Below are 56,463 nucleotides of genomic sequence, written 5' to 3'. Positions count from 1 at the left end.
ATGCCCGAAACGAAGACCGTGGCGTATTTCAGGTCGGGGCTCAGCCGCGCCTCGCTCACCGTCACCGGAACACCGGCGAGGGCGGGATCGCGCAAATGACCTTCGCGCAGGATGTCGGACACCGCGCGGCGCACAAGCTCGCCGGCGCGCAGCTGGCGTTGGGACTGGACTTTCATGGTCGGACCTTTCTCGTCGCGGCGGGCGGGCCGGACTTGAACCGTATCCCTCCCCATGCGGACGCGACGGTGTAAACAGGCGCGCCCGGCGATGCAAGCAAGGCCCGCTCGTCCAGGAGCGAGAGCGAAGGCGCGACCGCCCTGCGGTCAGCGCCGCAGAAGCGCCGTGAGCGGTGTCGCGCGCCGCGGCGGCGGGGCTGCGAAATCGATGCGCCAGGCGGCGATGATCCGGTCCGCGTCGAGGGCGGAGACGGTTTTCCGAGGTGCGCCCGCCAGCTTTTCCGCGCGGCGCTGCGCCCAGGCCTGAAGCCCGTCAAGGGCGTCCAGATTGCGTTCGATCTGCGCCAGGGCTTCGCGCACAAGCCGGGCCGCGGGTTCGGGTGCGGGCAGGCGGTCCACAAGCTTCACCGGCGCAAAAGAGACGGCGGCGCTGAGTGTCTCGCCGTCCTCACCACCGGTCTCGACACCCTCGCCGTCCCGCCCGCCGCGCCGTGCGCGTTCCGCCCGATAGGCGGCGTGATAGGCGTCCAGACGCGCACGGGCGCTGTGGTCGAGCGTTTTCTGGATGGTGCGGGCGGTGTCGCCGGCGCTGGCGCAATGGGCCACCGCCTCGCGCATCTGCTCGCGATAGAACTGGTGAAGGCGTCGCGCGCGGGCGACGGCGTCCAGGAGGGATTCCATCTGCGCGGCCAGGCTTGCTCCGGCCTCGCGCACGATATCCCGGCGGGCGCGGTCGAGGCGTGACCCGTCCCGGCCAGACGCGTCCCGGCCCTTGAGGTCGCGAAGCCGCGCGGCGGCGAGATCAAGATGGCGGATCGCCCGCGCCGCCGCGTCGGCGCAGCGTGCGTCCACGGCGATGGGATCGGGACGAAAGCTCGCCCCGTAGCTCTTGATGGCCGCGTAGACCGCATCGGCGTTAATCGCCACCGCGCCGACCCCGGCGTCACGCCGGGCAAGAAGCTGATCCAGGCTTTGCGCTTGCCTGTCTGGAGTAGGCGCGTTGCGCGCATCCAGGCGCGCCTGGCGCCGGGCCTGTCGGCGCCACAGCATTGTGCGGGTCAGGCGCGCCGCCGCACCGCCGGGCGCTTCGCTCAGAATGGGAACGGCGCGCCAGACCTGTACCGGCTGAATCACTGCGGAGTAGCCAAGGCCCAGAGAGGCGGCGTAGTCGCCGGCTGACCCGGCGGCCGATCCAGCGGCGTATCCCTGTCCCGCGCGGCGCCGCATCAGCCTCATCCATCCTTCCAGAAAATCCAGCGTGAAGCTTAGCGAGGGCCAGCGAAGGCCAGCAAGCACCATCGCACCCTTTAAGGCCCGCCCCCGCGCCACTGTCATCTTCCTGCAACGCTTGAAGGCCCGCCGGATTACACGGGGCGCCGCACGACGAACCACCACGCCCAGACGATAAGCAGGAGCTGGAACGGGCCGCGGATCAGAAGATAGACCGGGCCCCAGGCGTGGCCGATCACGTCGGCGCGCATGAAGGCGGCGTATATGTTGGCGGGAAAGAAGGCGATGAAGACGATGATCGCCGCCATTCCGGCGAGGCGGCGCGTCTGCGGGAGGACGAGGCCCACGGCGATCAGCGCCTCGACGATCCCCGTGGCGTAGACAATCAGCTCCGGCTCCGGAACGAAGGGCGGAAACATCGTCGCCATGGCCTGCGTGGCCATGAAATGGCCGGCCGCGAAGAACACGAAGGCCGCCGCCAGTCCAAGCCGCCCCGCCGCGATCGCGCGCGGATCGGACGGCGCCCGGACAAACGCCAGTGTCGCAAGGAACGGCGTGACCAGGATCGCCAGAATGATCAGCTCAATGGTCATCGCCGATCCTTAAGGGGGTCAGGTCCTGTCAGCGGGATATGCCGCGGCCTGTCGGATCGATGGGATCATCGGCGGGCCCGGGGCCGCCAGGATCGGACGGGGCGCAATAGGGCCAGCCGGGACTGTTCGGGCCGGGGCTGGTGCAGATGGCGTCTTCGCCTGGGTCCAGCACGCAGCCCGACAGGAGGCCGAGGGCGAGAACGGCCCCGGATCCGAACACGGCGGCGCGTATGGATTTGCGGATGATGGCGGTCATGTGCATGGCGTCCCCTCGTCTCGCCCTGTGTCCCGGGCGCTTCATGGGAATGGTCGCGCACCGGCCTCGCCGGGGCAAGGCGCGAATGGCGTTCACACGGACTTAACCGTAATTGCGTCATCACAGGTCCTCCCGTAAACGCCCGCCCGCGAAGGCGACCCATGGCGACCAGCCGCCGCTCCTTCTCCAGAAAGTCCAGGCCGCGTCCGGGTCTGACGCTCCTCCTGCGCGCGGCCGTGCTGAGCGCGGCGATCCTTGTGGTGGGCGGCGGCGCGGCGACGCTGTGGCTGATCGGCACGCTGCCTGACCTTGACGGGCTGGAGCCGGCGCCGCGGGCCGGCGAGGTGGTCCTGCTGGATCGCCATGGCCGCACCATTGCCCGCCGCGGCGAGGTGAGCGCCGAGGCGATCACCGCCGACGCCCTGCCCGCGGGCCTCGTGGAAGCGGTGCTCGCGGTGGAGGACCGGCGCTTCTATTCCCATTTCGGCGTCGATGTTCTGGGCTCCGGCCGGGCGCTGCTGGCCAATATCCGGGCGGGCCGCGTGGTGCAGGGCGGCTCCACCATCACCCAGCAGCTGGCCAAGAACCTCTTTCTCAACTCCGACCGGACCTATAAGCGCAAAGCGCAGGAAATGCTGCTCGCCCTGTGGCTGGAGCGCGAATTCACCAAGGACGAAATCCTCGCCCTGTATCTGAACCGGGTCTATTTCGGCGCGGGCGCCTGGGGGGCGGAAGCCGCCTCGCGGCGCTATTTCGGCAAGCCGGCGGACGAGCTGTCCATCGGCGAGGCGGCGCTGCTGGCGGGGCTTCTCAAGGCGCCGTCGCGCTATGCGCCCACTTCCGACGTGCGCCGCGCGAGCGTCAGGGCGACGGTGGTGCTCGATCTCATGTACGCCACCGGCGCCATCACGGAGGCCGAGCGCATCGCGGCGGCGGAAACCCCGATCCGGGTCTCGCGCGGCGCCTCCAGCCCCGGCGCGGGTTGGTTCGCCGACTGGGTGCTGCCCCAGGTTCGCGAGCTGGCCGGCCTGCGCTCTGGCGATCTTGTTGTGACCACCTCGCTGGATGTGAACGCCCAGCGCGCCGCCGAAGCGGCCCTGAATCTCGGGCTCGCCACGCCCGATCTGGCGCGGGGCGCCCAGGAGGGCGCGGTTGTGGCGCTGGACGCGTCGGGCGGCGTCGTCGCCATGGCGGGGGGCCGCGACTACGCCCGCTCGCCGTTCAACCGCGCGGTGTCCGCGCGCCGCCAGCCGGGATCGGCGTTCAAGCCGTTTGTCTACACCGCCGGCTTTGAAGCCGGACTCGGACCGGATGATGTCTTCATCGACCAGCCATTGAGCTATGGCGACTGGTCGCCGGAGAACTATGGCGGGCGCTATGAAGGCGAAATGACGCTGGAGCGCGCCTTCGCCCGGTCCTCCAACGCGATCGCGGTGCAGGTCGCCGAAGCGGCGGGCCGCGGCTGGGTGCTGCGCACGGCGCGCCGGCTGGGGATTGAAAGCCCGCTTGAAAACACGCGCGCCCTGGCGCTGGGGTCCTATGAGGTCACCCCGCTGGAGCTTGCCGGAGCGTATCTGCCCTTCATGAATGGCGGCCGGTCCGCGCCGCCCTACGCCATCCTCACAATCGAGACTGCAGACGGCGAAATCATCTATGAGCGCCCCGCCGGAGCGTCTGAAAAACTCATCGCCGACCGGGTCCTGGCCCAGCTTGATCAGCTCTTCGCCGCTTCGGTGGACTACGGCACCTCGCGCGCCGCGGCGGTGGCGGGCCGCGAGGTTCGCGGCAAGACCGGCACCACCAACGATAATCGCGACGCCTGGTTCGCCGGCTGGGAAGGCGGGCTGGCCGCAGTCGTCTGGATGGGTAATGACGATTTCTCGCCCACCGAGAACGCGGTTGGCGGCGCCGGCCCGGCGCGCGTCTTCGCCCGCTTCATAGAGGCCGCTCCAGTGTTTCCCGCCGGCCTGGACGCGGTGCTGGTGGGCCGATCAAGGCCGCAATCGCCGGAAGACGACCCCATCGGCGCGCTGCTGGCCGGGCGGGCGGCGGCGCAGGCTGGTGCGGCCGAGCCCTCCCCTGGGCCCGATAGCGCGCCGCAGAGCGATCCTGCGCCCGAGCCGGACTCCGACCCCATCGCCGATCTGCTGGGGCGGATCGGCGGCGGCGCGTGAATTTTTAATCGTCGGGGGTGATGCCGGGCTGTCAAAGCGGATGGAGCCGGGTAGTCTTTGCGTTGATGAAGGGCGGCATGTGCGCCCGAAGGTCATGACGCCGTGAAGACACGCTCGCCAACCAAAAAAAGGGTCCGCCCCATGAAATTTCGCACCTCCGCCTCCCTCGCCGTGCTCGCCGCCGCCCTGACGCTCGCCGCCTGTGGCGGTGATGGCGAGCCGGGCCAGGGTCAGTCCGGCCAGTCGGCCAGCCAGGGCGCGGCGGACAGCGGTGTCGAGGCGCTGGCTGCTCTGGGCCTCGCAGAACCGGGCCGGGCGAGCTGGGGCGACCGGGTGCAGGAGGGCGACAGCTACATCTTCACCGATTTCACCCTCACCACCGAAGAAGGCGTGTTGAACGCGCAGAGGCTCACCCTCACCGATCCGCGCATGAGCGATCAGGGCCCGGTGTTCGAACGCCTCTCCATGAACAGCGGCGCGATCGCCTATGAAGACGGCGAGGCCGGCTTTGACAGCTTCACCATCAACGAGGCCGGGCCGGGCGTGGGTCAGGCGCTGGCCAATCTGTTCAACGGCGAGGGCGGGTTTGACGACATCGCGCTGGAGCAGCAGACCTTTGCATCCATGCGCCTTGAGGCGCTGCGCGTTCTCACCAGCGTGGAGAGCGAGGGCGCGAGCGAGCTTACGATCGCGAGCATCGAGGCCGGCGGCTTTGACGGCGAAGTCCTTGAAAGCTTCTCCCTCGCGGATTTCGCCTATGACGCCGCCGCACCGGAGGGAAACGAAACGGCTGTCACGCTCGACGCCATCGAGGCGTCCGGGGTCCATGCGGCGCTGCTGCGGTCGGGCATGGCCGGCGATGTGGGCCAGGATTCGATGCTGGGCGCGGCGACGTCGAGCTATGATCAGTATGACCGCGTGGCCGTGAACGGCCTCAACGTGGTCTCCGGCGGGCTGCGCATCGCGATGCCGGACTTTGTCGGCGAGGTGGACGAGCGCCGGAACGGAACCTTTGTCTCCACCGCCTCAATGCCGAGCCTCACTCTGGAGGCGAACAGCCGGAGCGAGCAGGGGGCGGGCGTCGCCCAGGCCCTCTCCATGCTGGGCTATGAGACCCTGGCGTTCTCCTTCGCCAGCGAGACCGAATACGATCCGGACGCCGACCGGGTCACCACCACGGGCGAAAACTATCTCGCCATGGAAGACGGTTTCCTGATGAGCTTCGAACAGGATGTCTCCGGCGTGCAGGCCTATACCGAGGCCATGAACGCCTGGATGGCCGAGAACGACGCGGCGGAAGGCGAAACCCCGCCCGCCTCGGTGCTGGCGCCGTTGATGATCCATTCAGGACGCGTGGTGCTTGAGGATCGTTCGCTGCTGGACCGGGCGCTCACCGCCATGGCCGAGCAGCAAGGCACGACGCCGGCGCAGCTGCGCTCGCAGGCGGGCATGTTCGTGGCCATGGGCGCGGCCATGGCCGGTGACGCGGTCCCGGCTCCGCTGATGACCGAGCTCGCCGGCGCCCTCACCAGCTTCGTGGGCCAGGGCGGCGCGATCATCGTGGCGTTCGAGCCTGCAGAGCCGGTCTCCGCCGCGCGCTTCGCCGGCGAGGGCGGGCCCGATCTTTCCGGGATCACCGTGCGTCATGAGCCGGCCGAATAGGCCCTTAAGGGGCGGGGCTCATGAGCACCGGACCGGAAAACATCCTCATCCTCACCGGCGCCGGCGTCAGCGCTGAATCAGGGCTGGGGACGTTTCGCGACACAGGCGGGCTGTGGGCGAAATTCGATCCCATGACGCTCGCGACCCCTGCAGCCTTCAAGGCGGATCCGGAGACGGTGCTGGCGTTCTACAACGCCCGCCGCAAGAACCTTGTCGGCGCGCGGCCCAACGCCGCCCATCTGGCGCTGGCCGAGGCCGAGCAGGCCTGGATGATGGCCGGGCGCGGCGATTTTTTACTGGTCACCCAGAATATCGACGATCTGCATGAGCAGGCCGGATCGGCGAGCCTGCTGCACATGCATGGCGAGCTTCTAAAGACCCGCTGCCAGCTCTGCGGCGCGCTTGAGACCGACACCGGCGACATCACCCCGGGGCGCGGCTGCGCAGGCTGCGGCAAGGCGGCCGGGCTTCGCCCCCACGTGGTGTGGTTCGGCGAAATGCCGCTGGGCCTCGATCAGATCTACCGCGCGCTGGAGGATGTGGACCTGTTCGTCGCCGTGGGCACGTCCGGCACGGTCTATCCCGCCGCCAGCTTTGTGCAGGAGGCCAAGGCCGTGGGCGCCTGGACGGTGGAGCTCACCCTTGAGCCCGGCGAGGTGAGCGAATTGTTTGACGAGCGGATTTACGGCCCGGCCAGCGAAGTGGTGCCGGACTGGGTGGCGAAGAAGCTGGGGTGAGGCGCCTGGAGCGTCCGGGCTAACCCGCAGCATCCTCGATTGCATGCATGTCGTCATCGCTCAGCCCGAAATGGTGGCCGATCTCGTGGACGAGCACGTGGGTGATCAGCTCGGCCAGGGTGACGTCGCCGCGCTCGCACCATTCCAGAAGGATGGGCAGGCGGTAGAGGAAGACATAGTCCGGCTCCGGGCTGGGATCGGCGATGGATTTCCCGGTGAGATCGACGCCGTGATAGAGGCCGGTCAGCTCGTACTCGCTGTCCATTTCAAAATGGTCGAGCACTTCGCGCGGCGCGAAATCGCTGATCTGGATCACCACGTTTCCGCACATTTTGCGAAACGGTTCGGGCAGCTCCGCCCAGGCGGTTTCGGCCAGGGCGAGGAAATCGGCTTCGGACGGCGGGACCGATCCGGCCCAGCTATTCTCTTCGGTCTGTGACGTGCTCATGGCCTTCCTCTAGCAAGCCGGCGCGCCGTTGACGAGAGGGCCGCCAGGCGATGACTCAGAAGACTTGAAAGCGGAACATTATTCGAACAAACTGCCCTCCATGGCGCTTTCAAACCCCTCCTGGCCGGCCGGTCACCCGGCTCGTGCCGACAATCCGGCCCTTGATGATGCGCGCGCGCTCATGCGCGGCGCGTCGCGGCTTTTGCTGGATCTTGGCGTCGCGGCGATCCCCGAATTTGTTCTGCCGTGCGGGCGCCGGGCCGATCTCGCCGGGCTGGGGCGCAAGGGCGAAGTGGTGATCGTGGAGGTCAAATCCGGCGTCGCCGATTTTCGCGCCGACGGGAAATGGCCGGAATATTTCGCCTGGTGCGACCGTTTCTACTTTGCGGTGTCGGAGCGTTTCCCGCGCGACATGCTGCCCGACCAGACAGGGCTGATCATCGCCGACGGGTTCGGCGGCGCGATCGTGCGCCAGAGCCCGGTGCAGACGCTGGCGCCGGCGCGGCGCAAGGCGCTGACCCTGCGCTTTGCGCGCAACGCCGCCGAGCGGGCCCTGCGCGCGCTTTAGGGCTCGCGGTTTTCCCCCAGGTTTCATCTGGGCTTTCGCCCCTGATCTGGCTAGAACTCCCTCGGGAAAGAGGCCATGGGGAGGGGGACGCCATGGACGGTTCAATCGCCTTGCTGACCGTGCTTGGCCTGTCCGCCGGGCTCTCGGCGCTGGCGGGCGGCGGCTTGCGCCTTTTGACGGGCCGCGCTCCGGCGCCGCCCGCCGCCTTCGACGGGCGGGCGGACGGCGCGCCGCTGGCTTCGGCGCTGGCGTTCAGGGGCTTGCGCCATACCGACTTCACCGCCAGCCAGGACCAGGGCAATTTCGGCGAGGCGCTGACCCTCATGGCCATGGCGGCGCGCGGCTGGCGGGTGATCAACGGCAAGGTGGGCGGACCGCAGGGCGTTGACGGCGTGTTCGTGCGCGACGGCGAGGCCGGGCTTGAGGCGGTGCTGATCGAGACCAAGACCGGCTCCAGCCGGTACGCCGAAGCTTCCATGAGCGACGCCAAGCTTCTGGGCGATCTCGATACGCTCTATGTCACCGCGCCCGACGCCGCCCATCAGGCGATCTATGCGGCCATCGCCGCGGGACTGAAATCCGCCTCGCCGCGCATCAGAAAAGAGCTCTGGCGCCACGGGCTGGACACGGGCCGCACCCAGGCGACGCTGCTGGGCCGCGACGGCGAGCGGCTGGCCAAGGGGCGGCTCATGGATCTGCGCACTTTCGCCGAAGCGCTGACCTGTGCCCTGCGCGAGTTTGATCGCACCAGCGTCTATTTCACCAGGCCGTGAGCCGGGCCAACGGGCCCTCGCTCATCAGCAGGCTTCGCAGCGCGCTATGTTCTCGCGAACCCTTTCACCCTGGGCCTGACGTGCGGCGTAACGGGATCGCCCAGCTCACGCAAACTTGCAGTACGAGAATAATGAAGGTATCAAAGATTTCACTCTAGAGGGGTCGGAGATGCTGATAATTGTCGCTGGCCTCGTTCAGGCCGCCGCTCCGGTGACTGTGGAATGCGCGCTTACAGGACGCATGGAGGGGGACATCTTTCAGGAACCGGGCCTTGTCTGCCCCATGGTGGAGCTTGATCCCGAAGGCCTCACTCGCGCGGCGCAGGGCGTGGTGGACGGCCTGGACGAGTCCTATGATCTCAGAAACTTCAGGCCGTTCGACGTGGTGACCAACCTGGTGTTCGAGCATGACGGCGTTGGCTGGCGGTTGCCCGAGCCCGAAAGATTCCTTTTCGCTCATCCACATTAACCGCGTTATGAGGCGGAGCGGGGCTTCAGTGCGCGGTGCGATCTGGCGATCACCTTGAACGCCGCCGGCCGCGCGGAGTCCATGGATATCGCCTGCGAACAGTATCGCCGGACGGACCGCACTCAACCTGGCGGCAGATTTGTGGAGGCCGCGCGCGAAGCTGCAGAACGCCTCGTCTATTTTATGCCGGAGGCGGGCGAGGCCGCGCTGTGCGTTGAAACCACATACGATTTCGTCATCGTCGTTCGTGATTCACTAGAGCGGGAGGTCGAAGCTCTGGAGCGCCCGGTCGACGGCGCGCCAAGGTGTCCGGAAGGGGATGGGTGACTGTCATCGCCGTCCCGTTCAAGGGCGCGGCTCCTGCGTGACTTGCTGGGAGAGGGACGCCTTGCGAAATCACCGCTCCGAACCCTTTCACACGGCCCTGAGCCGCTCCTGAGCCGCTCCTGAACTTCCGGGGGCTGGTATAGCCGGCGCCGGGCGGGCTCTCACCGCCGGCCCTTGCACCAACAGCGCTTCACGCCCATAAGCGCGGCGCCATGAGCTTCACCGCCACAGTCCTTACGCTTTATCCGGACGCATTTCCGGGACCCTTGGGGGTTTCTCTGCTGGAAACCGCCCGCAGGAACGGACTCTGGGCGCTAGAGACGGTGGACATCCGGTCTTTTTCCCGTCATAAGCACGCCTCCGTTGACGACACGCCGGCTGGCGGCGGCCCAGGAATGGTGCTGCGCCCTGACGTGGCGGCGGCGGCGATCGACAGTGTGGACACGCGTTCACGCCCGTTGATCCACTTGACGCCGCGCGGTCGGCCGCTCTCCCAGACCCTGGTCCGGGACTGGGCGGCGGGGCCGGGCGTTGTCGTTTTTTGCGGCCGCTTCGAAGGTCTTGACCAACGGGTCATCGAAGCGCGCAGCATGCAGGAGGTGAGTGTCGGCGACGCCGTGCTCGCCGGGGGCGAAGGCCCGGCCATGGTCCTCATCGAGGCCTGTGTCCGCCTTATTCCGGGTGTGCTCGGCAAGATCGAGAGCACCGAAGACGAAAGTTTTGAAGGGGATTTGCTCGAATACCCCCACTACACCCGTCCGCGGGCGTGGGAGGGGCGGGACATCCCGGAAGTGTTGTTGTCAGGCGATCATGGCCGGATCGCCCGGTGGCGTAAGGAACAGGCCGAAGAAATCACACGTCAGCGCCGCCCCGATCTCTGGGCGAGATATCAGCGGCGCCAAGGAGAAGAGCCATGAACCTGATCCAGCAGCTCGAGCAGGAAGAAGCCGCCCGCGTGCTCGGCGACAAAGTCATCCCGCAGTTCTCCGCCGGCGATACGCTGAGCGTGAACGTGTGGATCCGTGAAGGCGAGCGCCAGCGGGTGCAGCGCTTCGAAGGCGTCTGCATCGCGCGCTCCGGTGGCGGCCTGAACGAGAACTTCACCGTGCGCAAGATCAGCTTCGGCGAAGGCGTCGAGCGCGTGTGGCCGATCCACTCGCCGCTGATCGAATCCATCGAGGTCAAGCGCAAGGGCAAGGTGCGCCGCGCCAAGCTCTACTATCTGCGCGACCGCCGCGGAAAATCCGCCCGGATCGTCGAGCGCACCACCGGCCGCGGCATCGAAGCCCGCCCGCCCAAGGGCCGCAAGCCACAGGCGGACGCGGCCGAAGAAGCCTAGGCTTTCGCTGCATCGCAGTTATGAGAACGCCCGCCGGGACCCCGGCGGGCGTTTTTGCGTTTGGGAGCGGATGTCCTGCCTCGTTTATCGGGGAGGTATCCGGCGGAGCCGGACGGAGGGCGGTGGCGAAGGCCATCAAAGCTTGCTGCTTATCCCCTTCTTCCGGCACAGACCACCCAGGCGGCGACACGCGCCGTGCCGGGTCCCTGCGGTCGCCGTGAAAGCGCGAGGTTTGGACCCGCAGCACCTCCGTGCGTTATGCGCGCCGCTCATCCACACGATGACCATGCTTGATGGCCAGGGCGATAAATCGCAGCACCGGGAACATCGCGCCCGCCATAATGGCCAGCCCGACGCCGCGGCCAGCGTCGACCAGACCGCTGATGATCAGGGCGCCCGCGGCAACGCCAAGGAACGCCGTCAGCCACGCCAGGCGCTGATACCGTAGCCCCTTGTCGCCGACTTCATAGCGGGGTCCGAGAAGCCCGAACGGGCGAATAAAGCTTGACATGCACAGAGCTCCGATCCGTTTTCGTGGGTGCGGAGGGCCGGGTGTTCGGCCCCCGTTCTTCGTTTCAGGTGCCAGTCGTGACCACGCCCACCGCTGCAATCGTGCCGCCTGCAATTGCGCCGGCCGGACCTCCAACGGCGGCGCCGACCATCGCGCCTGCGGCGATGACCTCGACCGCCTGGACTTCGGTAGGGACCTCGTCCCAAAGATCGTTTGCGGCCTCGATCGCATTGCCGATGGCTTCGCCGATACCGGCTCAGTTTACCATGTCGATCTCGTCAATTGAAAGTTCGCGGACACCGTCCTGAAAATCCCGGTTCGCCTGCATGATGATGCTCCTCATTTCTTTTGATACCGACGTGCGCTTATGCATTGAGACACTACAAAAGAACGCCACTGCGGTTTCAAGTTGTTAGCCTCTACGAGAATTCCCTCATATGTCGTATTCGTGAACTCCAATAGTAGAGCCCCGCTCACCTGCTTCTCCCAAGGATGGGGCGGCCCTTGTGGCAAAGTCAGACCCGTTTGCCGTCCGGCCCTGCTCGTGACGAGCGTCGAACGCCAGCGCAGCAGGAAACGAAAGGGACGGGCGTAACGCACAACGCCATGCACCAAGCACCAAAAGCCTCGCCGGCTTATGCCGCGAGGGGGGGAGAGGGAGGCGCGGGGGTCCGGGCCGTATGGGGGTCGGCGAGCAGGGATGGAGCCCGAAGGCTCCCCGCGCCTGATGACGGGTGCGACGCGGGGCCGGCGAACTTACGCCGAACGGGCCGCCGGCCGGTCTTCGGATCGCCTGATCCTGAGGCCGGGCGCCGGATCGCGCCGCCCGCCGCAGCCGGGGCCGTGGCGGGATCGTCACCCTTCGCCGCCCGATCACAGGCGCTGCAGACCGCCCTCTCCGTCGCGGCGAAGTCCGGTCATTATGGCCCCGTCGGAAGGGGGGGCGGACAAGGCGCCGGATAACTCGCCGAATCCGGCTTGGCTGGGCGGCGCTTCGACGGACGCCGGACCGGCCCCCTAAGCCGCCTTCTTCACGGCCTTGCGTCCGGCGTGGCTGCGCATGAAGGCCTTCATCTTCGGGGCGATCTCTTCGCGGAAGCGGCGGCCGTTGAAGACGCCGTAATGGCCCACGCCCGGCTGCACATAGTCCTCGCGCAGGCTGTCGGACAGGGCCGTGCACAAGGTGTGCGCCGCCTGGGTCTGGCCGATGCCGGAGATGTCGTCGTTCTCGCCCTCGACGGTGAGCAGGGCCACGTCGGTGATGGCTTCGGGACGTACGGCGCGGTCGCGCACGGTCATCGTCCCCAGCGCCAGCTTGTGCTCCTGAAACACGTCGGAGATGGTCTGCAGATAGAATTCCTCGGTGAGGTCCATCACCGAGAGATATTCGTCATAGAAGTCGCGATGGCGGTCCGCGCTGTCACCGTCGCCGTCAATCATCTGATTGAAGAAGCGCCAGTGGGCGTCCACGTGGCGATCATAATTCATGTTGATGAAGCCGGTCAGCTGCAGGAAGCCGGGATATACGCGCCGCATTCCGCCGGGATACACCGCCGGGACGGTGTGGATCAGATTGTCCCGGAACCATTCAAACGGGCGTTCTTCGGACAGCTTGTTCGGCACGGTGGGCGATTTGCGCGTGTCGATGGGCGAGCCCATGAAGGTCATGCTGGCCGGGCGACGCGGATCGCCGTCCTCGGCCATGAGCGCAACGGCGGCCAGGGTCGGCGGACCCGGCTGGCACACGGCGACGACGTGCACGTCCTCGCCCAGCGCCGTGATCATCTCGCGCACATACTCGACAAAGTCGTCCAGATCGAAGCGGCCCTCGTGCACCGGCACGTGGCGCGCATCGGCCCAGTCGGTGATGTAGACCTCGGAGTCCGGCAGGAAGGCCTCCACCGTGCCGCGTAGAAGCGTGGCGTGGTGGCCGGACATGGGCGCCACGAACAGCACCTTGGGGTCCTTGATCTCGCTGGCCTTCACGCCGCGGGCGCGCGCCAGGGCGGCGCGGTCGCGCTTGAAGTGCAGAAGCTGGCAGAACGGCTTTTCCCAGACGGTTTCGATCTCGGTCTCGACGGGGTTTCCGTCCAGATCAAAGGGCGAGATGTTCCATTCCGGCTTGCCGTAATAGCGCGTCAGGCTCTCAAACAGGTCCGCCGCCGCCGCCGTCGTGCGGCCGGCCAGCGTGTCGCCGGCCGGATTGAGCGGGCTTCGCAGACTGCGCCGCGTGGCGTTCGCCGCGGCGCGCCAGGGCAGCATGGCCGCCCGGGTCATTTCCATGAAGGAATACAGCATCAAAAAAACCTCTCGTCCGCGCGCATTTGCGCTGCAGGCCGCCTTGTTAGATCACGATTGTGCGGGATTTTCCTCTAGAAATTGTTGCAGTCGCGAAGCGAGCTGGTCGGGACTGGTCCCGTGAGGGAAGACATCGGCGAACGCTCCGTCCTGATCCATAAGGAAAATCAGCGAGCTATGGTCCACCGTATAGGCGCTGCTGACCCCGTCGTCCTCGATGCGGGCGTAGAACACACGATAGGCCCGCGCCGCCTCGCGCACCTGCTCGGCGCTCCCCGTCAGTCCCACAAGGCCTTCGGGGAAGGCGTCGGCCCGGACATAGTCGGCGAGCGCCTGGGGCGTGTCGCGCTCCGGATCGACGGTGATCAGGATGGGCTGAAACGCGGCGCGCTGGTCTTCGTCAAGTCTCGCCAGCGCCGCATCCATGACCTGCAGCGACAGGGGGCACACGTCGGGGCAGTAGGTGAAGCCGAAATAGATCAGCATCGCCTTGCCGCGATAGGTTTCATTGGTGACGGTCTCGCCGTCCTGATTGACCAGGGTGAAAGGCCCGCCGATCTGCGCCTCGCCCGACACCCTCACGGCGCCGGAGCGCGGACCCGCATCCCCGCTTCGCGAAACCACGGCCGCGGCGAGCGCGCCGCCCAGAATCACCGCCGCGCCAAGGGCGATGGCGGGAAACAGCCAGACTGGACGATTGGACAAAGCGTCGCTCCTATTCTCCGATCTGCGTCAGCGCGCCGCGATCGCGCGACGCCCTCAGCAGTTTAGCAAAAACCAGGACGCCGCCGCCAAGCCAGAGAACGTTCAGGCCGAACGCCCAGGCCAGATGCGCGACGTCCAGCACGCCCTCGGTCACCAGGGCGCGCAGACCCTCGAATATATGGGCGGGCGGCAGGGCGAGCGCCACCGGCTCCAGCATGTCCGGCAGGACCGAGACCGGATAATACACCGCGCAGAAGGGCGTGATGCCGAACATCAGCGCCCATGGCATGTCCTGGGCGCCTTGGCCGTAGCGGGTGACGAGCCCGGCGGCCACCAGCGAGATCGACCAGCCGAACGCCACCAGGTTGAGCACGAAGAGCGGCAAAGCCAGGCCCACCGTGAAGATGTTGAAATCGAAAAAGAACGCCGCCACCAGCACCGCCGGAATCATGGCCAGCGTGGTCTTCATCACCGAAACCACCATGAGGCTGGTGATGAGCTCCTGCGGCGACAGGGGCGACACCAGAAGATTGCCCAGATTGCGCGACCAGATCTCCTCCATATAGGCCAGAGACAGGCCCAGCTGGCTACGCCAGGTCACGTCCCACAACAGCACCGCGCCCAGCACCGCGGCGAGCACCGCCATGCCGGGACTGTCCACCTCGGTGAAGACGTGAAGCTGGATGAGACCCCAGATCGAGATCTGCACCAGCGGCCAGTAGAACAGGTCCACCAGGCGCGGCCAGGATCCGGCGGTCAGCACCCATTGGCGCTCCACCAGGGCGTGGATGCGGTTCAACGCGCTCACGCCGCGCCCTCCTCTTCGGGGCGCCGGGCGACGTCGAGGAACACTTCCTCCAGCGTGGCGCGGCCGTATTTCTCCAGCAGCGTGCGGGGCTCGGAATCGTCGACGATGCGCCCGGTCTTCATCATCAGGACCCGGTCGGCCAGGCGCTCCACCTCACCCATATTATGGCTCGCCATGAGGATCGCCGCCCCGGTGCGCATCCGCCACGCCTCCAGCTCGCTGCGCACCCAGTCGGCGCTGTCTGGATCCAGCGACGCGGTGGGTTCGTCCAGAAGCAGCAAATCGGGATCATTGATCAGCGCCTTGGCGAGCCCCACCCGCGTCGCCTGGCCGGCCGAAAGCGAACCGGTGGCCCGGCCCAGATACGGCGTCAGGCGCAGGCGCTCGGCGATGGCCTCGGCGGCCTCTTTGGGGCGGGCCACGCCGTAAAGCCTGGCGTAGACCATGAGATTGCGCCGCACGGTCAGGCGTTTGGGCAGGTCCACATAGGGGCTCTGGAAATTCATCCGCGCCCGCGCTTTTGCGCCGTCGCGTGAGATGTCGTGGCCAAGGACGCGGATCACCCCGGCGCTGGGACGCGTCAGGCCCAGCATCATGGCGAGCGTTGTGGTCTTGCCTGCGCCGTTGCCGCCCAGCAGGGCGGTGGTGGCGCCGCGCGCCAGGGTGAAGCTGACCCTGTTCACGGCCGTGACACCGCCATACATCTTGGTCAGACCCTCCACCTGCGCGGCGGGCGCGGCCATCGGTCCGGTTGACGGGTCCATGCGGCGTCGTCCTCCTGTGGGCGGGCCGTGAACATGGTGGCGTCCGGCCGCTCTGTCGAGCCGCCACGACGGCGCCGGGCCCGAACCCGGGCCCTTGAGGAGAGCGATCATGATGGGTCTCGACACGAGCTGGGACAGGCTGTCTCCGGACGCCGACTTCACCCCCATGTTCGGCCGCGTGCGCCTTCGCACGCTGATCCTGTTGCGCTGGCTTGCGGTGATCGGACAGACGCTGTGCGTCGGAGTGGTCCATTACGGGCTGGGCTATGAGCTGCCGCTGGGCCTGTGTCTGGGGGTGATCGCGGCGAGCGCCTGGGTGAACGCCTGGCTGTCGCTGGCCATGTCCACCCAGCGTTTCGCCAAGGACTGGGAGGCGTTCGCGCAGCTCGCCTATGACGTGGCCCAGCTGATGGTGCTGCTGGCGCTCACCGGCGGTCTGGTGAATCCGTTCTCGGTGATGCTGGTGGGCCCGGTGGTGATTGCAGTGGCGGCGCTGCCCACCCGCTGGTGGGTGGCGCTGGCCGCCTTTGCGATCGCCGGGTCGATCTCGCTGAGCATCTGGCATCTGCCGCTGCCCTGGGCGGGCGAGGAATCGGTCACCCTGCCGGTGACCTACCGGGTGGGCATATGGACCGCGCTGGCGATCGCCATCGGCTTCACCGCCGTCTACGCCTGGCGGGTGGGCAGCGAGGCGCGGCGCATGGGCACGGCGCTGGCGGCGACCCAGACCGTCTTGGCGCGCGAGCAGCGCCTGTCCGCGCTGGGCGCGCTGTCGGCCGCCGCCGCCCATGAGCTCGGCACGCCGCTGGCCACGATCCAGCTCACCGCCAAGGAGATGCAGCGCGAGGCCAAGGACGATGTGATGCGCGAGGACGCCGCGCTCATCGTCTCACAGGCCCAGCGGTGCCGCGAGATCCTGCAGCGCCTGTCCCAGACAAAGGACGCCTCCGACGAAATGCACGACCGGGTGGGTTTGCGCGAAGCCATGGAGGAGGCCGCCGCGCCGCTGCAGGGGCTGGGCTCGGTGCTCCATGTGCGCCTCAACCCCAAGGCCGACCCGCAGGACGCGCCGGTGCTCAAGCGCCGCGCCGAGATTCTGTATGCCCTGGGAAACTTTATCGAAAACGCTGTGGATTTCGCGCGCACCGAGGTGACGGTCTCCGGCGCCTGGAGCGCGGACCGGATCACCATCATCGTGCAGGATGACGGGCCGGGCTTTCCCCCAGACATCCTGGCCAAGCTGGGCGAGCCCTACATCACCACGCGCCGGGCCGAACCGGGTCATGGCGGGCTGGGGCTGGGCGTCTTCATCGCCATCACCCTGACCGAGCGCGTGGGCGGCACGGTGGATCTGTCCAACGCACCGGGATCGGGCGCGCGCGTCACCATCACCCTGCCGCGCAAGGGCCTGGAGGCCGAGCCCTGGTTTGAACCGAGGGTCGAACGCGCCGTGGAGGGGCCTGGTGAAGACGCCCTTGGCGGGGCGGGGACGCTTCAAACGCCGTGATATCTTCGACATGGCGGAGAATTCAGCTAAATGAGGTCATGAAAAGACTCTCACAGGAGGCCTTCCGCCATGAGCGAGCTGGACCTGCCGGCCGACAAAACCCTCTTGATCGTCGATGACGACGCCCCGTTCCGTACGCGCCTGGAGCGCGCCATGGCGGCGCGCGGCTTTGAAATCACCGCTGCGGTGGGATCGGTGGCTGAAGCGGTGCGCATCGCGCGCACCAACCCGCCGGCCTTCGCGGTGGTGGATCTTCGCCTGGAGGACGGCGACGGGCTCGACGTGGTGCGCACTCTCCATAATCACCGCGCCGACTGCCGCGCGGTGATGCTCACCGGATACGGCAATATCGCCACCGCCGTGGCTGCGGTGAAGTCGGGCGCGGTGGATTATCTGGCCAAGCCGGCCGACGCCGACGACGTGGCCAAAGCCCTGCTGGCGCGCCCGGACGCCAAGCCCGAACCGCCGGAAAATCCCATGAGCGCGGACCGCGTGCGCTGGGAGCATATCCAGCGCGTCTTCGAGTTGTGTAATCACAATGTCTCCGAGACCGCCCGCCGGCTGAACATGCACCGGCGCACCCTGCAGCGGATCCTGGCCAAGCGCGCGCCGAGATAGGGCCCGGGACGTTGCTCAAAGGCGACGCTTCACGTCCGGTCGCCGCCACTGTACGGCGCCGATCTTGAACCTGCGGCTCCGGTGCGCCTTTATGGCCGCCGGGGGACGACATGGACGATCACAATCGCTTCAAGACGCTTTATGCACCGCGCTCCGGCGAGGCCGCCGGGCCAGGCGTGGCGCCGGGCGCGTTCTGTCCACCGCCGACACGGCCGGGTCAGACACTGATTGATCTGGTGGTGGGGCTGTCCATGCGCGCGGCCCTGGCCGTGCAGTATTTCATGTGGGCCGCCGACAACGCCGGCGGCGGCGCCAGCTGGCGCAGCTGGACAGAGCCCGAGCCCGGCCTTGTGATGGCCGCCGGGGTCTGGACGCTGGGCTGGGTCGATCCGGCGCTGGCCGCCTTCGTGCTGCTCAGCACGGCTCTGGTGCTGGGCTTGTCTTTAAGCTTCGGCCTGCTGACCCGCATCGCCGGGCTGCTCACCGCCGCAGGCGCGCTGTGGTATGCGCTCTTCGTGCTTCCCCCGGCGTGGCCCGGGGCGCTGGCCTGGGGGGCGCTGGGTCTTTACCTGGCCCTGCGCGGGGCGGGTCCGGCCTCCATCGACTGGTCGCTGGCGCGTCTTTCGCGGCTGGGATAAGCGCGCGCACCTTGAACCCGCAAGCCGGGCATGGCTTTGTACGCGCAGATCCTGTTTGCGACCCCGAAGCTCCCGGAAGCGCCCATGCTCGTCTACCGCAATGTCGCGACCGTGATGGCGGCGATGATCTTTCTTCAGGTCGCCGCCGGCAGCCTCCATGTGGCGCTGCCCCTGGCCATGGATGCGGCCGACTGGTCGGCGGTGGCCATCGGCGCGGTGGTGGCGTCTTACGCCGCCGGCTTCATGGCCGGTGCGTGGACCGCGCCCTGGGTGATTCGCACCATAGGTCACATTCGCGCCTACGCCGCCTACGCCGGCGGAGCGGCGGCGGTGACGCTGATGCTGGCTCTCGGGTCAGACTTCGCCTTCTGGGCGATTGCGCGTTTCGGCTTCGGGGTGTGTGCGGCCGGGATTTTCGCGGTGTCGGAAAGCTGGATCGCCGACGCGACCCCGTCGGAGCGCCGCGGCGCGGTGATCAGCGTTTATCAGATTCTGGGCCGGGCCGGCCTGATCGCGGGTCCCTTCCTTGTGGCGTTGCCGCCCTTCGACCTCACTGACGGCTTCATCATTGCAGGTATTTTCCTGTCGTTGTCGCTGGTGCCCATCGTCTTCACCCGGCGCAGCCAGCCGGCGCTTCCCCAGAGCGAGACCGCCTCGCCGCTGCGCCTGTTCGACATTGCGCCGTCGGCGGCTGCGGCTGTTTTTGTGGCCGGGGTGGTCAATTCGGGACTGCTGGCCTTTATCCCTATCTGGGCTGAAGGCCTCACCCCGGGCTTCGGCGTCGAAGCCGGGGCAAGCGTCGGTGCGGCCGCAGTCGTGGTGGCGGTGGTGTATTTTTGCTCGATCCTCACCCAATGGCCCGCCGGCGTGATTTCGGACCGGTTTGATCGCCGCCTGGTGATTGCGGCGCTGGCGGCGCTGGCGGCCGTCGCCGCCGTGGTGCTCGCGGTCGTGCCCTCGCCCAGCTTGCTGACGGGCGCGCTGCTGGCGGGCGCCTGGGGCGCGGCGTCCCTGGCCTATTACGGCGTCGCCGTGGCCCACGCCGCCGACCGTTCGCGGGTGGAAGAGCTTCCCTCCATCGCGTCGGGGCTGTTGCTGGTGTGGGCGGCGGGGTCCATCGTGGGGCCGATCCTGGCGGGCGTGGCCTGGGCCGGGCCCTTGGGGGCGACGGGCCTGTTCCTCTTCGCCGCTGTGTTCAGCGCACTTCTGAGCGCAGGCATGCTGGTGCGCCGCCGCCAACGCGAGCCCGTGCAGGACGCCGATCGCGAAAGTTTCGTCTATCTCGCCGCCACCTCCAGCGAACTGGCCGAGATCGAAGCGCCTGAAACCGCCGAGGCCGGAGCGCGCGAGGCGTGGTGAGCGTCCTCGCCATCCTTCTGCCCGCGATCGCCGGCGCCGTGGCGGCGCTGAGTCTGCGCGCGCGCCTCAGGGCGCTGGGCTGGTTGTCGTGGCTGGGCTGGACGCTGCTGGGCGCCGGCGCGCCGGTGCTTGCCGGTCAGGTCGCCGCCCTTGTGGTGGTGGAGCAGGCGGCGGACGGGGTGGTCTCCAGCCAGGCGGCCGCCATTGTGCAGCTGCTGCTGGCGGCGGGGCTCGCCGGTGGGCTGGGCTGGGCGGCGGGTGCATTGAGCATGCGCCTCACCGGCGCATCGCCCAGCGACGAACCCTGAGGCCGGGCCCGAGTCTGATCCCGAAGCGATCTTGTAGCCGGCCCTGGGGCTGACCCTCGACTAAAGGCCGCCCTCATGGTGCGTTGCGCGTCACGGCGCGGGTGTTATAACGCGCCGCGAACGCCCCCGCACGCGCCGTCCGGCCGCGTGTTCCATGCATGTCCTGCGAGAGCATCGGATTTTCCATGAATATTCACGAGCATCAGGCCAAAGCCCTCCTTAAATCCTTCGGCGCCCCGGTGGCCGACGGCGTCGCCGTTTTCTCCGTGGACGAGGCGGTCAAGGCCGCCGGCCAGCTTCCCGGTCCGCTCTATGTGGTGAAGTCCCAGATCCACGCCGGCGGGCGCGGCAAGGGCAAGTTCAAGGAACTGCCCGAGGGCGCCAAGGGCGGGGTTCGCCTGGCCTTTTCCATCGATGAAGTTGAAGCCCACGCAAAGGAAATGCTCGGCAACACGCTGGTCACCCACCAGACCAGCGACGCCGGCAAGCAGGTCAACCGGCTCTATATCGAAGACGGCGCCGACATCGCCACCGAGCTCTACTGCTCGCTTCTGGTGAACCGCGAGCCCGGCGAGGTCGCGTTCGTGGTCTCCACCGAAGGCGGCATGGATATCGAGCAGGTCGCCGAGGCGACCCCTGAGAAGATCCTCACCGTCAACATCAATCCGGACGCCGGCGTCACCACGGCCGACGCCGACACGCTCGCCGACGCGCTGGAGCTCTCCGGCGAAGCGCGCACCGACATGCACACGCTGGCGCCGATCCTCTACAAGGCGTTCACCGAAACCGACATGAGCTTGTTGGAGATCAACCCGCTCATCGTCATGGAGAACGGCCGCCTGCGCGTGCTGGACGCGAAGGTGAGCTTCGACGGCAACGCCCTGTTCCGCCATGACGATATCCGCAAGCTGCGCGATCTCTCCGAAGAAGACGAGAAAGAGATCGAGGCGTCCAAGCACGACCTCGCCTATATCGCCCTGGACGGCGATATCGGCTGCATGGTCAACGGCGCCGGGCTCGCCATGGCCACCATGGACATCATCAAGCTCTACGGCGCCGAGCCGGCCAACTTCCTCGATGTGGGCGGCGGCGCCAGCAAGGAGAAGGTCACCGCAGCCTTCAAGATCATCACCGCCGACCCGGCCGTCAAAGGCATATTGGTCAACATCTTTGGCGGCATCATGCGCTGCGACGTCATCGCCGAGGGCGTCATCGCCGCGGTGAAGGAGGTGGGCCTGAAAGTCCCGCTGGTGGTGCGCCTTGAGGGCACCAATGTGGACCAGGGCAAAAAGCTCCTGAACGAAAGCGGCCTCGACATCACCAGCGCCGACGATCTCGACGACGCCGCGAAGAAGATCGTGAAGGCGGTGAAGGGGTAGGAAGACTCTGCGTTCCAGCTTTGTTCTGGTATTCTGTGTCCGGTTCGGTCGATTCGGAAAGGAGATGCCATGACAAGGAAGAACCAGCACGTGGTCCCCCACAACGGCGCTTGGGCGGTGAAGTCCGAGGGCGCGTCGAGAGCAGGATCTGTTCACGAAACCCAAGCCGCCGCAATTGAAGCGGCGAAATCTCGCGCGCAATCACAGGGCAGCGAACTGCTGATCCATGGGCGCAACGGACAAATCCGAGAGCGAAACACCTACGGGAAAGACCCGTATCCGCCGAAAGGCTGATTGAATTTCCGCGCTCCACAGGTTATGTGTAACACATAATCCGTGGAGCGCTCCTGGTGACCAAAAACCTCACCCTCGCCATCGACGAAGACCTTCTGGACCGCGCGCGCGTGCTCGCGGCGATGAAGCGCACCACGGTCAATGCGATGGTGCGTGAGTTTCTTGAGCGCGTCGTGCAGGACGAGCGCGAAACCGACGAGGTGACGCAGGAACTCCTGAAGCTGTCCCGCGAAGGCGCGTGGGACATGGGCGACTGGCGGCCGAGCCGCGACGAGACGTACTCCGGACTGCCGCGCTTTGACCGTTAAGGCCTTTCTCGACACCGATATTCTGCTGTACGCAGCCGGCGCAGCTCGGGCTGCGCCGGACAAACACGCCGTCGCGCAAGGCCTGCTCACCCTCGATTTCGGCGTTTCGGCCCAGACGCTGGGCGAGTTTTACTTGAACGCCGTGACCAAAGGCGCGCCGCCCATGGAGCCTGCGAAAGCGGAATCCTGGGTCAAGGCGCTCGCCCGCAAGCCCTTCCAGGTCAATGACGCCGCCGTGGCGTTTCGCGCCATCGATCTCTCCCAGCGCTATCAGATCCGCTATTGGGACGCCGCCATCCTCGCCGCCGCGGAGAAGCTCGGCGCGAAGACCGTCTATTCCGAAGACCTCAGCCATGGTCAGGCCTACGGGGCCGTGACCGTGATCAACCCCTTCCTCTAAGAACCACAAGGATAACCCATGTCCATTCTCGTCAATCGCGACACGAAAATTCTCGTTCAGGGCCTCACCGGCAAGACCGGCACCTTCCACACCGAGCAGGCGCTGGCCTATTACGGCACCCGCATGGTCGGCGGCGTCCACCCCAAGAAGGGCGGCGAAACCTGGACCAGCGGGCTGGACGGGGCGGCGGATCTGCCGATCTTCTCCTCGGTGGCGGAAGGCAAGGACAAGACCGGCGCCACCGCCTCGGTCGTGTACGTTCCGCCCGCCGGCGCCGGCGCGGCGATCATCGAGGCCATCGATGCGGGCATCGAGCTGATCACCTGCATCACCGAAGGCATCCCGGTGATGGACATGGTCAAGGTGAAAGCCCGCCTGGAGAAGTCCAACTCCCGCCTGCTGGGCCCGAACTGCCCCGGCGTGCTGACCCCGGAAGAGTGCAAGATCGGCATCATGCCGGGCTCGATCTTCAAGAAGGGCTCTGTGGGCGTGGTGTCGCGCTCGGGCACCCTCACCTATGAGGCGGTGTTCCAGACCACCAATGCGGGCCTTGGCCAGACCACGGCGGTGGGGATCGGCGGCGACCCGGTGAAGGGCACCGAGTTTATCGACATCCTGGAGCTCTTCCTCGCCGACGAGGACACCAAATCCATCATCATGATCGGCGAGATCGGCGGCTCCGCCGAAGAAGCCGCCGCGCAGTTCCTGAAAGACGAAGCCAAGAAGGGCCGCAAGAAGCCCATGGCCGGCTTCATCGCCGGCCGCACCGCGCCTCCGGGCCGCACCATGGGCCACGCGGGCGCCATCGTCGCCGGCGGCAAGGGCGGCGCGGATGACAAGATCGACGCCATGCGCTCGGCCGGCATCGCCATCGCCGATTCTCCCGCCCGCATGGGCGTGACGCTGGTGGAGGCGCTGAAGGCCTGACATCGCGTCCGTTGATGCAGAGAAAAAACCCCCGTCCGGATCCCTGGACGGGGGTTATGTTTGCGTGGGCCGCACCCGTTTAACCGCCTCAGAACTTTTTTCAGTCACTGAATGGCTTCATCATTCCCTGGTCCTGAATTGAGCCCTCCATGTCCCTGGAAGCCAAACGCGTCCAAGCCCTTGAGGACTATCGGATCCTCGACACTGCGCCCCATCCAAGCTTCGACAGCGTCACGCGCGCTGCGCAGATTGCGTTCGACACGCCCATCGCACTGATCTCCTTGGTGGATTCCTACCGCCAATGGTTCAAGGCCTCCATCGGCCTGGACATTCGCGAGAGCCCGCGAAAGCACTCGTTCTGCACCCATGCGATCAAGCAGGACGAGGTCTATGTGGTGGAGAGCGCTGAGGACCACCCGCTGTTCAAGACCAATCCGCTCGTCACGGGCGCGCCCCATATCCGGTTTTATGCAGGCGCTCCGATCATTGATCCAGAGGGCTTTGCGCTGGGCACGCTGTGCGTCATCGACCGCGAGCCGCGCGCGTTTGGCGATCGCGACCGGCGTCTGCTGGCGGCCCTGGCCGAATGCGCCATGGCGGCCATGACTTTACACTCCCAAAGCCTGCTGTTGCAGCGCGCCGACCGCCTGATCAAGCGATATATGGGCCGTCAACTTGTCGCCTGAAACGGCTCCGGCGCGCCGTTGTCCTGTTTTTGAAACGGATTGAAGCCGTTTGAGCCGGGGTTGAACCGGCGCGCCGGTGCGACCATCGTCTGATTTTAGCGTACGCAAGGCTTCTCTTTCGTGTGGAAGAGGCATAAACGTGCGCCGTCCCCCGCGCGCGTATTATTCGCGCGCTCCCCGCACGCCAACCGCAATGGCTTCAATGGCTGACGCACGCTCCAAACAAAATCAGACTTTCCTGGAAACCAGCTTCCTGTTCGGCGGCAACGCCGTCTATCTCGAACAGATGGCCGCCCGCTACGCCGAGGACCCCGCCTCGGTGCCGCAAAGCTGGCGCGCCTTCTTTGAAGAGGTGGGCGATGACCGCGACGCCCAGCGCCGGGCCGCAAAGGGCCCCGCCTGGAAGCGGGCTGACTGGCCCAAAGCCGCCAATGGCGAGATGACATCCGCGCTCGGCGATATCGAGCGCGACGCGGTGGCCTTGCCCGACGCCGTCGCCGCCCACAAGGGCGCCGGCGCCTCACCTGAAGAGGTGAACAAGGCGGTCAAGGATTCCATCGCCGCCATCATGCTGATCCGCGCCTACCGGATGCGCGGCCACCTGGCCGCCGATCTGGATCCGCTCAATCTCAGCGAGGCCGAATACCAGCCTGAACTGGATCCGGCGAGCTACGGCTTCACCGACGCCGACATGGATCGCGAGATCTTCATCGCCGGCTATCTGGGCCTGGACACCGCCACGGTTCCCCAGATGCTGGAGATCCTCAAGCGCACCTATTGCTCCACTTTCGGCGTGGAGTTCATGCACATTTCCAATCCGGACGAGAAGTCCTGGCTGCAGGAGCGCATCGAGGGACCGGACAAGGAGATCGCCTTCTCCAAGAACGGCAAGATTGCGATCCTGAAAAAGCTGATCGAAACCGAGGCGTTCGAGCGCTTCCTGCACAAGCGCTATCCCGGCACCAAGCGCTTCGGCATTGACGGCGGCGAGGCGCTGGTTCCGGCGCTGGAGCAGATCATCAAGCGCGGCGGCGCGCTGGGTGTGAAGGAAATCATCCTGGGCATGCCCCATCGCGGCCGTCTGAATGTGCTCGCCGCGGTGATGGGCAAGCCCTATCATGTGATCTTCCACGAGTTTCAGGGCGGCGATTCGCTGGGTGGCACCGACTACGCCACCGGCGACGTCAAATACCATTTGGGCTCCTCGTCCGACCGCGAGTTCGACGGCAACCAGGTTCACCTGTCGCTGAGCCCGAACCCCTCCCACCTGGAGGCGGTGGACCCGGTGGTGTTGGGCAAGGCGCGCGCAAAACAGACCAAGTACCGGCGCGATATGGGCGAGGACTCCAACACGTCCGCCATGGTGCTGCCGCTGCTGCTCCACGGCGACGCGGCCTTCGCCGGCCAGGGCGTCGTGGCGGAATGCTTTGGTCTGTCCGGCCTTCGTGGCCACCGTACCGGCGGCGCGATCCATTTTGTGGTGAACAACCAGATCGGCTTCACCACCAATCCCAAAGACAGCCGTTCCTCGCCCTACCCGTCCGACGTGGCGCTGATGGTGCAGGCGCCGATCTTCCACGTGAACGGCGATGATCCTGAGGCGGTGACCTACGCAGCCAAGATCGCGGCGGAATACCGTCAGCTCTTCGGCAAGGACGTGGTCATCGACATGATCTGCTATCGCCGCTTCGGCCACAATGAAGGCGACGATCCCAGCTTCACCCAGCCGATCATGTACAAGGCGATCGCCGGTCAGAAGACGACGCGCGAGATCTATGGCGACCGCCTGGTCGCCGAGGGCGTGGTCGGCGCGGGCGATGTGGACGCCTGGCTGGAAGAGTTCGACACCTTCCTGGATCAGGAGTTTGACGGCGCCAAAGGCTATAAGGCCAACAAGGCCGACTGGCTGGACGGCGTGTGGTCGGGCCTGGGGCTTCCCGAAGAGGATGACCGGCGCGGCCAGACGGCGGTGGACATGGACACGCTCACCCACGTCGCCGACCGGATGACCACCGTTCCCGACGGCGTCAACATTCACAAGACCTTGAAGCGGGTCATGGACAATCGCCGCAAGGCGGTGCTGGAGGACGGCGAGGGCATCGACTGGTCGACGGCCGAACACCTGGCGTTCGGCACGCTCCTGACCGAAGGCTTTCCGGTGCGCCTTTCCGGTCAGGATTCCGGGCGCGGGACCTTCTCCCAGCGCCATTCCCACGTCATCGATCAGGAGACCGAGGAGCGCTACACTCCGCTGAACCATATCAGCGACACCCAGGCGCGTTACGAGGTCATCGACACCATGCTGAGCGAGGAGGCGGTGCTGGGGTTCGAGTACGGCTACTCCACCTCGGCCCCCAATACGCTGACCATGTGGGAAGCCCAGTTCGGCGATTTCACCAACGGCGCCCAGGTCATCATCGACCAGTTCATCTCCTCGGCGGAGCGCAAATGGCTGCGCATGTCCGGCCTGGTGATGCTCCTTCCCCACGGTTATGAGGGACAGGGCCCCGAACACTCCAGTGCGCGCCTGGAGCGTTATCTCCAGCAGTGCGCCGAAGACAATATGCAGGTGGCCAACTGCTCCACGCCGGCGAACTATTTCCACATCCTGCGCCGGCAGATACACCGGGGTTTCCGCAAGCCGCTGGTGCTGATGACTCCCAAGAGCCTGCTGCGCCACAAGCGCTGCGTCAGCCCGCTGGCCGAGTTCGGACCCAATTCCAGCTTCCACCGGGTGCTGTGGGACGACGCCGACACCAAGGTGCGCAAGGGCCGCGACGACGTCGCGTCGGGGCGCACCGAGATCAAGCTGGCCGCCGATTCAAAGATCCGCCGGGTCGTGCTGTGCTCGGGCAAGGTCTATTACGACCTTCTGGAAGAGCGCGAGAGCCGCGGGATCGACGATGTCTATATCCTGCGGGTGGAGCAATTCTATCCGTTCCCGGCCAAATCGGTGATCGACGAGCTGAAACGCTTCGCCAAGGCCGACATCGTCTGGTGCCAGGAAGAGCCGCGCAATATGGGCGCCTGGACCTTCGTGGAGCCCTATCTGGAGTTCTGCCTGGACAAGGCCGGATCCAAGGTGTCGCGCCCCGCATACGCCGGCCGCGCGCCGTCGGCCTCCACCGCCACGGGCCTTCTGTCCAAGCACCAGGCCCAGCAAAAAGCCCTGATTGACGAGGCGCTGGGCCAGTAGGTCCGCGCCATCCGCCCAGAAAGACAAGAAAGAGCCGCAAACCATGACCGATATCACCGTCCCGACCCTGGGCGAGAGCGTCTCCGAAGCGACTGTCGGCGCCTGGCAGGTCAAAGAAGGCGACACCGTGAAAAAAGACGACGTCCTGGTGGAGCTGGAGACTGACAAGGTGTCCGTAGAGGTTCGCGCCGAAGAAGACGGCGTGCTCGTCTCGATCAGCGCCCAGGAAGGCGAAACCGTGGAGATCGGCGCAAAGCTCGGCGAGCTGGGCGAAGGCTCGGGCGAGGCGCCGAAGAAAGACGCCAAGCCGGCCAAGTCTGACGCGAAATCTGAAGCCAAGGCTGAAGCCAAGTCCGAATCCAAGTCGTCTGACGGCTCTTCTGGTGGCGGCTCTGGCGGCGGCGACATTGTCGAGGCCAAGGTGCCGGTGATGGGCGAGAGCGTCACCGAGGGTCAGATCGGGTCTTTCCTGGTCAAGCCCGGCGACCGCGTCGAGCAGGATCAGGCGCTCATGGAAATCGAGACCGACAAGGTCGCGGTTGAAGTCCCGAGCCCCGCCGCCGGCGTGGTGGAGGCATTCACCGTCTCTGAAGGCGACACCGTCACGCCTGATCAGGTCGTTGCGAAAATCCGCGCCGGCGCGTCTGGTGGCGGCTCCAAGGATGGCGGGGGAGACTCCGCTCCCGCCAAGCCGAGCAGCGACGCGTCCTCCGACGCCAAGGCCATGCCCAGCGCCAAGCGGGTGGCAGCGGAAAACAATCTTGATCTCGCCAAGATCGAAGGCAGCGGCAAGGACGGGCGCGTCACCAAGGGCGACGCCCTGAAGGCGCTGGAGAGCGGCGGCCGTCCGCCGGCTCCGGCTCCCGGCGCTGCGGCGTCAAGCGGGTCTTCTGGCGCGCCTTCGAAAGCACGCGAGACCGGCGAGCGCGAAGAGCGTGTGAAGATGACCCGGCTTCGTCAGACCATCGCCCGGCGCCTTAAAGAGGCGCAAAGCACGGCCGCGATGCTGACCACCTATAACGAAGCCGACATGAGCGCGATCATGGCGCTGCGCAAGGAGATCCAGGAGGACTTCGTCACCAAGCACGGGGTCAAGCTGGGCTTCATGAGCTTCTTCGTGAAGGCCTGCGTCACCGCGCTGAAAGAGCTCCCGGCGGTCAACGCCGAGATCGACGGCACGGACATCATATACAAGAATTACTACGACATGGGCGTCGCCGTGGGCACTGATCGCGGCCTGGTGGTCCCGGTGGTGCGCGACGCTGACCAGATGAGCCTGGCTGAAATCGAAAAGAAAATCATCGATCTGGGCAAGCGCGCCCGGGACGGAAAGCTCGGCATTGACGAGATGCAGGGCGCCACCTTCACCCTGTCAAACGGCGGCGTGTACGGCTCGCTTCTGTCCTCGCCGATTCTCAATGCGCCCCAGTCGGGCATTCTGGGCATGCACAAGATTCAGGATCGCCCGGTGGCCCTCAATGGCGAAGTGAAGATCCGCCCCATGATGTATCTGGCGCTGTCCTATGACCACCGCATCGTCGACGGCAAGGAAGCCGTGACCTTCCTGGTGCGCGTGAAGGAAAGCCTGGAGAACCCCCAGCGCATGCTGCTGGACATCTAGGCGCGCCCTTACAGCGCTAGCCAAACGCGCCGCCCCCGCCGGCCCTGTCAAAGGGCGAGGCGGGGGCGGCGTCTTTGTATGGGTTGGAGGCATAGGGCCGGGCTGGCCGCTTAATCAAAGCCCAGCTCGGCTTTCAGGGCTGCGATCTCGGCCTTCCAGACCTTTGCGCTTGAATCCGACGGCATGCGCCAGTCGCCGCGCGGGCTGAGGGCGCCGGCGCTGGTGAGCTTGGGGCCGTTGGGCATGGCCGAGCGCTTGAACTGCGAGAAGCCGTAAAAGCGCCACGCGAAAACTTCCAGCCAGTGGATGATCTCCTGCAGCGTGTAGGCGCGCCGGTCGGCTTCCGCCACGTGGGGCGGCCAGACCCCGCGCTCCACCTCGCCCCAGGCGGCGTGAGCCAGGAAGGCGATCTTTTGCGGTCCGTACCCGAAGCGCGCGGCGTAGTGCAGGGTGAAATCCTGCAACGCATAAGGCCCGATCACGCTTTCGGTGGACTGGATGCCGGCGTCGCCGTCCTGGGGCACGAGTTCGGGCGAGATTTCGGTGTCCAGGATCGCTTCCAGGCAGCGTGAGACCTCCAGGCCGAACTCCGAGCGGCGCGCCACCCAGGCGATGAGATGCTGGATCAGCGTCTTGGGCACGCCTGAATTGACGTTGTAATGGGCCATCTGGTCGCCGACGCCGTAGGTGCACCAGCCCAGCGCCAGCTCCGACAGATCGCCGGTGCCGATGACCAGCCCGTCCTCGTGATTGGCCAGCCGGAACAGATAATCCGTGCGCAGTCCCGCCTGCACGTTCTCGAACGTGCGGTCATACTGTTTCTCGCCGTCCGCAAAAGGATGGCCGATATCGGCAAGCATCTGCCTGGAGGCGGGCCGGATATCAATCTCGCGATGCTCCGCCCCCAGCCCCCTGATCAGCGCCAGCGCGTGGTTGCGCGTCTTGTCCGAGGTGGCGAAGCCGGGAAGCGTCACGGCCAGGATATTGCTGCGCGAAAGCCCCAGACGATCAAAGGCGCGTGCGCACACGATCAGGGCCTGGGTGGAATCAAGCCCGCCCGACACGCCGATAACGACCCGCCGGGTCTGGGTGGCCCGAAGCCGCTGCACCAGGCCCTGGACCTGAATGTTATAGGCTTCAAAGCAATCCTCATCGAGCATGGCTGAATCGCTGGGCACGAAGGGAAAGCGGTCGATGCTCCTCTGAAGCGGCATACCCGCGCTCTGCTCCGGGGCCAGGTCAAAGCCGATGCGGCGAAAGCGGGAGACGCGGTCGCCGGCGCGTTTCACCGCATCGCGCCAGGTGGACAGGCGCAGCCGGTCGGCGCGAATGCGCTCCAGATCGATATCGGCGAACACCTTGGCGTGGCCGTTGAGAAACCGCTCGCCGGCGGCCAGGCACGTTCCCTGCTCATACACCAGGATCTGGCCGTCCCAGGCCAGATCGGTGGTGCTTTCGCCCGAACCCGCGGCGGCGAAGACATAGGCGCCCATGGTCCTGCGCGAATGGGCGTCGCACAGGGCCGCGCGCTCTCGCGCCTTGCCCACCGTGGCGTTGGAGGCGGAGAGATTGACCATCACCGTGGCCCCGGCCAGCGCGCCGTCAATGCTGGGCGGATGAGGCGACCAGAAATCCTCGCAGATCTCGGCGTGAAGGGTGAGCCCGGGCAGATCGCGCGCCTCGAAGACCAGATCGGTCCCGAACGGCGCTTCGACCCCGTCAATCGTGATCGTGTCGGCGGTCACCGCGTCGGCGTCGGCGAACCAGCGCTTTTCGTAGAACTCGCGGTAATTGGGCAGGAAGCTTTTTGGTACGACGCCTAGAATCTGTCCGCGATGGATCACCACCGCGCAGTTGAACAATAGGTCGCCGCTTTGCACCGCGGCGCCGATGATGATCACCGGCTGCAGGCTCGCGCTCGCCTCCACGATACGGCGCACGGCTTTCGCGCTCGCCCTGATCATCGAGGCCTGCATGTGCAGATCGTCCAATGAGTAGCCGCTGACGCAGAGCTCAGGAAACAGCGCCACCGCCGCGCCCGCTTCGTGGGCCTCGCCGGCCAGCGCAATGATGATCCGGGCGTTCTCGTCCGGCTCGGCCAGGGCGACCTGGGGCGCGAACGCGGCGACGCGCGCCATGGCGTGGCGATAGAGATTGTCGAACGCGGCCGTGCCGGTCTCGGCTTTCCTGGTCTCGGCGTTCTTGATCGCGGCCATGGCGACACCTTATCCAGCCGGCGTATCCACAGGGGTGAAGCCGGACTTTTGCTCAGGCTGAGTATATATAGGCGGGGCTGATCCGCGTAAACCGGCGATCAGGCGGCCGAAACGTCCACCGCGCCGCTTAGATCCTCGGCCTCGGATCGAAAGGTGGTGGGCAGCTTGGCGCCGGTGAAGCAAGCGCCGGAAAAGCGGGCCTTGCGCACGTCCGCGCCGTGAAGCCGCGCATAGGAAAGATCGGCGCCCTTGGCTTCGATATTGCGCAAATCCGCTCCCGACAGGTCGGCGTAGCGCAGCACCGCCGCGGCCAGCGAGGCCGCCAGAAGGCGCTCATTGGGCAGAAGCAACGGTCCGAGCCTCGCTTCGCGCAGATCGGCGTTGTTGAGCCGCGCGCCGGAAAGATCAGCGCCCCGCAGATCGGCGCCGCGCAGGGACGTCATGCGCAGATCAGCGTCAGCCAGCTTGGCGCCCTGAAGTTCGGCGCCTTCCATGTCGACGCCGTAGAGCACCGCGCCGCGCGCGTGCAGGGCGGTGAGATTGCGCCGGGCGAGGGTTTTCAGCCCGCGCAGATCCTTGCCGTCAAAGGTGGAGGGCTCGCCCTCGGCGCCGCCGGTCTCGCACCAGCGCGCATGGCGGTCCAGCGCCTTGGCGGTTTCGCCGCCCGGATCGGCGATCTCGGCCGGCGGCGCGTCGCGCAGCGATCCCGCCATGTCGGCGCCTTGCAGCTGCGCCATTTCCAGGCGCGTCCCGATCAGCACGGTGTCGCGCAAGTCCGCGTCGGTCAGATCGGCGCCCTGAAGGTCGGCGCCTTCCAGATTGGCGCCGGGAAAGCGGGAGTTTCTAAGATTGGCGCGGGTCAGGCGCGCGCCGATCAGCACTGCGTCGGAAAAGTCGGCTGACTGGGCGATGGCGCCGGTCATCTTGGTCTGGGTCAGGTTGGCCCGCGCAAAACTCGCCTCGGTGGCCTCGCCGGGGCGCTGCTCGTGGGTGAGGATGGCGAGGCCTTTCTCGCGGTCCACCTGGGCGATGGCGCCCTCGCGCAGATCGGCCTGGGAGAGATCGGCGCCCGTCAGGTCCGCGCCGCGCAGGACCGCGCCGCGCATGTCGGCGCGGTGGAGCACCGCGCCGGCCAGATTTGCCCGGCGCAGATCGGCGGCGAACAGGGTCGCGCGCGTCAGATTGGCGCCGGCGAGATTGCAGCCTTCCAGAATCGCCCCGGACAGATCGGCGTCGGCCAGATTGCGCCCGGAGAGATCGAGATCCTTCAGGACCTTATAGGAGAAGTTCGCGCGCGCTCCGCCCATGCGCCCGGACATGAGAAAATCATGGCGCTTGCAGGCCTCGTCCACCTGAGCCTGGCTCAGGGTCTTGTACTCGATGGGCTTGCCGATCATCGCCGCGTCCGCGTTCCGCCCGCGGCTCTGCGCGCGGGCCTTTCGTCATCATGACCTGTTTAGCGTTAACGCTGCGTTGCCCGGCTAGGGCCGTCGGACCCGGGTGAGGCCTAGCGCGCCAAGGCGGAACAGGGCGTCAGCCTCGCTCTCGCCCGGCTCAAAGGCGAGATCGGCGTCAAACAGCGCGCGGCGCGGGTCCCGCACCACAAGCGGGCGCCCGGTCTTGAGCCGGGTGAAGAAGCCTGTGTTGAGCGCTTCCGCCTCTGCGCGCCGCACGCCCTCCACCACCTCGATCCCGGCCTCGCGCAGCATCGCCGCGCCGCGCCCGGCCACGGCCTCAAACGGATCGGTGCAGGCGATGATCACCACGGCGGGCCTCGCAAGGATCAACGCCTCGGCGCAGGGCGGGGTCTTTCCGTAATGAGAGCAAGGCTCAAGGGTCACGTAAACGCGGGCGCCGCCTGCGTCAGAGCCGGCCTGCTCCAGCGCCTGCGTTTCCGCATGGGGCCGCCCGCCTCTGGCGGTGGCGGCGGCGCCGATCACCCGGCCCGCCTTAACGATCACGCAGCCCACCGCCGGATTGGGCGCGGTGGATCCCAGCGCCGCATAGGCCAGCGCCAGGGCGGCGTCCATAAAGCGCAGATCGTCCGGTTCGCAAGCGTCCATCGCGCTTAAGGGCAGGGAGGCAGCGGGTTGGCGCGCGATTCGTCGAGATAGCGCACGCGGGTGGGCTTCACGCCGGAAAGCTCGATCATCAGCGGGTTTCCGGTGGGGAATTCAAACCCCATGATGTCGTCCGGCGACACCGCGAACAGTTCCATGAGCAAGGCGCGCAGCGAATTACCGTGGGCGGAGATCAGGACGTCGGAACCGGCTTCTAGCTTGGGCGCGATGATGTCGGCAAAATAGGGCGCGACCCGCTCGCGGGTGAGCTTGAGGCTCTCCGTCGCCGGCAGGGCGTCGCGATCCAGCGCGGCGTAGCGTGGATCAAAGCGGGGATGGCGCCGGTCGTCCACGTTCAGCGACGGCGGCGGGGTGTCGTAGGAGCGCCGCCAGATCTTCACCTGGTCCTCGCCGTGCTCGGCGGCGGTCTCCGCCTTGTTCAGGCCGGTGAGCGCGCCGTAATGGCGCTCGTTCAGCCGCCAGGACTTCTCCACCGGGACCCAGACCCGGTCGATGGCCTCCAGCCCGATCCAGAGGGTGCGTATGGCGCGCTTCAAGACGCTGGTGAAGGCGAAGTCCGGCTCGAAGCCTTCCGCCTTCATCAACTGGCCGCCGTGCAGCGCCTGAGCCTCGCCGACCTCGGTCAGGTCCACATCGACCCAGCCGGTGAACCGGTTTTCCAGATTCCAGCGGCTTTCGCCGTGTCGGGTGAGGACGAGACGGGTCATGGCGGCCCCTTGGTTTTGCGCCTTGGCGGTGGATGTCTGCAGCCATGCGGGTTTAGCCGCACCCGGCCCCCGCGTCGAGACCGCGCCGACGCCGCATCTGGGCGCGGGCCGGGCTGCGGCGCTCGCACGCAGATGATTAGGAAACTTTAAAGGATCATGGCGCGGCCCTTGCAGGCCAAGCCTAAAGAGCGCACAGTTCCGGGCTACGAGACAGGTTTGAAGCTTTTTGGGGGGCTTCTCATGCAACGGGTGACGTTGACTTTAGCCGACGATATCGAAGCGCAAACCCTGGACAGGTTGGTTGCTCGCTTTACAGAAGAGTTGGCGGTCGGCTCCGACGAATGTGTCTTTTATCTCAGTCAGCCGGGGGGAAAGCAGCCCGAGCGCATTGTGGAGATGGAGACCGCGGAGACCCTGCAGCGTTTCATCGAGTTTGTGACGCCGCACCTGGCTGCTGCGATGGCGTGACGCCGCGCGATGGCGCTCGGTCGCCGATGGCGGCGCTTGCGCTCCCGGCGCGCGGGTGGTGTAACCCGCTCCCATGACTCCCAGCGATCCCAGCAAAGACCCCAGATCCGCCACTTCGGTTTTGGCCTCCATGCGCAACACTTTGCGCCTGGAGCTGGAGGGGCTTGAGAGCCTCTCGGCCGCGCTTGACGACGCGGCGGTCCAGGCGGTCCGTGTTGTGCAGACCCTCAAGGGCCGAGTGATCGCAGCGGGCCTTGGCAAGTCCGGCCATGTGGCGCGCAAGATCGCGGCGACGCTGGCCTCCACGGGAACGCCGGCGCTCTACGTCCACCCCGCCGAGGCCAGTCACGGTGATCTGGGGATGATCACCAAGGATGATTGCGTCATCGCGCTGTCCAAATCGGGCGAAACGCGCGAGCTGAGCGACATGATCGCCTATTGCCGGCGCTTCTCGATTCCGCTGATCGCGATGACCGCCAAACCGGATAGCACGCTCGCGCGCGCCGCCGACATTCTTCTGTCCATACCCGACGCGCCCGAGGCGTGCGGGGAGACGCGCGCGCCCACCACCTCGACGACGCTGATGATGGCGCTGGGCGACGCGCTCGCCGTGGCGCTGATCGAGGCGCGCGGCTTCACCGCGAAGGACTTCGCCCGCTATCATCCCGGCGGCGCGCTCGGCGCGGCGCTGGCGCGCGTGGACGATGTCATGCACGCCGGTGCGATGATGCCGCTGGCGCAGGAAGGCGACACGATGGGCGCGGCGCTGATCGAAATGAGCGCCAAGGGTTTCGGTTGCGTCGGCGTCGTCGGCGCCGACGGGCGCCTTGTGGGTATCGTCACCGACGGCGATCTGCGCCGCCACATGGACGCCTCGCTGCCGTCGAAACGGGTGGACGCGGTGATGACGCGCAACCCCGCCACGGTGGTGCGCGGTGCCCTGGCCTCGGACGCCATGCGCCTGATGACCGAGGGCGATCGCAAGATCACCCAGCTTTTTGTCTGCGAGCCTGGCGGAGCGCCGGTGGGCCTCCTGCATATCCATGATCTGCTGCGTATCGGGGTAAGCTGACGCGCCGCGCCACTCTTGAGGGGGACTTGAATGCAACTGGAAGCGAAGCCGAACACCTGGCTGTTCGAGACCGAGGCGTTTGTCGCGCCCACAGGGTTTCGCGAGTATGACGCGCGCTGGTGGTTCGGCCATCCCGGGTCCGACAAGCCGCCGCAAATCAATCTGTACGGGATCCAGGCGCTGGGGCTGGGGCTCGGCACGCTGATCCATGAGCTGGGCAAAGCGCCGAAGATCGTCACCGGGCATGATTTCCGCGGCTATTCACTGGGCGTGAAGCAGGCGCTGGAAGTCGGGCTGATGCAGGCCGGGATCGAGGTTCACGATATCGGCCTGGCGGTCTCGCCCATGGCTTATTTCGCGCAATTCCATCTGGATGCGCCCTGCGTGGCGATGGTGACGGCGAGCCATAACTCCAACGGCTGGACCGGGGTGAAAATGGGCGTCGAGCGCCCCCTCACCTTCGGACCCGACGAGATGGGCCGCCTGAAGGAGATCGTTCTGAACGATCAGGGCGTGACACGGTCTGGCGGCGGCTATGTTCGCGCGCAAGGCGTTGCGGAGGCCTACAAGGCCGACGTCGCCAAAGGCGCGGCGATCAAGCGCAAGCTGAAAGTGGTCGCGGCCTGCGGCAACGGCACCGCCGGCGCGTTTTCTCCGGACGTGCTGCGCGCCATGGGCGTCGAGGTCGTGGAGATGGATTGCGAGCTCGATCACACCTTTCCAAACTATAATCCAAACCCGGAAGACATGAAGATGCTCCACGCGGTCTCGGCGAAGGTTCGCGAGACCGGCGCCGACATTGGCCTGGCCTTTGATGGCGACGGCGACCGGTGCGGCGTGGTGGACGAAACCGGCGCGGAGATCTTCGCCGACAAGGTGGGCCTGATGCTGGCCCGCGACCTGTCCGCCAATTTCGTCGATGCGACCTTTGTGGTGGATGTGAAATCCACCGGTCTCTACGCCACCGATCCGGTCCTGAAGGCCAACGGCGCGACGACCCAGTACTGGAAGACCGGCCATTCCTATATCAAGCGGCGGGCCAACGAGCTGGGCGCCCTGGCCGGATTTGAAAAATCCGGACATTACTTCCTGCAGCCGCCCATCGGCCGCGGCTATGACGATGCGCTTGTTTCGGCGCGCGTCATTCTGGAAATGCTCGACCGCAATCCGGACCAGACCATGTCGCAGCTCTTCGCCGCCCTGCCGGTGAGCTATGGATCGCCGACCATGTCGCCGGCCTGCGACGACGAAAAGAAATACGCCGTGATCGAGAAAATCGTGGCGCGCTATGAGAGCCGGCGCGACGCCGGCGAGACGATCGCGGGACGCAAGATCATCGACATCAACACCGTCAACGGCGTGCGCTTCACGCTGGACGGCGGCGCCTGGGGGCTGGTGCGTGCATCCAGCAACTCCCCCAATCTCGTAGTGGTGGTGGAGAGCCTTGAGAGCACCGACGACATGCGCGCGGTGTTCGCCGACATCAAGGCGGAGCTGGCGCGCCATGACGCCGTGGGCGCGTTCGACCAGGAGATCTGACTGGACGCTTTTTTTCGCGGTGTCGCATTTTTGGAACGCTGCTTTTGAGCTGGAAGGTTTAGGCTTTAGTTTTGAGGCATATAGGCTTTAACGGCGTGCGCTCCTGGGCCGAAACTCTCCTGCTGGGAGAATTTTGGAAAGCTTCAGTTGGAGGGAACTGAACGTGTCGAACCAGCTCCGCATCATGCGCGTCAGAGCTCAACGTCAGATCCGAACGGCGATCGGCAAGCTGGTCACGCTGCCCCGCCCGTCAAAACGGGTCCTGAAGGTCGGCTATGACATACTGGCCGTGTGGCTGGCGCTGGCGGCGACGCACGCCCTTACCAATTTCAACGTCGCCTTCGACAACAGCTTCATCCTGCTGCTGATCCTTCAGGCGCCTGCCGTGGTGATGGCCCATTTCATCGCCAGCCTTTACAGCCCGATCGCCTATGCCCGCGACATTGATCTGCTGCGCGCCGGCGGGCTGGGGGCGCTGTGCGGAGGCGCCGTCATGGCCATGGCGAGCCTGGCGGGCGTGACGCAAGTGCCCGTGGGCGGTGCGGTCATCTTCGCGGCCTTCCTGACCCCGCTCACCGGCGGCGGCCGGGTCTGGGTGCGCAGCTTCCTGTCCGAGCGCAAGACCCGTGAGCGCGAGCGGGTGCTGATCTACGGCGCCGGCGAAGCCGGACGCCAGCTCCTCGCCGCTCTGCGGGAGCGCGGCCACCACCAGGTGGTGGCGTTTGTGGACGACGCCGCCTGGATGTCCGGTCAGCGCATCGGCGGCGTCTCGGTGTTCCCCGCTCGCGACATCGTGGATGTCCTGCGCACCGTTCACGCCGATACGATCATGCTGGCCATGCCGTCGGTCAGCGCCAGCAAGCGGCGAGAGATTCTGCATCGCCTCGAGCCGCTCGAGCAGACCGTGCGCACAGTGCCCGACATCAATGACATCCTGTCCGGCAAGGCGCCGTTGAGCCAGGTCCGCGCGATCATGCCCGAGGACCTTCTGGGCCGCGATCCAGTGCCGGCGCGCCGCGAGCTGATCGAGCCGATGATCGCGGGACGCTCCATCATGGTCACAGGCGCGGGCGGGTCGATCGGGTCCGAGCTCTGCCGCAAGATCATCGCGCTGAAGCCGCGCCGCCTGGTCCTTGTGGAGCAGAGCGAGTACGCGCTCTACGTCATCCTTCAGCAGCTGCGGGCCCAGTCGGAAGAATTGTACGAACGGGTCAGCGGGCATCTCGGCACGGTCGAGGACGAAACCCGCATGCATCAGATCCTCGCCGAGCACGATGTGGAGGCGGTGTTCCACACGGCGGCTTACAAGCATGTGCCCCTGGTGGAGACCAATGCGGTGGACGCGGTGCGCAACAACGCCCTGGGCACGGCCCGACTGGCGCGCGCGGCCGTCAAGGCGGGCGTGGCCACCTTCGTCCTGGTCTCCACCGACAAGGCCGTGCGCCCGGCCAATGTCATGGGCGCCAGCAAGCGCCTGGCCGAACTTGTGTGCAAGGCGTTCGCGCAAAACCAGTCCGGCACCAGGTTCGCCGTGGTCCGGTTCGGCAACGTGCTGGATTCCTCGGGCTCCGTGGCCCCGCTGTTTCGCGATCAGATCGAGCGCGGCGGACCGGTCACGGTCACGCACAATGAGGCGACACGTTATTTCATGACGCTCAGCGAGGCGGCGCAGCTTGTCATCCAGGCCGGCGCGCTGACCAGGGGCGGCGATGTGTTCGTGCTGGGCATGGGCGAGCCCGTGCGCATCACCGATCTGGCCTGCCGCATGATCCGCCTGGCCGGCTACCGCCCGCGCTTTGCGGAGGACGCGACGGCGGCCAGCCGCGAAATTCTGGTGACCTTTACCGGTCTGCGCCCCGGCGAGAAGCTCAGCGAGGAATTGTTCATCACTCAGGCCGCCGACGGCACCGAGCATCCGTTGATCCTGCGTGAAGCCGACGAGCCGCTGGACCCGTCCGTCCTCAACGGGCTGGTGGCGCGGCTGGAGGCGGCCTGCCATGCCCGTGACGCCAAGCTGATCCGCGAAATCCTGATGCATCGATTCATTCACTACCGGCCCGGTCCGGCGGCGGACGATCAGAAGGCCGCCAAGGCCGACATCGCCTGAGCCCTTGAAGGCGGGCAGGCCTGGAGACGCCGCCCCCTCAAGCGCCCCTGAAGGCGTCAGCCGGCTTGAAAAAGCCGCCCTCGCGGCCCGCGCCGGCGCCGTGATGGCGGCGGGCCGCACCTCAATGATTGCCGCAGCGGCCATGTCTGTGTAACAGCGTCACGGGATGTAGCCGGCGCCGGCCGGCCAAGAGCTGCAGACGAGAAGGTGAAAAACCATGCGGGTTGCAATGATCGGCACGGGATATGTCGGGCTCGTATCGGGTGCATGTTTCGCCGATTTCGGTCACCACGTGACCTGCATCGACAAGGTCGACGAGAAGATCGAGCTGCTGCGGGCCGGCGGCGTGCCGATCTACGAGCCGGGCCTGGACATGCTGGTGGAGCGCAATGTGCGCGAAGGCCGGCTGGATTTCGCCACGGACCTGACCCAGTCGGTGCGTGACGCCGATGTCGTGTTCATTGCGGTGGGCACGCCGTCGCGGCGCGGAGACGGCCACGCGGATCTGACCTACGTCTACGCGGCGGCCGCGGAGATCGCCAGGGTCATGGACGGCTTCACCGTGGTGGTGAGCAAGTCCACCGTGCCGGTGGGCACCGGCGACGAGGTGGAGCGCATCATCCGCGAAATCCGGCCCGACGCGGATTTCGCCGTGGTGTCCAACCCCGAATTTCTGCGTGAAGGCGCGGCGATCGAGGATTTCAAGCGCCCCGACCGCGTCGTCGTGGGCGCTGAAGACGACCGCGCTGTGGCGGTGATGCGCGAGCTGTACCGTCCGCTTTTCCTCAACGAGACGCCGATCGTGTTCACCGCGCGGCGCACGTCGGAGCTGATCAAGTACGCCGCGAACGCCTTCCTCGCCATGAAGATCACCTTCATCAACGAGATGGCTGATCTGTGTGAGTCGGTGGGCGCCAACGTCCAGGAGGTCGCGCGCGGGATCGGCTTTGACAACCGGATCGGGAAGACCTTCCTGAACGCCGGGCCGGGCTATGGCGGCTCATGCTTTCCCAAGGACACCCAGGCGCTGGCGCGCACGGCGGAAGAGGCGGGCACGCCGCTTCGCATTGTCGAAACGGTGATCGACATCAACGCGAAGCGCAAACGCGCCATGGCCGGAAAGGTCATCGAGGCCTGCGGCGGCGACGTGTCGGGCAAGACGATCGCGGTGCTTGGCCTTACCTTCAAGCCGAACACCGACGATATGCGCGAAGCGCCGAGCCTGGATATCATCCACGCCCTGCAAGCCGCCGGCGCCACGGTTCGGGCCTTCGATCCGGCCGGCGTGGACGAGGCGGAAAAACTTCTGCCCGGCGTGATTTTCTCCACCGGGCCCTACCTGTGTCTGGACGGCGCCGACGCGCTCGTGCTCATCACCGAATGGAACGAGTTCCGGGCGCTGGATCTCGACCGCATCAAGGCTTGCCTGAACGAGCCGGTGATCGTGGACCTGCGAAACATCTATGATCCGGCGGAAATGGCGGCGCGCGGCTTTAAATATTTCAGTGTCGGACGGCCTGGCGCGTCACGCTCGCGCTAGCGCCACGACAGACCCAGCAGGGGATTGGCCTGATGTGCGGAATTGTCGGAGTGGTGGGCGACGACCTGGCCAGCGATATCATCCTGGAGGGCCTCCGCCGGCTTGAGTACCGCGGATATGATTCCGCCGGGATCGCCGTGGCGGCGCAAGGCGGCGTGACGCGCATCAGGGCTGCAGGCAAGGTGCAAGGTCTGTTCGACAAGGCGCACGACCTGCCGGCGGCGCGCCTGGGGATTGGTCACACCCGCTGGGCGACCCATGGTGCGGCCACAGAAGGCAACGCCCATCCCCACCGCGCCGGCCGTGTCACGCTGGTCCATAACGGCATCATCGAGAATTTCCGCGAGCTGAAGGCCGAGCTCGAGCGGTACGGGCGCACATTTGAAAGCCAGACCGACACCGAGGTGGTCGCCCATCTTATAGACGCCGCCCTGGACGGAGGCGCCGAGCCGGTGGAGGCGGTGCGAGCCTCGGTCCAGAGGCTCACCGGCGCGTTCGCGCTGGCGATCATCATCGACGGTGAAGACGGGCTGCTCATGGGCGCGCGCAAGGGAGCTCCGCTTATCGCGGGGCTCTCTGCGGGCGCGGGTTTCATCGCCTCCGATCCGCTGGCGCTCAGCGGCGAGGCGACCTCGCTGATTTATCTCAAAGACGGTGACATCGCCGTCATGCGTGCTGGCGAAGCGCTCATCCTGAACGGCGCCGGCGACCGGGTGGACCGGGACCGCCATCCCGCGCCCACCAGTCACGTGGCCGCCGAGCGCGGCAATTATCGCCATTTCATGGAGAAGGAAATCTACGATCAGCCCGACGTGATCGGGCGCACGGCCAGCCATTATTTCGATGCGGTCAAGCGGACGATCAACCCGGTTCAAGGGCTTGATTTCACGAAGGTCAACCGGCTTCTGATCGTGGGATGCGGCACCGCCTCCTTCGCCGGACAGGTGGCGCGCTACTGGTTCGGTTCGGTGAGCCGGCTGGCGTGCGAGGTCGAAATCGCTTCTGAGTTTCGCTACCGCGACCCGGTTTTCATGGACGGGGACCTGGCGCTCTTCATCTCGCAATCGGGCGAGACCGCCGACACGCTGGAGGCCATGCGCCTGTGCGTCCAGGCCGGCGTGCCCACCGTGGCGCTGACCAACACGCCCCATTCGACCATGGCCCGCGAGGCCGGCCTGGTCCTGCCCACGCTTGCGGGGCCGGAGATCGGTGTCGCCTCCACCAAGGCGTTCACCTGTCAGCTCACCGCGCTCGCCAGCCTCGCCGTGCTGGCCGGGCGCCAGCGCGGCCATGTGGACGCAGCGCGCGAAGCCGAGCTTGCCGAGGCCATCCTTGGCGCGCCGACGCGAGTGGCCGAGGCGCTGGAACAAGAGAACGCCATCAAGTCGCTGGCGCCCGAACTCGCCGAGCACCATACGGTCTTGTATCTGGGCCGAGGGCCGTCCTTCCCCATGGCGCTGGAAGCGGCGCTGAAGCTGAAGGAAATCAGCTATATACATGCTGAGGGTTACGCCGCCGGCGAGCTGAAACACGGGCCCATCGCGCTGGTGGAGGCCGGTGTGCCAGTGATCGTGATCTGCCCCAGCGACGCCCAGTTCGACAAGACCCGCTCTTCAATCCAGCAGGTGAAGAGCCGCGGCGCACGCGTCACTGCGATCACCGACCAGCGGGGCGCCGCGCAGCTGACCGAGGACGTGCACCGGGTGATCATCCTGCCGGACACCCACGTCATCCTGCAGCCGCTGGTGAGTGCGGTGGCCGTACAGCTGGTCGCCTATCATGTGGCCGTCTACAAGGGCACCGACGTGGATCAGCCGAGAAATCTGGCAAAGTCGGTCACCGTGGAATAGCTGTCGGGGCCGGGCGAACCGCAGATATGGGGAGGGCGTGCATGGCACAGACCCGCAATGAATTGGCGGCCGCGTTCGCTGACATCTGCTTGCAGGCCGCCATCCCGGTCATGGAGGTCTACGCCACCGACTTCGCCCGGGAGCGCAAGGCCGATAGCTCACCCGTCACCGAGGCGGACACCCTTGCCGAAGCGGTGATCCTTGCGGGGCTGAAGGACTTGCTGCCGCAGACGCCGGTGCTCGCCGAGGAGCGTTTCTCTGCGGGTGTTCGACCGAAGACGGGTGACCGGTTTCTCCTCGTTGATCCCGTGGACGGCACCCGGGAATTCATCGCTCGCAACGGCGAGTTCACGATCAATATCGCCCTTGTCGAGCATGGGGTTCCCGTCGCCGGTTGCGTCTACGCGCCGGCGCTGAAACGACTGTTTATCGGTGGTGAAACGGCTTTGGCCGCAACCGCCGAGCCTGGCGACCGGATGGATCGGCTAAGGCTGGAGCCCATCGCCGTGCGCCGCCCTCCCGCCACCGGCAAGATCGCGGTGATGAGCCGGTCCCACGCCGACGCGCAGACACGCGAATTTGCGCAAAGCCAGGGCGTGACGGAGACGATCTCGGCGGGGTCATCCTTGAAATTCTGCCGTGTTGCGGAAGGCGCGGCGGACATATACCCGCGATTTGGACCGACGATGGAGTGGGACACGGGCGCCGGCCATGCCGTTCTCGCAGCCGCTGGCGGAGCCGTTACGCGCCCTGACGGGTCGATGTTCGAGTACGCCAAAGCAGGCGAGGGCTATAAAAACGGACCCTTCATCGCCTGGGGCGGCCGGACGGCGCAGGACGCCGCCTAGGCTAGCCTTTGAGCGAATTGCTTGATCATGGCGGCCGCCTCCTCGCCATGATCGGCGTTTTTCAGAGCCAGGGCCACGAACGCTTCAAGATAGCCAAGCTTGGATCCAGTGTCGTAAGTGCGACCGTCGAACCGAAGCGCGAAGAAGTCACGTTTGGCCATCAGCCGCACCATCGCGTCGGTGAGCTGGATTTCACCGCCTGCGCCGGCCTTCTGCTCGGCGAGCAGATCAAAGATTGCAGGCTCCAGAATATAGCGGCCGGAAATCATGAAATTGGAGGGCGCGTCAGCGACGGCGGGCTTTTCGACCATGCCTCTTAGGCGATCCAGGCCTTCGCTGTAAGCGTCCCCAAGGTCGACAATCCCGTAGCGAGAGACATCTTCGCGCGGGATTTCCTCGACGGCGATGATGTTGCCCCCGGTTTGGGCGTGCGCGTCGGTCATGCGTTTAAGGCAGGGCGTATCGTCGACCATGATCATGTCGGGCAGGAGGACTGCGAACGGCTCGTCTCCGATAATGTCACGGGCGCACCATACGGCGTGCCCAAGGCCGAGCGGCGCCTGCTGGCGGACATAACTGCACGCGCCGGCGATGGGCAGGATGGCGCGAAGCGAGTCCAGCAGCGCGGTCTTGCCCTGGGCTTCAAGCGTCGCATTCAGCTCGAACGCCTCGTCGAAATAGTCCTCGATCGCGCCCTTGTTCCGGCCGGTGACGAATACGAAGTGCTCGATCCCGGCCCCGACGGCTTCGTCGATGACGTATTGCAGCGCCGGCCGGTCGAAAACCGGCAGCATCTCCTTGGGCACCACCTTGGTCGCCGGTAAAACACGCGTTCCAAGCCCTGCGACGGGGACAACGGCCTTGCGAACTTTTTTCATGGCGACCGCCTCCTTGATCAGCCGATCAGGCCGAGCTTGATGAGCTGCTCGATGATCTCTTCGGCAGCAAGTTCCGGCGTCGTCTGATCAGTTCTGATATGGAGCTCCGGGCTTTCAGGAACTTCATAGGGACTGTCGAACCCGGTGAAATTCTTGATCTCGCCAGCTTGCGCTTTCTTATAGAGCCCTTTGGGGTCACGCCGAATGCAGACGTCCAGGGGCGCATCCACGAACACCTCGATGAACTCGCCGTCCGTCACCAGATCGCGAACCATCTGGCGCTCGGACCTGAAGGGCGAAATGAAGGAGCAGGTGACGATCAGACCTGCGTCCACCATCAGACGCGCCACCTCACCGATCCGGCGGATATTCTCGACACGGTCGGCGTCGGTGAAGCCCAGATCCTTGTTCAGCCCGTGGCGCACATTGTCGCCGTCGAGCGAATAGGTGTGACGGCCGGCCTCGGTGAGCTTGCGCTCCACCAGATTGGCGATCGTCGACTTGCCCGCGCCGGAAAGACCCGTGAACCACAAGATCCCCGGCTTTTGCCCCTTCATTCCGGCGCGCCGGGCCTTGTCCACATCCATGGCGTGGGTGTGGACATTGCTGGCCCGCCGAAGCGAGAACTCGATCATGCCCGCAGCCACTGTCTGATTGGTGAAACGGTCGATGAGGATGAAGGATCCGGTTTCGCGCTGCTGGCTATAGGGGTCAAAGGCGATCGGCTTGGCGCTGTTGAGGGTGCAAACGCCGATTTCATTGAGTTTCAGGCTCTTGCCGGGCTCTTTTTCGAACGTGTTGACGTTCAGCTTGTGCTTCAGCGTCGTCACCGAGGCCGGCGTCACCTGGCCGCCGGCCTTGAGCAGATAGGACCGGCCAGGAAGCATCTCGTCTTCGGCCATCCACAGGAGCTCGGCGGCGAACTGGCTGGAGACTTCAGGGCGGGCGCCGGGATCGGCGAGCATGTCGCCGCGAGCGATGTCGATCTCGCGGTCCAGAACAAGGGTCACCGCCTGGCCTGCGCTGGCCTGGTCCAGATCGCCGTCGGCGGTCACGATGCGCGCCACGCTGGCGGTCTGGCCCGAATGAGCCACGACGACGACGTCGCCGGGCGCCACCGAGCCGGCTGCGATCGTGCCGGCGAAGCCGCGAAAGTCCAGATTGGGACGATTCACCCATTGAACCGGCATGCGGAACGGAAAGTCGGCCTCGGTCTCAGCCTGGGTGTCGACCCGTTCCAGGTGCTCCATCAGAGTCGGCCCGTCGTGCCATTTCATGGCCTCGGAGCGCTGGAAGATATTGTCGCCGTAGCGCGCCGAGATCGGCACCGGCGTGATGGAGGCGAAGCCGAGATCTTCTGCGACTTCAAGATAGTCCGAAACGATCTCATGGAAGCGTGCCCGCGAGTGGTTCACCAGATCCATCTTGTTCACCGCCAGAACCACGTGGCGGATATCCATCATGGCGGCGATATAGGTGTGGCGCCGGGTCTGGGTGAGCATGCCCTTGCGCGCGTCCACCAGAATGATGGCCAGATCGGCCGTGGAGGCGCCGGTGGCCATGTTGCGGGTGTACTGCTCGTGGCCGGGCGTGTCGGCGACGATGAATTTGCGCTTCTCGGTGTTGAAGAAGCGATAGGCCACGTCAATCGTGATGCCCTGCTCGCGCTCGGCCTCCAGACCGTCCAGCAGAAGCGCGAAATCGATGTCCTCGCCGACGGTTCCGTGCGCTCTGGAGTCGCGCTCCAGGCTTGCGATCTGATCTTCGAACAAGAGCTTGGAATCGTAGAGCAGGCGTCCGATCAGGGTGGACTTGCCGTCATCCACCGAGCCGCACGTGATGAAGCGCAGCACCCCGCCTTCGCCCGCCCGCGTCAGACGCTCCATGAGCTCGGTGCGCGCACCCCCGTCGGCCATTTAAAAATACCCCTCGCGCTTTTTCTTCTCCATGGAGCCGGCCTCGTCGAAATCGATCAGCCGCCCGGCCCGCTCGGACGTGCGGGCTGTGAGCATCTCCAGGACGATGTCCTCAAGCGTCTCGGCCTCACTCTCAACCGCGCCTGTCAGTGGGTAGCAGCCCAGCGTGCGAAACCGCACCTTCCTCATCTGCGCCGTCTCACCAGGTTCAAGTTTCATCCGGTCATCATCGACCATGATCAGCGTGCCGTCGCGCTCCACCACCGGGCGCTCGCCGGCGAAGTAGAGCGGCACGATGGGGATCTGCTCTTCCAGGATGTATTGCCAGATATCCACTTCAGTCCAGTTGGAGAGCGGAAAGACGCGGATGTTCTCGCCCTTGCGGATCCGCGTGTTGAAAATCCGCCAGAGTTCTGGGCGCTGATTGCGCGGATCCCAGGCTTGGGCCTCGTTGCGAAACGAGAAGATGCGCTCCTTGGCGCGGCTTTTCTCCTCGTCGCGGCGCCCGCCGCCGAAGGCGGCGTCATACCTGCCTTCGCGCAGGGCCTGAAGAAGGCCGTCGGTCCGCATGACCTGGGTGTGCAGCGCAGATCCATGGACGAAGGGATCGATCCGGCGCTCGCGCCCTTCCTCATTCACATGCACGATCATCTCGATGCCCAGCGCTTCAGCCAGCTTGTCGCGAAAGGCGCCCATGGCCTTGAATTCCCAGAGCGAGTCGATGTGTAGGAAGGGAAAGGGGGGGGTGGACGGCCAGAACGCCTTCATCGCCAGGTGAAGCATCACCGTGGAGTCCTTGCCGATCGAATACAGCATGACGGGATGCTCGAACTCGGCCGCCACCTCGCGCATGATGTGGATGGCTTCAGCTTCCAGGGCGGCGAGATGGGGCGATAGGGTCCGGACGCGCGCGGGACGATCGGTGAAACGGCGGGCGTAAGCCCTGATCTGCTCAGAGTAGGCTTCGGTCATTGATGGTTTCGCTATGTCTGACGCGACGGCGGACGCCGACCTGGCGCCGACGCGTTCGGCTCTTTACTGGCATACTCTAGGCCCCTCGTCACCACGGAGCGCCGCCGCACGACTGGACGGACGCCGCCGCAGACCCTTGATGCTCGAACGAACGTGACAGGTGGCTGTCTCCTGATCGCGGGTGTGCGCGCCAAGCGATGATATTCCCGCCTGCAACAGTCCAATGGAGGCGCGCAGGCCAACGATCTTGTCGCGCTGCGTATGGTCGGCCGTACTCTTTGCGCCGGCCTCTGCTTATGGGTTGCCGGCGCCCCTGTAGATTACAGGATCGGGTGGTCCGCAAGATTGCGCAGGAAGGCTCCGTATTGGTTCTTGATCGCCTTGCCAAGCGATCGGAGCTGCTCGGCGTCGATCCAGCCGTTTCTGAACGCGACCTCTTCAGGGCAGGCCACTTTCAGTCCTTGTTGCCGCTCTGTCGCGCGCACCCACTCAGCCGCGGTCACGAGGCCGTCAAGCGTTCCGGTGTCGAGCCAGGTCGCGCCCCGCGGCAGGCGGATCACCGTCAATTGTCCATCATCCAGATAGGATCGATTGAGATCGGTGATCTCCAGCTCGCCGCGCTTTGAGGGTCGCAGGGACCGCGCGCGGCGCGGCGCCGTCGAATCATAAAAATACAGGCCGGTCACAGCCCACTCGCTCTTTGGCTTGCGCGGCTTTTCCTCAAGCTCGACCGGACGGCCGTCTGAATCGAATGTGACAACACCGTAGGACCGGGGGTCGCGCACCGGATAGGCCAGACAGGTGGCGCCGGACAGATCGGCCGCCGCGTCCCTGAGCAGCCCGGTAAGCCCGTTGGCGTAGATGAGATTGTCGCCAAGCGCGAGAATGCTGGAGGCGCCGTCCAGCCAGTCCTCTGCGAGGATCATCGCCTCGGCGATTCCGGCCGGTCGCGTCTGCTCGACATAGTCGAACTCGACACCCCAGGCGCGTCCGTCGCCAAGTAAGCGCTTAAACAGCGGCAGGTGATCGGTGGAGGACACCACACAGATTTCGCGAATCCCCGCCAGCATCAGCGTAGAGAGCGGATAGTAGATCAATGGTTTATCGTAAACCGGCAATAATTGCTTGGAAATGGCGGTCGTAAGCGGGGCGAGCCGTGTTCCGAGGCCGCCCGCAAGCAAAACGCCTTTCATCGGGGTTGTATTCATTGTTTCGAGTCCATCTCGCGCCAGCGGGCGAGCGCAGTGTGAAGTGATCGGGCCCAGTCCGGCGCTTCAAGCCCGGTTGCCTGTGTCAGGCGCGTTCCACAGAGGCGGGAATCAGACGGGCGTTGCGCCGGCCGGGGAAGCTGCGCGCTGTGGATGGCTTCGGCGCGCCTGCCTGGGCCGCCCGCCTTGGCGAGGACGTCGAGCGCTTCGTCAGCGACCGCGCACCAGCTGGCGCCTGGAGCGCCGCCGCAATGAAACACGCCGCTTGCATCGGGCGCCGCGGCGAGCGCCAGCAGGCGCTCCGCCAGATCATCCGCAAAGACCGGGGTCACCAGCTGGTCTTCGACGACCCTTATGGGCTCGGGCCTGTGGGCGAGACGCCAGATCGCGCTCGGGAAATCTTGGCCGCGCCCGCTGAAAACGCCGGCTGCGCGAACGACCGCGGCCCCCGGCGCTGCGTCGAGGACGGCGCGCTCCCCGGCGAGCTTCGAAACGCCATAGACGCTGATCGGGGTGGGCGTCGAGCGCTCGTCGTGCGGGCCGCCGCCGGAGAAAACATAGTCGGTGGAGACGTGAATGAAGTGCGCGCCGGCTTTGGCGCAGGCCTGCGCCGCCTCGGCGGCGCCCTCCACGTTCACGGCATGGGCGCGCTCGGGCTCCTGTTCGGCCTTGTCCACATTGGTGTAGGCGGCGGCGTTGATGACGATTTGCGGCCGCCAGGCTTCGATCAGCCGGCTGACCGGTCCGCGCGTCTCGAGATCGGCCCGCGCCCGGCCGGCCAGGACCGGTTTGACGCCCATACGCCGCGCAGCATGGGCAAGAGCCTGCGCCAGCTGGCCGGTTTCTCCCAGTATGAGAAGCCGCTCGATCACGCCCGCCCCAGCCTTTCCCGGCCGTACTGCTTCAAGAGCGGCGCCAGCCATTGCGGATTGGCGAGATACCAGTCGACCGTAGCTGCAAGGCCGTCTTCAAAGTTTTCGCGCGGCGCCCAACCAAGCTCCGCGCGGGCGCGTGACGCATCTATGGCGTATCGCCAGTCGTGCCCTGGCCTGTCCGCTACAAAGTCGATCAGCCGGGAATGGGGCGCTGAGGCCGGGCGGCGTTCGTCGAGAATGGCGCAAAGGGTTTCGACCACCTCCAGATTGCTGCGCTCCGCGCCGCCCCCGATGCAATAGGTCCGTCCGGGCGCGCCGCAGGTTGCGATCAAGTGCAGAGCGCGAGCGTGGTCCTCGACATGAAGCCAGTCCCGGCGGTTCGTTCCGTTTCCGTATATGGGCAGGCGCTTGCCTTCCGCCGCGTTGAGAATCATCAAGGGGATGAGCTTCTCGGGAAATTGCCGTGGCCCGTAATTGTTCGAGCAATTGGAGACGCACACGTCCAGACCGTAGGTGCGCGCCCAGGCGCGGACAAGATGGTCGCTTGCGGCCTTTGACGCCGAGTAGGGTGAAGATGGATCGTAGGGCGTGGTTTCAGTGAATGGAGCATCCGTAGCGCTGAGCGCGCCAAACACCTCGTCGGTCGAAACATGGATGAGGCGCGGCGCCTGCGTCCTGGTCCGCGCATAAGCGTCGCGAAGCGCCCGCAGCGCTTCCAGCACGTTGAGCGTTCCGGTGACGTTGGTGTCCACGAACACGCCCGCCGCATCAATGGACCGATCCACGTGAGTCTCGGCTGCAAGATGGAAAATCATGTCAGGCCGGCACGCGTTCAAGGCGTCGCGAAGCGCCGCACGATCGCGGATGTCGCCTTTGACGAAATCAACGCCAGCCGCAGTCAGCGCGCTCACCGTGTCCGGCGCTGCAGCGTAGCTGAGTATATCGAAACAGGTCACTGGAACGCCTGCCTCGATGAGTTCAAGGCATAGCGCTGAGCCGATGAAGCCGGCCCCGCCCGTGACGAACGCCCGCCCGCTCAAGACACCGGGTCTTCGAAGAGGGGACCGAGTTCAGCGAAGCGCGGCGCGCGAGCGTCTTTCTCCGAAAGCACTGGAGCCTCCACGCCCCAATCGATCGCCAGATCAGGGTCGTTCCAGGCGACGGAGCGCTCATGGGCCGGGCTGTAGGCGCGCGTGACCTTGTACTGGACGAGGGTGTTCGGCTCGAGCGTCACGAATCCATGGAGGAACCCGGGCGGCGCAAACAGTCTGACCGGACGATCGGCGTCAAGCGTCACCGCGAAATGGCGCCCGTAACTCGCCGAGCCTTGGCGCATATCGACGATGACGTCGCGAATCGATCCGGAAAGCACGCCGACAAGCTTGCCCTGCGCCTCGGGAGGCGTCTGGCAGTGCAGGCCGCGCAGCGTGCTTGCACTGGCGCTGAACGAAAGATTGTCCTGAACAAACTTCTGCATGAATCCGGCGTCCGAAAGCCTTGAGGCGGACCAGATTTCCTCAAGCCAACCGCGCGAGTCGCGGTGGCGCACCCCTTCAATGAGGACCGCGCCCTGCAGGTCCAGGTGCATGATATTCATGGAGACTCCCGATAAGCAGAGCTCTGATGCCTAGCAGGCCGAAGCGCCGCTTGCCAGCACCAACCGTGGCGCGGCGGAGGCATAGGCGTTCAAGACACTCCGCTCGCGAGCAGCGGGCCCTCAGCTCTTGATCTTGAAGGCCCACGCGAGCGCGGTCATGAGGTGGTAGGGCATGCTTGCGGGCATCTGTTCGTCCACCGGCTCGCCATCCGCGTCGTACGTGTCTATCCAGACCGGCTCGCGCCCGCCCTTGAGATAGGTGTTGAAGATCGCTTGGAGTTCGCGCTCCGCCTGACCGGGCGCGCCGGTGTCGGCGTGGGACAGCCGGGCCCGCACCATTTCCAGCTGAGGCCAGAGCCGACGGCTCGATGCGATCGGTTTGCCGTCGATGGAGACAGCGTCGTAGGCGCAGCCATCCTCGTTGCGTCCGTGCCGGTCGGCGAACCCGATCAGGCGGCGCCGCCAGCTCAACGTATCCCGGCCGGAGAGGCGCTCAAGCTCGCTCAGCAGGTATGCCCATTCATAGCAATGGCCAGGTTCCGCGACCCGCCCCTGAGCCGTATCCGAGCGCGCCCAATTGCGCCTGAAGACTTCAAGGACCGCTCCGGTGCGCGCGTCAAACATCGACTCCTCGAAAAGGCAGGCGATCTCCTCGGCGCGGCGCAGCGAGGCCTGGTCGTTGCTCGCCTCGAACCAGGCGAGACTCGCCTCCAGCAGGTGCATATGAGGATTGGCGCGCTTGGCGCCATCGCCGGTTTCAGGATCGTACCAGCCGCCATTCTCCAGGTCGCGCATGTCGCCGTCGATGATGGCGAACGCCTCTTCGGCGATCGTCCGCGCCAGCGGCGCGCCGGTCGTCGAGAACGCCTTGGCTGCGGCCAGCGCCACGAAGGCATGGTCATAAAGGTCGCGCCGAGGATCCTCCGGCTTGCCGCGCGAAGACAGCTTGTGGGCCCAGCCTCCATGCGGCGAGCGGGCGCGCTCATCAAGGAACGCCAGGCCGTCGTCCACAAGGGCGCGCGCGCGGCCATCGGGGTTCCAGCCCGCCTGAAGCGCGGCTGCGAAGGTGAAAATCTGCCGTGGAGCTATCCGCCCGCGTCGGGAAAGGTTGCGGACGGGGCGCCCGTCCGAGCCCGCCGCTTCAATGAAGCCGCCGTTTTCGGGGTCCCAGGCGATGTCCGCCCAGTGACCGAGAAGGCGATCGAGGAAGCTGGCGACCTCGCCGCGCAGGGCTTCGCTGACCATGGCGCGTTGCGGCGTGAGTGTGAGCTGCTCCACCAGCTTGCGGATACCGGCGGCTTCACCGCGCCGGGTGACCAACACCGCGTCGCGCGTGGCGACCACTGCGATGTCGGACACGCCGTGGACGCCGACCACCGGGCCGTGAGCACGGATGAATACGTTGTCGCCGCCGGTGGCCGCCGCCGCCCCTGAGAGGCGCAAGCCGCTGCGTGCTTCGATTAACGAGAAAAGCGCGTCATGGTCGCCAACATCGGTCCATCCCATGTCCACCGGCATGACCTGGATGTTGTCGGCGTGCTCCATGACAGCGTAATCGATCGAGTCCGACGGGGTCTTTGCGAAAAGATCAGGGTCCAGGCGCTCCTCTCCGGGGTCGCCGACAAGGGCCGCGCGCACCGCAGCGATAATAGAGGGTGCGAAGCGCTCGAGCGCGTCGATCATCGCGCCGGCCCGGAACAGGAAGATGCCGCCGTTCCAGAAATAGCCGCCCTCGGACAGATATTGCTCGGCGGTCTGACGATCGGGTTTCTCGACAAAGCGCGCAACCGGCGTCGGGCGATCGTTGAAGAGCGGCCCCGCCGCCTGAATATACCCGTAGCCGGTGGCGGGTGCGTCGGCGGTGATGCCGAACGTGATCAGCTTGCCGGCGCGCGCGGCGCCGCTGGCGGCGCTGATCGCGTTGTGAAAAGCATCGGGATCGGCGATGGCGTGGTCGGCCGGCATGATCAGAACAAGATGGCCGGGATCTGCGACCAGCGCTGCGGTGGCCACCGCAGCGGCGGAATTGCGTCCCATGGGTTCGAACAGGAGCTGCGCGCGAGTGCCGACCTCCGCGTGCAGGATGTTACGGTGCCGTTCCGACCCGATCACCAGCGGCCGTGAGAACATGTCGTTGCGCTCTATGCGCTTCAGCGTGTCGACCAGCATGCTGGCCGACCCGCACAGCGGGAGGAACTGCTTGGGCGTGCGCGGTGTCGACAACGGCCACAGGCGGGTGCCGCTACCGCCGCAAAGGATCACCGGTTTGATCTTGTCGTCCATTCACTACGGTCCCATTCAGAGCTCGGCGCATTGGCTTATCCACGCCTGAAAAGACATCGTCAAGGACCGCCGGCCCCGTCAGAATCCGCCTCATTCGCCTCATCCTGCGTAGGGTGAACCGAGTCTGGTGTGACGGGCTCGCCATCACTGCAAGCTGTTGAAGCGGGGGAAAGACCAGCCTTGCCTCAGTGTGCGTTTTTGGCTAAACGCCCAACCTAATCGGAATGGGCAAACATCAAGTAGGGTGGACCAAATGAGCGAGCGGGAACTAGTCGTTGATGGCCGCGTCATCAACGAAAAAAGCAAGATGTATGTAATTGCTGAGATCGGACAAAATCACGAAGGCGATCTGCAGAAGTGCAAAGACCTGTTCAAGGCCGCTCATCAGGCTGGAGCCGATGCAGTCAAGCTTCAGAAGCGTGACAATCGTCAGCTTTACACAACTGAATTTTTTAATTCTCCCTATAATTCAGAAAACTCATATGCCGAAACCTACGGCCTTCACCGTGAGGCGCTTGAGTTCGATCTGGACGAGTGGAAAGAACTTGTTCGCTACTCCAAAGAGTTGGGGATTACCCTCTTCTCCACTGCGTGGGATTATAACAGCGCAGACTTCCTTGCGGACCTCGACATGCCCGCCTTCAAGATGGCGTCCGGCGACCTGAAAACGATCCCGCTGCTCAAATACGTCGCTTCGCTGGGCAAGCCCATGTTCATCTCCACCGGCGGCGCCAGCATGCGCGACGTGGAGCGCGCCTATGAGGCGGTTTACCCGATCAACCCGAATATCTGCATCATGCAGTGCACGTCCGGTTATCCCCCGACCTGGGAAGAGCTGAACTTGAACGTGATCACGACTTATCGTGAGCGCTTCAAGGACATTCCGATCGGCTTCTCTTCTCACGACAACGGCATCGCCATGGGGCTGGCGAGCTACATGCTCGGCGCGCGCGCGCTGGAAAAGCACTTCACGCTGAACCGGGCCTGGAAGGGCACCGACCAGGCGTTCTCACTCGAGACCCAGGGTCTCAGCAAGCTGATCCGCGATCTGGAACGGTTGACGATTTCGCTCGGCGACGGCGAGAAGAGGACCTACCCGTCCGAACACCAGCCGCTCATCAAGATGGGCAAGAAGCTGGTGGCCGCGCACGATCTGCCCTCCGGCCACGTCCTGACCGACAAGGACATTGCGCTGAAGTCGCCTGGCGACGGCATGCCGCCTTACTACCAGGACTTCTTTGTCGGCCAGACCCTGAAGGCCGGCGTGAAGGCCGAGGAGGATTTCTCCTTTGAGGTGGTCGGCAGTGACCAGGCCAGCGCGGACAAGGCCCTCGGCGAGGGGTGACGCGCGCGCCCGGCATAGGCATGCTCGGAACTCTCAAGGCGACAATCCGGTCGACGCCGCTATACGCTCCGGTATGGCGGCGCAATTACCGGCGAAACGTGTTTGAGGACTTCGGGGGCCCGGGCTGGGATAAGCTGCTTGAGCCTCATCTCGATGAGTGGAGGCGGGTGCGGTCCGGCGCATCGGGGCCGCGTGTCCTCGTTGCGACGAGCATCGGGGCGATGCACGCGATCGGGCTGGTCGACAGCCTGATCGCGGTCGCGCTGACGCGCCGAGGAGCCCAGGTCGAATTCTTGCTCTGCGACGGTATCCTCCCGGCCTGCCAGATTGTCGATCACGGCAATGTCCCCAGCCGCGGGCGCTTCCTGCGCAAGGGGCCTCAGCCTGATTTCTGCGGCCCCTGCACGGCGCGCGGAAACTCCCGGCTGGCGCCTCTGGGGTTGCCCGTGCGCCATTTGAGCGATTGGGTTCTCGACGACGAGCGGTCGCGCGCGGCGGCCGAGGCCCGGCTGGGCGCGCCCGATCCGTCCGGCGTCGATCCGCTGTCGACGCACGCGCTGGCCGGTGCGCTACGGTTCGAGGGCCTTTCATCGCCGCCTGGCACGGCTGAGTTCACAGGGCTCTATCGCCGCTACCTGGAAGCCGCATGGCTGGCGTCCATGGCGTCCGAGGCGCTTTTTCGTGAAAAGCGCTATGATTTCGTACTCGCTCACCACGGCGTCTACGTCCCGCAGGGTTTGATCGCCGAGGCCGCCCGCACCTGCGGCGCTCAGCTGGCCACATGGCACCCCTCCTACCGGTCACGCAGCATCTTGATGCAGCACGGCGACACTTATCACCGGGCTATGATAAGCGAGCCCGAAGCGCGCTGGAACCGGCGGCTGTCGGCAGACGAAGATGCGGCGCTCACGCAGTACCTGGAGTCCCGTGAACGGCCCGACCAGGGTTGGGTGACGTATCAGCGCGAGGCGGCGCAAGGCGCCGCGGCCGTGATTCAGGATCTTGAGCTCGACCCAAGCCGCCCGATCGACGTGCTGATTTCAAACGTGAGCTGGGACGCCCGGCTGCATTATGAAGACTCCGCCTACACACAGATGGCCGACTGGGCGGCGGACACCGTGGCTTGGTATTGCGACCATCCCGAGCGCCAGCTCGTGGTGCGGTGCCATCCCGGCGAGGTCATGAACCAGCCGCGTAGCCGGGAAATGCTGCACACCGCGATCCAGAGCTGTTTTGGCGCGCTCCCGGAGAATGTGCGAGTGGTCTCCGCCAACGACGGTATGAACACCTACGACCTCGCGCGCGCGGCGGAACGGGTGATGGTCTACGCCACGAAGATGGCCGTCGAACTCGCCGCTTGGGGCCTTCCGGTGATCGTCGGAGGCGAAGCCTGGGTGCGCGGCAAGGGTTTCAGCTTCGACGCAGGTTCGCCGGACGAGTATCTCGCATTTCTAGCCGACCCGGCGACCTGCCGGCGCCTAGACGCCGCCTCGACAGAGCGGGCGCGCCGCTACGCCTATCATTTCTTTTTCCGGCGCTGCATGCCCATCGCGGCACTCACCGAGCCGGAAGACCGTGACCCGACCCTGAAGGCCTGGGAACAGGTGCGGCTGAGCGACCAGGCCTTCGAGCTGACCGAGCCCGGCGCAGACGCGGGGCTCGATGCGGTCTGCGAGGGTGTTTTATCCGGGACCGCCTTTGAGTATGAGGCGGGCTTGCCGAGGCGGGGGGCGGCGAATGGCGATGGATGACATGCGCGCGGCGTTCGACGCCAGGGCCGGCGCGATCCGGTTCATCGGTTTTGATTTTGACGGCGTGATGACCGACAATCGGGTCTACGTCTTTGAAGACGGCCGCGAGGCGGTCGTGTGCTCGCGCGCGG

54 protein-coding genes (2 of these 54 only partly in view) are annotated in these 56,463 nt (G+C 65.9%); 32 read left to right on the top strand and 22 right to left on the bottom strand.

Features of this window, described 5'->3' with window-relative positions:
* From rbfA to ACWCOP_RS14135, 4 genes are all read right to left on the bottom strand, one after another.
* Window positions 1-176, bottom strand: partial view of a 30S ribosome-binding factor RbfA gene (rbfA, locus tag ACWCOP_RS14150; protein ID WP_478248935.1) — the 5' portion only. It extends 217 nt beyond the left edge of the window; 176 of the gene's 393 nt are visible here — the first part of the coding sequence; the start codon lies at window positions 174-176; its stop codon lies beyond the left edge, outside the window.
* Between the two features lie 147 nt (window positions 177-323).
* Complete coding sequence (locus tag ACWCOP_RS14145; protein ID WP_478248934.1) at window positions 324-1,403, bottom strand: hypothetical protein; 1,080 nt, start codon at window positions 1,401-1,403, stop codon at window positions 324-326.
* Window positions 1,404-1,540: 137 nt separating this feature from the next.
* The gene (locus ACWCOP_RS14140; RefSeq protein WP_478248933.1) at window positions 1,541-1,999 is read right to left on the bottom strand and encodes a DoxX family protein; all 459 of its coding nucleotides are present in this window, start codon (window positions 1,997-1,999) and stop codon (window positions 1,541-1,543) included.
* A gap of 28 nt (window positions 2,000-2,027) precedes the next feature.
* The gene (locus tag ACWCOP_RS14135) at window positions 2,028-2,255 is read right to left on the bottom strand and encodes a hypothetical protein (protein WP_478248932.1); all 228 of its coding nucleotides are present in this window, start codon (window positions 2,253-2,255) and stop codon (window positions 2,028-2,030) included.
* Between the two features lie 161 nt (window positions 2,256-2,416).
* On the opposite strand from ACWCOP_RS14135, the gene ACWCOP_RS14130 reads away from it, so the two are divergent.
* From ACWCOP_RS14130 to ACWCOP_RS14120, 3 genes are all read left to right on the top strand, one after another.
* Complete coding sequence (locus tag ACWCOP_RS14130; RefSeq protein WP_478248931.1) at window positions 2,417-4,429, top strand: transglycosylase domain-containing protein; 2,013 nt, start codon at window positions 2,417-2,419, stop codon at window positions 4,427-4,429.
* A gap of 141 nt (window positions 4,430-4,570) precedes the next feature.
* Window positions 4,571-6,091, top strand: coding sequence for a hypothetical protein (locus tag ACWCOP_RS14125; protein WP_478248930.1), 1,521 nt, complete (start codon window positions 4,571-4,573; stop codon window positions 6,089-6,091).
* A 20-nt stretch (window positions 6,092-6,111) separates the two neighbouring features.
* Entirely contained in the window at window positions 6,112-6,828 is a 717-nt protein-coding gene (locus tag ACWCOP_RS14120; protein ID WP_478248929.1) for an NAD-dependent deacylase, read from the top strand.
* 19 nt (window positions 6,829-6,847) lie between these two features.
* Here the strand turns inward: ACWCOP_RS14120 and ACWCOP_RS14115 are convergent, their stop codons facing one another.
* Window positions 6,848-7,276 carry a metallopeptidase family protein gene (locus tag ACWCOP_RS14115; protein ID WP_478248928.1) on the bottom strand — a complete coding sequence of 143 codons (429 nt, stop codon included), beginning with the start codon at window positions 7,274-7,276 and terminating at the stop codon, window positions 6,848-6,850.
* Window positions 7,277-7,376: 100 nt separating this feature from the next.
* Between ACWCOP_RS14115 and mmcB the strand changes: the two genes are divergently transcribed.
* The 6 genes from mmcB to rplS all read left to right on the top strand — a co-directional run bounded on the left by mmcB (window position 7,377) and on the right by rplS (window position 10,752).
* A complete protein-coding gene (gene mmcB, locus ACWCOP_RS14110; RefSeq protein WP_478248927.1) occupies window positions 7,377-7,844 on the top strand; it encodes a DNA repair putative endonuclease MmcB in 468 nt (155 codons plus the stop codon).
* A gap of 92 nt (window positions 7,845-7,936) precedes the next feature.
* Window positions 7,937-8,617: a hypothetical protein gene (locus tag ACWCOP_RS14105; protein WP_478248926.1), complete on the top strand. Its 681-nt coding sequence runs from the start codon at window positions 7,937-7,939 to the stop codon at window positions 8,615-8,617.
* Between the two features lie 169 nt (window positions 8,618-8,786).
* Window positions 8,787-9,086 carry a hypothetical protein gene (locus ACWCOP_RS14100; protein WP_478248925.1) on the top strand — a complete coding sequence of 100 codons (300 nt, stop codon included), beginning with the start codon at window positions 8,787-8,789 and terminating at the stop codon, window positions 9,084-9,086.
* Between the two features lie 81 nt (window positions 9,087-9,167).
* Complete coding sequence (locus ACWCOP_RS14095) at window positions 9,168-9,413, top strand: hypothetical protein (protein ID WP_478248924.1); 246 nt, start codon at window positions 9,168-9,170, stop codon at window positions 9,411-9,413.
* A 212-nt stretch (window positions 9,414-9,625) separates the two neighbouring features.
* Window positions 9,626-10,330 carry a tRNA (guanosine(37)-N1)-methyltransferase TrmD gene (gene trmD / locus ACWCOP_RS14090; RefSeq protein ID WP_478248923.1) on the top strand — a complete coding sequence of 235 codons (705 nt, stop codon included), beginning with the start codon at window positions 9,626-9,628 and terminating at the stop codon, window positions 10,328-10,330.
* Window positions 10,327-10,752: a 50S ribosomal protein L19 gene (rplS, locus tag ACWCOP_RS14085; protein WP_478248922.1), complete on the top strand. Its 426-nt coding sequence runs from the start codon at window positions 10,327-10,329 to the stop codon at window positions 10,750-10,752. Before trmD ends, rplS begins: the two co-directional genes overlap by 4 nt.
* 256 nt (window positions 10,753-11,008) lie before the next feature.
* Here the strand turns inward: rplS and ACWCOP_RS14080 are convergent, their stop codons facing one another.
* The 5 genes from ACWCOP_RS14080 to ACWCOP_RS14060 all read right to left on the bottom strand — a co-directional run bounded on the left by ACWCOP_RS14080 (window position 11,009) and on the right by ACWCOP_RS14060 (window position 15,838).
* Window positions 11,009-11,263 (bottom strand): hypothetical protein, encoded by a 255-nt coding sequence (locus ACWCOP_RS14080; protein ID WP_478248921.1) that lies wholly within the window; start codon window positions 11,261-11,263, stop codon window positions 11,009-11,011.
* A 1,017-nt stretch (window positions 11,264-12,280) separates the two neighbouring features.
* Entirely contained in the window at window positions 12,281-13,561 is a 1,281-nt protein-coding gene (locus ACWCOP_RS14075; RefSeq protein WP_478248920.1) for a polyhydroxyalkanoate depolymerase, read from the bottom strand.
* 51 nt (window positions 13,562-13,612) lie between these two features.
* Window positions 13,613-14,266, bottom strand: coding sequence for an SCO family protein (locus ACWCOP_RS14070; protein ID WP_478248919.1), 654 nt, complete (start codon window positions 14,264-14,266; stop codon window positions 13,613-13,615).
* 10 nt (window positions 14,267-14,276) lie between these two features.
* Window positions 14,277-15,074, bottom strand: coding sequence for an ABC transporter permease (locus tag ACWCOP_RS14065; protein WP_478248918.1), 798 nt, complete (start codon window positions 15,072-15,074; stop codon window positions 14,277-14,279).
* Window positions 15,071-15,838, bottom strand: a complete 768-nt coding sequence (locus tag ACWCOP_RS14060) for an ABC transporter ATP-binding protein (RefSeq protein ID WP_478248917.1) — start codon at window positions 15,836-15,838, stop codon at window positions 15,071-15,073. The genes ACWCOP_RS14065 and ACWCOP_RS14060 overlap by 4 nt, the downstream gene beginning before the upstream one ends.
* A 109-nt stretch (window positions 15,839-15,947) precedes the next feature.
* On the opposite strand from ACWCOP_RS14060, the gene ACWCOP_RS14055 reads away from it, so the two are divergent.
* The 13 genes from ACWCOP_RS14055 to odhB all read left to right on the top strand — a co-directional run bounded on the left by ACWCOP_RS14055 (window position 15,948) and on the right by odhB (window position 29,079).
* A complete protein-coding gene (locus tag ACWCOP_RS14055) occupies window positions 15,948-17,345 on the top strand; it encodes an ActS/PrrB/RegB family redox-sensitive histidine kinase (protein WP_478248916.1) in 1,398 nt (465 codons plus the stop codon).
* A gap of 69 nt (window positions 17,346-17,414) precedes the next feature.
* The gene (locus ACWCOP_RS14050; protein WP_478248915.1) at window positions 17,415-17,963 is read left to right on the top strand and encodes an ActR/PrrA/RegA family redox response regulator transcription factor; all 549 of its coding nucleotides are present in this window, start codon (window positions 17,415-17,417) and stop codon (window positions 17,961-17,963) included.
* A gap of 110 nt (window positions 17,964-18,073) precedes the next feature.
* Window positions 18,074-18,601 carry a hypothetical protein gene (locus ACWCOP_RS14045; RefSeq protein WP_478248914.1) on the top strand — a complete coding sequence of 176 codons (528 nt, stop codon included), beginning with the start codon at window positions 18,074-18,076 and terminating at the stop codon, window positions 18,599-18,601.
* A 30-nt stretch (window positions 18,602-18,631) separates the two neighbouring features.
* Window positions 18,632-19,960, top strand: coding sequence for an MFS transporter (locus ACWCOP_RS14040; protein WP_478248913.1), 1,329 nt, complete (start codon window positions 18,632-18,634; stop codon window positions 19,958-19,960).
* Window positions 19,957-20,268 carry a hypothetical protein gene (locus tag ACWCOP_RS14035; protein WP_478248912.1) on the top strand — a complete coding sequence of 104 codons (312 nt, stop codon included), beginning with the start codon at window positions 19,957-19,959 and terminating at the stop codon, window positions 20,266-20,268. Before ACWCOP_RS14040 ends, ACWCOP_RS14035 begins: the two co-directional genes overlap by 4 nt.
* A gap of 185 nt (window positions 20,269-20,453) precedes the next feature.
* On the top strand, window positions 20,454-21,647 hold the full coding sequence (gene sucC / locus ACWCOP_RS14030; RefSeq protein ID WP_478248911.1) for an ADP-forming succinate--CoA ligase subunit beta: 1,194 nt from the start codon (window positions 20,454-20,456) through the stop codon (window positions 21,645-21,647).
* Between the two features lie 69 nt (window positions 21,648-21,716).
* On the top strand, window positions 21,717-21,941 hold the full coding sequence (locus ACWCOP_RS14025; RefSeq protein ID WP_478248910.1) for a DUF2188 domain-containing protein: 225 nt from the start codon (window positions 21,717-21,719) through the stop codon (window positions 21,939-21,941).
* Between the two features lie 56 nt (window positions 21,942-21,997).
* Entirely contained in the window at window positions 21,998-22,249 is a 252-nt protein-coding gene (locus ACWCOP_RS14020; protein ID WP_478248909.1) for a DUF6364 family protein, read from the top strand.
* Window positions 22,239-22,649, top strand: coding sequence for a PIN domain-containing protein (locus tag ACWCOP_RS14015; protein ID WP_478248908.1), 411 nt, complete (start codon window positions 22,239-22,241; stop codon window positions 22,647-22,649). Before ACWCOP_RS14020 ends, ACWCOP_RS14015 begins: the two co-directional genes overlap by 11 nt.
* A gap of 18 nt (window positions 22,650-22,667) precedes the next feature.
* Window positions 22,668-23,576 (top strand): succinate--CoA ligase subunit alpha, encoded by a 909-nt coding sequence (gene sucD / locus ACWCOP_RS14010; RefSeq protein ID WP_478248907.1) that lies wholly within the window; start codon window positions 22,668-22,670, stop codon window positions 23,574-23,576.
* 149 nt (window positions 23,577-23,725) lie between these two features.
* Window positions 23,726-24,262, top strand: coding sequence for a GAF domain-containing protein (locus tag ACWCOP_RS14005; RefSeq protein WP_478248906.1), 537 nt, complete (start codon window positions 23,726-23,728; stop codon window positions 24,260-24,262).
* 202 nt (window positions 24,263-24,464) lie between these two features.
* Window positions 24,465-27,458: a 2-oxoglutarate dehydrogenase E1 component gene (locus tag ACWCOP_RS14000; RefSeq protein ID WP_478248905.1), complete on the top strand. Its 2,994-nt coding sequence runs from the start codon at window positions 24,465-24,467 to the stop codon at window positions 27,456-27,458.
* Between the two features lie 43 nt (window positions 27,459-27,501).
* On the top strand, window positions 27,502-29,079 hold the full coding sequence (gene odhB / locus ACWCOP_RS13995) for a 2-oxoglutarate dehydrogenase complex dihydrolipoyllysine-residue succinyltransferase (RefSeq protein ID WP_478248904.1): 1,578 nt from the start codon (window positions 27,502-27,504) through the stop codon (window positions 29,077-29,079).
* 110 nt (window positions 29,080-29,189) lie between these two features.
* Here the strand turns inward: odhB and ACWCOP_RS13990 are convergent, their stop codons facing one another.
* The 4 genes from ACWCOP_RS13990 to gpmA form a co-directional block, all read right to left on the bottom strand.
* Window positions 29,190-31,295 (bottom strand): NAD(+) synthase, encoded by a 2,106-nt coding sequence (locus ACWCOP_RS13990; RefSeq protein WP_478248903.1) that lies wholly within the window; start codon window positions 31,293-31,295, stop codon window positions 29,190-29,192.
* Window positions 31,296-31,393: 98 nt separating this feature from the next.
* Complete coding sequence (locus ACWCOP_RS13985; RefSeq protein WP_478248902.1) at window positions 31,394-32,692, bottom strand: pentapeptide repeat-containing protein; 1,299 nt, start codon at window positions 32,690-32,692, stop codon at window positions 31,394-31,396.
* Window positions 32,693-32,776: 84 nt separating this feature from the next.
* Entirely contained in the window at window positions 32,777-33,358 is a 582-nt protein-coding gene (gene ribD / locus ACWCOP_RS13980) for a bifunctional diaminohydroxyphosphoribosylaminopyrimidine deaminase/5-amino-6-(5-phosphoribosylamino)uracil reductase RibD (protein ID WP_478248901.1), read from the bottom strand.
* Window positions 33,359-33,363: 5 nt separating this feature from the next.
* A complete protein-coding gene (gene gpmA, locus ACWCOP_RS13975; protein ID WP_478248900.1) occupies window positions 33,364-34,083 on the bottom strand; it encodes a 2,3-diphosphoglycerate-dependent phosphoglycerate mutase in 720 nt (239 codons plus the stop codon).
* A gap of 168 nt (window positions 34,084-34,251) precedes the next feature.
* On the opposite strand from gpmA, the gene ACWCOP_RS13970 reads away from it, so the two are divergent.
* The 7 genes from ACWCOP_RS13970 (at window position 34,252) to cysQ (ending at window position 43,507) form a co-directional block, all read left to right on the top strand.
* Window positions 34,252-34,551: a hypothetical protein gene (locus ACWCOP_RS13970; RefSeq protein ID WP_478248899.1), complete on the top strand. Its 300-nt coding sequence runs from the start codon at window positions 34,252-34,254 to the stop codon at window positions 34,549-34,551.
* A 130-nt stretch (window positions 34,552-34,681) separates the two neighbouring features.
* Complete coding sequence (locus tag ACWCOP_RS13965; protein WP_478248898.1) at window positions 34,682-35,623, top strand: KpsF/GutQ family sugar-phosphate isomerase; 942 nt, start codon at window positions 34,682-34,684, stop codon at window positions 35,621-35,623.
* A 30-nt stretch (window positions 35,624-35,653) separates the two neighbouring features.
* Window positions 35,654-37,162: a phosphomannomutase/phosphoglucomutase gene (locus ACWCOP_RS13960; RefSeq protein WP_478248897.1), complete on the top strand. Its 1,509-nt coding sequence runs from the start codon at window positions 35,654-35,656 to the stop codon at window positions 37,160-37,162.
* 163 nt (window positions 37,163-37,325) lie between these two features.
* The gene (locus ACWCOP_RS13955; protein WP_478248896.1) at window positions 37,326-39,269 is read left to right on the top strand and encodes a polysaccharide biosynthesis protein; all 1,944 of its coding nucleotides are present in this window, start codon (window positions 37,326-37,328) and stop codon (window positions 39,267-39,269) included.
* A 217-nt stretch (window positions 39,270-39,486) separates the two neighbouring features.
* Window positions 39,487-40,809 (top strand): UDP-glucose dehydrogenase family protein, encoded by a 1,323-nt coding sequence (locus tag ACWCOP_RS13950; RefSeq protein ID WP_478248895.1) that lies wholly within the window; start codon window positions 39,487-39,489, stop codon window positions 40,807-40,809.
* A gap of 32 nt (window positions 40,810-40,841) precedes the next feature.
* On the top strand, window positions 40,842-42,659 hold the full coding sequence (gene glmS / locus ACWCOP_RS13945; protein ID WP_478248894.1) for a glutamine--fructose-6-phosphate transaminase (isomerizing): 1,818 nt from the start codon (window positions 40,842-40,844) through the stop codon (window positions 42,657-42,659).
* 41 nt (window positions 42,660-42,700) lie between these two features.
* Window positions 42,701-43,507 carry a 3'(2'),5'-bisphosphate nucleotidase CysQ gene (gene cysQ / locus ACWCOP_RS13940; RefSeq protein WP_478248893.1) on the top strand — a complete coding sequence of 269 codons (807 nt, stop codon included), beginning with the start codon at window positions 42,701-42,703 and terminating at the stop codon, window positions 43,505-43,507.
* Here cysQ and galU read toward each other — a convergent pair.
* The 8 genes from galU to ACWCOP_RS13900 form a co-directional block, all read right to left on the bottom strand.
* Window positions 43,504-44,385: a UTP--glucose-1-phosphate uridylyltransferase GalU gene (gene galU, locus ACWCOP_RS13935; RefSeq protein WP_478248892.1), complete on the bottom strand. Its 882-nt coding sequence runs from the start codon at window positions 44,383-44,385 to the stop codon at window positions 43,504-43,506. The genes cysQ and galU overlap by 4 nt on opposite strands.
* Window positions 44,386-44,402: 17 nt before the next feature.
* Window positions 44,403-46,301, bottom strand: a complete 1,899-nt coding sequence (cysN, locus tag ACWCOP_RS13930; RefSeq protein WP_478248891.1) for a sulfate adenylyltransferase subunit CysN — start codon at window positions 46,299-46,301, stop codon at window positions 44,403-44,405.
* Window positions 46,302-47,153, bottom strand: coding sequence for a sulfate adenylyltransferase subunit CysD (gene cysD, locus ACWCOP_RS13925; protein ID WP_478250696.1), 852 nt, complete (start codon window positions 47,151-47,153; stop codon window positions 46,302-46,304).
* 440 nt (window positions 47,154-47,593) lie between these two features.
* The gene (gene rfbA / locus ACWCOP_RS13920; protein ID WP_478248890.1) at window positions 47,594-48,481 is read right to left on the bottom strand and encodes a glucose-1-phosphate thymidylyltransferase RfbA; all 888 of its coding nucleotides are present in this window, start codon (window positions 48,479-48,481) and stop codon (window positions 47,594-47,596) included.
* A complete protein-coding gene (gene rfbD, locus ACWCOP_RS13915) occupies window positions 48,478-49,353 on the bottom strand; it encodes a dTDP-4-dehydrorhamnose reductase (protein WP_478248889.1) in 876 nt (291 codons plus the stop codon). Before rfbD ends, rfbA begins: the two co-directional genes overlap by 4 nt.
* The gene (gene rfbB, locus ACWCOP_RS13910; protein WP_478248888.1) at window positions 49,350-50,396 is read right to left on the bottom strand and encodes a dTDP-glucose 4,6-dehydratase; all 1,047 of its coding nucleotides are present in this window, start codon (window positions 50,394-50,396) and stop codon (window positions 49,350-49,352) included. Before rfbB ends, rfbD begins: the two co-directional genes overlap by 4 nt.
* Entirely contained in the window at window positions 50,393-50,953 is a 561-nt protein-coding gene (rfbC, locus tag ACWCOP_RS13905; RefSeq protein WP_478248887.1) for a dTDP-4-dehydrorhamnose 3,5-epimerase, read from the bottom strand. Before rfbC ends, rfbB begins: the two co-directional genes overlap by 4 nt.
* A gap of 120 nt (window positions 50,954-51,073) precedes the next feature.
* Window positions 51,074-53,236 (bottom strand): AGE family epimerase/isomerase, encoded by a 2,163-nt coding sequence (locus ACWCOP_RS13900; protein WP_478248886.1) that lies wholly within the window; start codon window positions 53,234-53,236, stop codon window positions 51,074-51,076.
* A 253-nt stretch (window positions 53,237-53,489) separates the two neighbouring features.
* On the opposite strand from ACWCOP_RS13900, the gene ACWCOP_RS13895 reads away from it, so the two are divergent.
* The 3 genes in view from ACWCOP_RS13895 to ACWCOP_RS13885 are tightly spaced (each overlapping or abutting the next) and all read left to right on the top strand, a layout consistent with a single transcriptional unit that may run on beyond the window.
* Window positions 53,490-54,581, top strand: a complete 1,092-nt coding sequence (locus tag ACWCOP_RS13895) for an N-acetylneuraminate synthase family protein (RefSeq protein WP_478248885.1) — start codon at window positions 53,490-53,492, stop codon at window positions 54,579-54,581.
* Window positions 54,578-56,332, top strand: a complete 1,755-nt coding sequence (locus tag ACWCOP_RS13890; protein WP_478248884.1) for a hypothetical protein — start codon at window positions 54,578-54,580, stop codon at window positions 56,330-56,332. Before ACWCOP_RS13895 ends, ACWCOP_RS13890 begins: the two co-directional genes overlap by 4 nt.
* Window positions 56,319-56,463, top strand: the start of a protein-coding gene (locus ACWCOP_RS13885) for a KdsC family phosphatase (protein WP_478248883.1). It continues 386 nt past the right edge of the window; only the first 145 of its 531 coding nucleotides appear in the window; its start codon is at window positions 56,319-56,321; its stop codon lies beyond the right edge, outside the window. Before ACWCOP_RS13890 ends, ACWCOP_RS13885 begins: the two co-directional genes overlap by 14 nt.

This window comes from Apolloniradiicaulis salifontis (genome assembly GCF_053756655.1).
Note: the sequence above shows the minus strand (reverse complement) of the source record. Positions and strands in the feature narration are given on the sequence as shown.

Coding starts and splice junctions, on each gene's coding strand:
- ACWCOP_RS14145 (WP_478248934.1), bottom strand. CDS start 1,403: ATGCGGCGCCGCGCGGGACAGGGATACGCCGCTGGATCGGCCGCCGGG.
- ACWCOP_RS14140 (WP_478248933.1), bottom strand. CDS start 1,999: ATGACCATTGAGCTGATCATTCTGGCGATCCTGGTCACGCCGTTCCTT.
- ACWCOP_RS14135 (WP_478248932.1), bottom strand. CDS start 2,255: ATGACCGCCATCATCCGCAAATCCATACGCGCCGCCGTGTTCGGATCC.
- ACWCOP_RS14130 (WP_478248931.1), top strand. CDS start 2,417: ATGGCGACCAGCCGCCGCTCCTTCTCCAGAAAGTCCAGGCCGCGTCCG.
- ACWCOP_RS14125 (WP_478248930.1), top strand. CDS start 4,571: ATGAAATTTCGCACCTCCGCCTCCCTCGCCGTGCTCGCCGCCGCCCTG.
- ACWCOP_RS14120 (WP_478248929.1), top strand. CDS start 6,112: ATGAGCACCGGACCGGAAAACATCCTCATCCTCACCGGCGCCGGCGTC.
- ACWCOP_RS14115 (WP_478248928.1), bottom strand. CDS start 7,276: ATGAGCACGTCACAGACCGAAGAGAATAGCTGGGCCGGATCGGTCCCG.
- mmcB (WP_478248927.1), top strand. CDS start 7,377: ATGGCGCTTTCAAACCCCTCCTGGCCGGCCGGTCACCCGGCTCGTGCC.
- ACWCOP_RS14105 (WP_478248926.1), top strand. CDS start 7,937: ATGGACGGTTCAATCGCCTTGCTGACCGTGCTTGGCCTGTCCGCCGGG.
- ACWCOP_RS14100 (WP_478248925.1), top strand. CDS start 8,787: ATGCTGATAATTGTCGCTGGCCTCGTTCAGGCCGCCGCTCCGGTGACT.
- ACWCOP_RS14095 (WP_478248924.1), top strand. CDS start 9,168: ATGGATATCGCCTGCGAACAGTATCGCCGGACGGACCGCACTCAACCT.
- trmD (WP_478248923.1), top strand. CDS start 9,626: ATGAGCTTCACCGCCACAGTCCTTACGCTTTATCCGGACGCATTTCCG.
- rplS (WP_478248922.1), top strand. CDS start 10,327: ATGAACCTGATCCAGCAGCTCGAGCAGGAAGAAGCCGCCCGCGTGCTC.
- ACWCOP_RS14080 (WP_478248921.1), bottom strand. CDS start 11,263: ATGTCAAGCTTTATTCGCCCGTTCGGGCTTCTCGGACCCCGCTATGAA.
- ACWCOP_RS14075 (WP_478248920.1), bottom strand. CDS start 13,561: ATGCTGTATTCCTTCATGGAAATGACCCGGGCGGCCATGCTGCCCTGG.
- ACWCOP_RS14060 (WP_478248917.1), bottom strand. CDS start 15,838: ATGGACCCGTCAACCGGACCGATGGCCGCGCCCGCCGCGCAGGTGGAG.
- ACWCOP_RS14055 (WP_478248916.1), top strand. CDS start 15,948: ATGATGGGTCTCGACACGAGCTGGGACAGGCTGTCTCCGGACGCCGAC.
- ACWCOP_RS14050 (WP_478248915.1), top strand. CDS start 17,415: ATGAGCGAGCTGGACCTGCCGGCCGACAAAACCCTCTTGATCGTCGAT.
- ACWCOP_RS14045 (WP_478248914.1), top strand. CDS start 18,074: ATGGACGATCACAATCGCTTCAAGACGCTTTATGCACCGCGCTCCGGC.
- ACWCOP_RS14040 (WP_478248913.1), top strand. CDS start 18,632: ATGGCTTTGTACGCGCAGATCCTGTTTGCGACCCCGAAGCTCCCGGAA.
- sucC (WP_478248911.1), top strand. CDS start 20,454: ATGAATATTCACGAGCATCAGGCCAAAGCCCTCCTTAAATCCTTCGGC.
- ACWCOP_RS14025 (WP_478248910.1), top strand. CDS start 21,717: ATGACAAGGAAGAACCAGCACGTGGTCCCCCACAACGGCGCTTGGGCG.
- sucD (WP_478248907.1), top strand. CDS start 22,668: ATGTCCATTCTCGTCAATCGCGACACGAAAATTCTCGTTCAGGGCCTC.
- ACWCOP_RS14005 (WP_478248906.1), top strand. CDS start 23,726: ATGTCCCTGGAAGCCAAACGCGTCCAAGCCCTTGAGGACTATCGGATC.
- ACWCOP_RS14000 (WP_478248905.1), top strand. CDS start 24,465: ATGGCTGACGCACGCTCCAAACAAAATCAGACTTTCCTGGAAACCAGC.
- odhB (WP_478248904.1), top strand. CDS start 27,502: ATGACCGATATCACCGTCCCGACCCTGGGCGAGAGCGTCTCCGAAGCG.
- ACWCOP_RS13990 (WP_478248903.1), bottom strand. CDS start 31,295: ATGGCCGCGATCAAGAACGCCGAGACCAGGAAAGCCGAGACCGGCACG.
- ACWCOP_RS13985 (WP_478248902.1), bottom strand. CDS start 32,692: ATGATCGGCAAGCCCATCGAGTACAAGACCCTGAGCCAGGCTCAGGTG.
- ribD (WP_478248901.1), bottom strand. CDS start 33,358: ATGGACGCTTGCGAACCGGACGATCTGCGCTTTATGGACGCCGCCCTG.
- gpmA (WP_478248900.1), bottom strand. CDS start 34,083: ATGACCCGTCTCGTCCTCACCCGACACGGCGAAAGCCGCTGGAATCTG.
- ACWCOP_RS13965 (WP_478248898.1), top strand. CDS start 34,682: ATGCGCAACACTTTGCGCCTGGAGCTGGAGGGGCTTGAGAGCCTCTCG.
- ACWCOP_RS13960 (WP_478248897.1), top strand. CDS start 35,654: ATGCAACTGGAAGCGAAGCCGAACACCTGGCTGTTCGAGACCGAGGCG.
- ACWCOP_RS13950 (WP_478248895.1), top strand. CDS start 39,487: ATGCGGGTTGCAATGATCGGCACGGGATATGTCGGGCTCGTATCGGGT.
- glmS (WP_478248894.1), top strand. CDS start 40,842: ATGTGCGGAATTGTCGGAGTGGTGGGCGACGACCTGGCCAGCGATATC.
- cysQ (WP_478248893.1), top strand. CDS start 42,701: ATGGCACAGACCCGCAATGAATTGGCGGCCGCGTTCGCTGACATCTGC.
- galU (WP_478248892.1), bottom strand. CDS start 44,385: ATGAAAAAAGTTCGCAAGGCCGTTGTCCCCGTCGCAGGGCTTGGAACG.
- cysN (WP_478248891.1), bottom strand. CDS start 46,301: ATGGCCGACGGGGGTGCGCGCACCGAGCTCATGGAGCGTCTGACGCGG.
- cysD (WP_478250696.1), bottom strand. CDS start 47,153: ATGCGCGAGGTGGCGGCCGAGTTCGAGCATCCCGTCATGCTGTATTCG.
- rfbA (WP_478248890.1), bottom strand. CDS start 48,481: ATGAATACAACCCCGATGAAAGGCGTTTTGCTTGCGGGCGGCCTCGGA.
- rfbC (WP_478248887.1), bottom strand. CDS start 50,953: ATGAATATCATGCACCTGGACCTGCAGGGCGCGGTCCTCATTGAAGGG.
- ACWCOP_RS13900 (WP_478248886.1), bottom strand. CDS start 53,236: ATGGACGACAAGATCAAACCGGTGATCCTTTGCGGCGGTAGCGGCACC.
- ACWCOP_RS13895 (WP_478248885.1), top strand. CDS start 53,490: ATGAGCGAGCGGGAACTAGTCGTTGATGGCCGCGTCATCAACGAAAAA.